The sequence below is a fragment of the Synechococcus sp. C9 genome (assembly GCF_022984075.1).
In the GTDB taxonomy this organism is placed as follows: domain Bacteria; phylum Cyanobacteriota; class Cyanobacteriia; order Gloeomargaritales; family Gloeomargaritaceae; genus Gloeomargarita.
The window spans coordinates 1-57,671 of the sequence record NZ_JALAAD010000001.1; the positions used below are offsets into that span (position 1 = coordinate 1).

52 protein-coding genes and 1 tRNA gene (1 of these 53 running past the window's edge) are annotated in these 57,671 nt (G+C 52.1%); 30 read left to right on the plus strand and 23 right to left on the minus strand.

The annotated features are described in order from the left end of the window. Positions 1-101: 101 nt before the first annotated feature. From shc to MLD66_RS00065, 13 genes are all read left to right on the plus strand, one after another. Positions 102-2,057 carry a squalene--hopene cyclase gene (gene shc / locus MLD66_RS00005; RefSeq protein ID WP_247214903.1) on the plus strand — a complete coding sequence of 652 codons (1,956 nt, stop codon included), beginning with the start codon at positions 102-104 and terminating at the stop codon, positions 2,055-2,057. Between the two features lie 73 nt (positions 2,058-2,130). Then, positions 2,131-2,952, plus strand: coding sequence for a phytoene/squalene synthase family protein (locus MLD66_RS00010; RefSeq protein ID WP_247214904.1), 822 nt, complete (start codon positions 2,131-2,133; stop codon positions 2,950-2,952). A 331-nt stretch (positions 2,953-3,283) separates the two neighbouring features. Continuing rightward, complete coding sequence (locus MLD66_RS00015) at positions 3,284-4,219, plus strand: bifunctional riboflavin kinase/FAD synthetase (RefSeq protein WP_247214905.1); 936 nt, start codon at positions 3,284-3,286, stop codon at positions 4,217-4,219. Between the two features lie 53 nt (positions 4,220-4,272). Further along, a complete protein-coding gene (rlmN, locus tag MLD66_RS00020) occupies positions 4,273-5,298 on the plus strand; it encodes a 23S rRNA (adenine(2503)-C(2))-methyltransferase RlmN (RefSeq protein ID WP_247218856.1) in 1,026 nt (341 codons plus the stop codon). Between the two features lie 425 nt (positions 5,299-5,723). Continuing rightward, positions 5,724-5,924, plus strand: coding sequence for a hypothetical protein (locus MLD66_RS00025; protein WP_247214906.1), 201 nt, complete (start codon positions 5,724-5,726; stop codon positions 5,922-5,924). Continuing rightward, positions 5,924-6,178 (plus strand): DUF4160 domain-containing protein, encoded by a 255-nt coding sequence (locus MLD66_RS00030; protein ID WP_247214907.1) that lies wholly within the window; start codon positions 5,924-5,926, stop codon positions 6,176-6,178. Before MLD66_RS00025 ends, MLD66_RS00030 begins: the two co-directional genes overlap by 1 nt. Beyond that, complete coding sequence (locus MLD66_RS00035) at positions 6,175-6,435, plus strand: DUF2442 domain-containing protein (RefSeq protein ID WP_247214908.1); 261 nt, start codon at positions 6,175-6,177, stop codon at positions 6,433-6,435. Before MLD66_RS00030 ends, MLD66_RS00035 begins: the two co-directional genes overlap by 4 nt. Further along, the gene (locus MLD66_RS00040; protein ID WP_247214909.1) at positions 6,429-6,683 is read left to right on the plus strand and encodes a DUF2442 domain-containing protein; all 255 of its coding nucleotides are present in this window, start codon (positions 6,429-6,431) and stop codon (positions 6,681-6,683) included. Before MLD66_RS00035 ends, MLD66_RS00040 begins: the two co-directional genes overlap by 7 nt. A 423-nt stretch (positions 6,684-7,106) precedes the next feature. Further along, complete coding sequence (locus MLD66_RS00045; protein WP_247214910.1) at positions 7,107-7,700, plus strand: pentapeptide repeat-containing protein; 594 nt, start codon at positions 7,107-7,109, stop codon at positions 7,698-7,700. Next, entirely contained in the window at positions 7,697-8,422 is a 726-nt protein-coding gene (locus MLD66_RS00050) for a 16S rRNA (uracil(1498)-N(3))-methyltransferase (RefSeq protein WP_247214911.1), read from the plus strand. The genes MLD66_RS00045 and MLD66_RS00050 overlap by 4 nt, the downstream gene beginning before the upstream one ends. 12 nt (positions 8,423-8,434) lie before the next feature. Beyond that, positions 8,435-10,222 (plus strand): M3 family metallopeptidase, encoded by a 1,788-nt coding sequence (locus MLD66_RS00055; RefSeq protein ID WP_247214912.1) that lies wholly within the window; start codon positions 8,435-8,437, stop codon positions 10,220-10,222. A 40-nt stretch (positions 10,223-10,262) separates the two neighbouring features. Continuing rightward, a complete protein-coding gene (locus MLD66_RS00060) occupies positions 10,263-12,938 on the plus strand; it encodes a GAF domain-containing protein (protein WP_247214913.1) in 2,676 nt (891 codons plus the stop codon). Further along, a complete protein-coding gene (locus tag MLD66_RS00065) occupies positions 12,917-14,515 on the plus strand; it encodes a glycosyltransferase family 39 protein (RefSeq protein WP_247214914.1) in 1,599 nt (532 codons plus the stop codon). The genes MLD66_RS00060 and MLD66_RS00065 overlap by 22 nt, the downstream gene beginning before the upstream one ends. 292 nt (positions 14,516-14,807) lie before the next feature. Here the strand turns inward: MLD66_RS00065 and MLD66_RS00070 are convergent, their stop codons facing one another. Further along, a complete protein-coding gene (locus MLD66_RS00070) occupies positions 14,808-15,149 on the minus strand; it encodes a hypothetical protein (RefSeq protein WP_247214915.1) in 342 nt (113 codons plus the stop codon). A gap of 86 nt (positions 15,150-15,235) precedes the next feature. On the opposite strand from MLD66_RS00070, the gene budA reads away from it, so the two are divergent. Next, positions 15,236-16,051: an acetolactate decarboxylase gene (budA, locus tag MLD66_RS00075; RefSeq protein ID WP_247214916.1), complete on the plus strand. Its 816-nt coding sequence runs from the start codon at positions 15,236-15,238 to the stop codon at positions 16,049-16,051. Between the two features lie 202 nt (positions 16,052-16,253). Here the strand turns inward: budA and MLD66_RS00080 are convergent, their stop codons facing one another. After that, on the minus strand, positions 16,254-16,937 hold the full coding sequence (locus MLD66_RS00080; protein ID WP_247214918.1) for a hypothetical protein: 684 nt from the start codon (positions 16,935-16,937) through the stop codon (positions 16,254-16,256). Here MLD66_RS00080 and surE point away from each other — a divergent pair. The 8 genes from surE (at position 16,936) to MLD66_RS00120 (ending at position 24,318) form a co-directional block, all read left to right on the plus strand. Beyond that, entirely contained in the window at positions 16,936-17,754 is an 819-nt protein-coding gene (gene surE / locus MLD66_RS00085) for a 5'/3'-nucleotidase SurE (protein ID WP_247214919.1), read from the plus strand. The two genes, MLD66_RS00080 and surE, sit on opposite strands and share 2 nt — an antisense overlap. Positions 17,755-17,819: 65 nt before the next feature. Then, entirely contained in the window at positions 17,820-18,290 is a 471-nt protein-coding gene (locus MLD66_RS00090) for a GNAT family N-acetyltransferase (RefSeq protein ID WP_247218858.1), read from the plus strand. Between the two features lie 59 nt (positions 18,291-18,349). Then, positions 18,350-18,577: a hypothetical protein gene (locus MLD66_RS00095; protein ID WP_247214920.1), complete on the plus strand. Its 228-nt coding sequence runs from the start codon at positions 18,350-18,352 to the stop codon at positions 18,575-18,577. Positions 18,578-18,662: 85 nt separating this feature from the next. Further along, complete coding sequence (locus tag MLD66_RS00100; protein WP_247214921.1) at positions 18,663-19,142, plus strand: DUF427 domain-containing protein; 480 nt, start codon at positions 18,663-18,665, stop codon at positions 19,140-19,142. A 215-nt stretch (positions 19,143-19,357) separates the two neighbouring features. After that, positions 19,358-21,352, plus strand: coding sequence for an Rne/Rng family ribonuclease (locus tag MLD66_RS00105; protein WP_247214922.1), 1,995 nt, complete (start codon positions 19,358-19,360; stop codon positions 21,350-21,352). A 5-nt stretch (positions 21,353-21,357) separates the two neighbouring features. Then, the gene (gene recO, locus MLD66_RS00110; RefSeq protein WP_247214923.1) at positions 21,358-22,125 is read left to right on the plus strand and encodes a DNA repair protein RecO; all 768 of its coding nucleotides are present in this window, start codon (positions 21,358-21,360) and stop codon (positions 22,123-22,125) included. Then, positions 22,122-23,366, plus strand: coding sequence for an MFS transporter (locus tag MLD66_RS00115; protein WP_247214924.1), 1,245 nt, complete (start codon positions 22,122-22,124; stop codon positions 23,364-23,366). The genes recO and MLD66_RS00115 overlap by 4 nt, the downstream gene beginning before the upstream one ends. A 1-nt stretch (position 23,367) precedes the next feature. Further along, positions 23,368-24,318 carry an endonuclease domain-containing protein gene (locus MLD66_RS00120; RefSeq protein WP_247214925.1) on the plus strand — a complete coding sequence of 317 codons (951 nt, stop codon included), beginning with the start codon at positions 23,368-23,370 and terminating at the stop codon, positions 24,316-24,318. A 2-nt stretch (positions 24,319-24,320) separates the two neighbouring features. On the opposite strand, the gene MLD66_RS00125 is transcribed toward MLD66_RS00120, so the two are convergent. After that, positions 24,321-25,040, minus strand: coding sequence for a superoxide dismutase (locus MLD66_RS00125; RefSeq protein ID WP_281438488.1), 720 nt, complete (start codon positions 25,038-25,040; stop codon positions 24,321-24,323). A 143-nt stretch (positions 25,041-25,183) separates the two neighbouring features. Here MLD66_RS00125 and psaC point away from each other — a divergent pair, with 143 nt between their 5' ends. Together psaC and MLD66_RS00135 are read left to right on the plus strand one after the other, a co-directional pair. Next, complete coding sequence (gene psaC, locus MLD66_RS00130; RefSeq protein ID WP_071454602.1) at positions 25,184-25,429, plus strand: photosystem I iron-sulfur center protein PsaC; 246 nt, start codon at positions 25,184-25,186, stop codon at positions 25,427-25,429. Positions 25,430-25,726: 297 nt separating this feature from the next. Continuing rightward, complete coding sequence (locus MLD66_RS00135) at positions 25,727-28,201, plus strand: ATP-dependent Clp protease ATP-binding subunit (RefSeq protein ID WP_247214927.1); 2,475 nt, start codon at positions 25,727-25,729, stop codon at positions 28,199-28,201. Between the two features lie 197 nt (positions 28,202-28,398). Here the strand turns inward: MLD66_RS00135 and MLD66_RS00140 are convergent, their stop codons facing one another. Beyond that, positions 28,399-28,986, minus strand: a complete 588-nt coding sequence (locus MLD66_RS00140) for a chromophore lyase CpcT/CpeT (protein ID WP_247214928.1) — start codon at positions 28,984-28,986, stop codon at positions 28,399-28,401. Between the two features lie 71 nt (positions 28,987-29,057). Here MLD66_RS00140 and MLD66_RS00145 point away from each other — a divergent pair, with 71 nt between their 5' ends. Together MLD66_RS00145 and MLD66_RS00150 are read left to right on the plus strand one after the other, a co-directional pair. Continuing rightward, positions 29,058-29,405, plus strand: a complete 348-nt coding sequence (locus MLD66_RS00145; RefSeq protein WP_247214929.1) for a hypothetical protein — start codon at positions 29,058-29,060, stop codon at positions 29,403-29,405. Between the two features lie 38 nt (positions 29,406-29,443). Continuing rightward, on the plus strand, positions 29,444-30,535 hold the full coding sequence (locus MLD66_RS00150) for a folate-binding protein (protein WP_247214930.1): 1,092 nt from the start codon (positions 29,444-29,446) through the stop codon (positions 30,533-30,535). Here the strand turns inward: MLD66_RS00150 and MLD66_RS00155 are convergent. From MLD66_RS00155 to MLD66_RS00170, 4 genes are all read right to left on the minus strand, one after another. Further along, positions 30,518-31,804, minus strand: a complete 1,287-nt coding sequence (locus tag MLD66_RS00155) for an exonuclease SbcCD subunit D (RefSeq protein WP_247214931.1) — start codon at positions 31,802-31,804, stop codon at positions 30,518-30,520. The genes MLD66_RS00150 and MLD66_RS00155 overlap by 18 nt on opposite strands. A gap of 610 nt (positions 31,805-32,414) precedes the next feature. Beyond that, entirely contained in the window at positions 32,415-32,882 is a 468-nt protein-coding gene (locus MLD66_RS00160; protein WP_247214932.1) for a hypothetical protein, read from the minus strand. Positions 32,883-33,096: 214 nt separating this feature from the next. Then, positions 33,097-34,620 carry an ammonium transporter gene (gene amt / locus MLD66_RS00165; RefSeq protein ID WP_247214933.1) on the minus strand — a complete coding sequence of 508 codons (1,524 nt, stop codon included), beginning with the start codon at positions 34,618-34,620 and terminating at the stop codon, positions 33,097-33,099. Positions 34,621-34,932: 312 nt separating this feature from the next. Continuing rightward, a complete protein-coding gene (locus tag MLD66_RS00170) occupies positions 34,933-35,406 on the minus strand; it encodes a CRR6 family NdhI maturation factor (RefSeq protein WP_247214934.1) in 474 nt (157 codons plus the stop codon). 214 nt (positions 35,407-35,620) lie between these two features. Between MLD66_RS00170 and MLD66_RS00175 the strand changes: the two genes are divergently transcribed. Continuing rightward, entirely contained in the window at positions 35,621-36,571 is a 951-nt protein-coding gene (locus tag MLD66_RS00175; RefSeq protein WP_247214935.1) for a transposase, read from the plus strand. A 401-nt stretch (positions 36,572-36,972) separates the two neighbouring features. Here the strand turns inward: MLD66_RS00175 and map are convergent, their stop codons facing one another. Beyond that, positions 36,973-37,803: a type I methionyl aminopeptidase gene (gene map / locus MLD66_RS00180; protein WP_247214936.1), complete on the minus strand. Its 831-nt coding sequence runs from the start codon at positions 37,801-37,803 to the stop codon at positions 36,973-36,975. A 123-nt stretch (positions 37,804-37,926) separates the two neighbouring features. Between map and groL the strand changes: the two genes are divergently transcribed. Both groL and MLD66_RS00190 read left to right on the plus strand, forming a co-directional pair. Further along, complete coding sequence (gene groL / locus MLD66_RS00185; protein ID WP_247214937.1) at positions 37,927-39,561, plus strand: chaperonin GroEL; 1,635 nt, start codon at positions 37,927-37,929, stop codon at positions 39,559-39,561. Between the two features lie 40 nt (positions 39,562-39,601). Then, positions 39,602-39,673: transfer RNA gene (locus MLD66_RS00190), tRNA-Lys, on the plus strand. A gap of 215 nt (positions 39,674-39,888) precedes the next feature. On the opposite strand, the gene MLD66_RS00195 is transcribed toward MLD66_RS00190, so the two are convergent. The 14 genes from MLD66_RS00195 to MLD66_RS00260 form a co-directional block, all read right to left on the minus strand. Then, on the minus strand, positions 39,889-43,212 hold the full coding sequence (locus MLD66_RS00195) for a Swt1 family HEPN domain-containing protein (RefSeq protein ID WP_247214939.1): 3,324 nt from the start codon (positions 43,210-43,212) through the stop codon (positions 39,889-39,891). Positions 43,213-43,530: 318 nt separating this feature from the next. Next, positions 43,531-44,184, minus strand: a complete 654-nt coding sequence (locus MLD66_RS00200; protein WP_247214940.1) for a Uma2 family endonuclease — start codon at positions 44,182-44,184, stop codon at positions 43,531-43,533. A gap of 11 nt (positions 44,185-44,195) precedes the next feature. Continuing rightward, positions 44,196-44,774 (minus strand): Uma2 family endonuclease, encoded by a 579-nt coding sequence (locus MLD66_RS00205; protein ID WP_247214941.1) that lies wholly within the window; start codon positions 44,772-44,774, stop codon positions 44,196-44,198. Positions 44,775-44,795: 21 nt separating this feature from the next. Then, the gene (locus tag MLD66_RS00210; protein WP_247214942.1) at positions 44,796-45,368 is read right to left on the minus strand and encodes a Uma2 family endonuclease; all 573 of its coding nucleotides are present in this window, start codon (positions 45,366-45,368) and stop codon (positions 44,796-44,798) included. Between the two features lie 13 nt (positions 45,369-45,381). Then, positions 45,382-48,927: a DUF1156 domain-containing protein gene (locus tag MLD66_RS00215; protein ID WP_247214943.1), complete on the minus strand. Its 3,546-nt coding sequence runs from the start codon at positions 48,925-48,927 to the stop codon at positions 45,382-45,384. 13 nt (positions 48,928-48,940) lie between these two features. Then, entirely contained in the window at positions 48,941-49,330 is a 390-nt protein-coding gene (locus MLD66_RS00220; protein WP_247214944.1) for a type II toxin-antitoxin system VapC family toxin, read from the minus strand. Further along, entirely contained in the window at positions 49,327-49,563 is a 237-nt protein-coding gene (locus MLD66_RS00225; protein ID WP_247214945.1) for a hypothetical protein, read from the minus strand. The genes MLD66_RS00220 and MLD66_RS00225 overlap by 4 nt, the downstream gene beginning before the upstream one ends. A 36-nt stretch (positions 49,564-49,599) precedes the next feature. After that, a complete protein-coding gene (locus tag MLD66_RS00230) occupies positions 49,600-49,785 on the minus strand; it encodes a DUF1156 domain-containing protein (protein WP_247214946.1) in 186 nt (61 codons plus the stop codon). 10 nt (positions 49,786-49,795) lie between these two features. Continuing rightward, complete coding sequence (locus tag MLD66_RS00235; protein WP_339396851.1) at positions 49,796-50,005, minus strand: type II toxin-antitoxin system HicA family toxin; 210 nt, start codon at positions 50,003-50,005, stop codon at positions 49,796-49,798. Next, on the minus strand, positions 50,002-50,205 hold the full coding sequence (locus MLD66_RS00240) for a type II toxin-antitoxin system HicB family antitoxin (protein WP_247214948.1): 204 nt from the start codon (positions 50,203-50,205) through the stop codon (positions 50,002-50,004). The genes MLD66_RS00235 and MLD66_RS00240 overlap by 4 nt, the downstream gene beginning before the upstream one ends. 224 nt (positions 50,206-50,429) lie before the next feature. Continuing rightward, on the minus strand, positions 50,430-50,852 hold the full coding sequence (locus MLD66_RS00245; protein ID WP_247214949.1) for a HEPN domain-containing protein: 423 nt from the start codon (positions 50,850-50,852) through the stop codon (positions 50,430-50,432). Further along, positions 50,833-51,129 carry a nucleotidyltransferase domain-containing protein gene (locus MLD66_RS00250; protein WP_247214950.1) on the minus strand — a complete coding sequence of 99 codons (297 nt, stop codon included), beginning with the start codon at positions 51,127-51,129 and terminating at the stop codon, positions 50,833-50,835. The genes MLD66_RS00245 and MLD66_RS00250 overlap by 20 nt, the downstream gene beginning before the upstream one ends. 184 nt (positions 51,130-51,313) lie before the next feature. Then, positions 51,314-55,009 (minus strand): helicase-related protein, encoded by a 3,696-nt coding sequence (locus tag MLD66_RS00255; protein WP_247214951.1) that lies wholly within the window; start codon positions 55,007-55,009, stop codon positions 51,314-51,316. Between the two features lie 283 nt (positions 55,010-55,292). Next, positions 55,293-56,900: a hypothetical protein gene (locus MLD66_RS00260; RefSeq protein ID WP_247214952.1), complete on the minus strand. Its 1,608-nt coding sequence runs from the start codon at positions 56,898-56,900 to the stop codon at positions 55,293-55,295. A gap of 549 nt (positions 56,901-57,449) precedes the next feature. Here MLD66_RS00260 and MLD66_RS00265 point away from each other — a divergent pair. Continuing rightward, positions 57,450-57,671: the 5' portion of a hypothetical protein gene (locus tag MLD66_RS00265; RefSeq protein ID WP_247214953.1), read on the plus strand. 150 nt of this gene lie beyond the right edge of the window; only the first 222 of its 372 coding nucleotides appear in the window; the start codon lies at positions 57,450-57,452; its stop codon lies beyond the right edge, outside the window.

Consider the following 57,671-nt stretch of genomic DNA (forward strand, 5'->3'; position numbering starts at 1 on the left):
CCCAATCATAACTTAGATTGCTAGGGCACATCCCCAAAAATAAGTTGCAGAGGTGCCTGCTCCTGATATAAATAGAAATGGCTTGTCGCACTAGGAACCCTATGACCACCGTTGATTTGGCAAAACTCAAACAAAGCATCAGCCGCAGTCACGATTATTTACTGTCCCTACAACATCCTGATGGGTATTGGTGGGCAACCCTGGAATCGAATGTGACCATGACGGCGGAATTGGTGCTTTTGTACTTTATTTGGGGCATTCCTGAGCGTTTACCCCTAGAGAAAATTAAAACCTATATTCTCAACCAGCAACGGGAACATGGGGGCTGGGAATTATATTACGATGATGGGGGGGATTTGAATTGCACCATTGAAGCCTACATGGCGTTGCGTTTACTAGGTTGTAGTGCGAATGAACCCGCTTTAGCAAAAGCCAAAACCCTGATTCTTTCCCGGGGTGGTGTGACCCGTGCCCGCATTTTTACCAAACTCAATTTGGCGTTGCTTGGTTGTTATGATTGGCAAGGTTTGCCCTCGTTGCCCCCTTGGTTGATGCTGTTACCTGCTGGGGGTTTCTTTAGCATCTATGAAATGTCCAGTTGGGCGAGAAGTAGCACCGTGCCGTTGATTATTGTCTTTGATAAAAAACCCATTTATCCCCAGGGATTTAATTTAGATGAATTGTATGTTGAATCCCCCAGCGAACGCCGTTATGAATTACCCCAAAAAGGAGATTGGACAGATATTTTTGTCTGGCTAGATCAGGGGTTCAAATTCGCAGAAACTTGGAACCTTACCCCATTCAGACCGGAGGGTTTAATCGAGGCGGAACAATGGATTTTGCAACGGCAGGAAGAAACCGGGGATTGGGGGGGCATTCAACCGGCGATGGTCAATTCGCTCTTGGCGTTACGTTGTCTGGACTATGACTTGGCGGAACCGGCGGTGGTGCGGGGGTTTCAAGCGGTTGAGAAGTTCTGTGTTGAGCGTGAACGTGAATACTGGATGCAACCCTGTGTCTCGCCGGTGTGGGATACGGCTTTGACGGTGCGGGCGTTGGTGGACAGTGGGTTGGCTCCCGACCATCCAGCCCTGGTGCGAGCGGGGCAATGGTTATTACAAAAGCAGATTTTGAATACCTACGGGGATTGGGCGGTGAAAAATCCCCATGCCCGTCCGGGGGGTTGGGCGTTTGAGTTTGATAACCGCTATTACCCGGATGTGGACGATACGGCGGTGGTGGTGATGGCTTTGGCACAAATCCGTTTGCCCAATGAACGGGAGAAACAGCAGGCGATCCGGCGGGCAGTGGATTGGATTGTGTCTATGCAATGTACTAATGGTTCCTGGGGGGCTTTTGACAAGGACAACAACCAGGAATGGCTGAATGCTCTGCCCTATGGGGATTTGCGGGCGATGATTGACCCTGGCACGGCGGATGTGACCGCACGGGTGTTGGAAATGGCGCATTACCCAGGGGCGAGTTTGCCGCTCCCGGTGTACCAACGGGCGGTGCATTATTTACTCCAAGTCCAGGAGCCGACGGGGAGTTGGTTTGGGCGGTGGGGGGTGAATTACATTTACGGGACAAGTGGGGTGTTGGCGGCGTTGCGGGGGGAACCGATTGCCGAACGGGCGTGCCAGCGGGGGCGGACGTGGTTGTTGGCGCACCAAAATCCCGATGGGGGGTGGGGGGAAACCTGCCGCAGTTACCAAGACCCGTCTTTGCAGGGGCAGGGCGTGAGTACGGTGTCCCAAACCGCCTGGGGGGTATTGGGGTTGCTTGCCGCTGGGGGTACGGCGGAACCGGCGGTTGAACGGGGGATTGATTACCTGTTGGCGCAACAGCAGACCGATGGTTCCTGGTCGGAAACCCTGTTTACCGGCACGGGCTTTCCCCAGCATTTTTACCTACGCTATAACTTGTATTATCAACACTTCCCGTTAATGGCTCTGGGACGCTATTACCAGCGGGTTGCCCAGCCCTTGGCGATACCTTTGGGGGTGCATCCTAGGTCTGAATCGGTGGTTTTACCGGTAAATTTGGCGGATGGGTAGGAGAACTGGTTTTTTTCCGCTATACTTTGCGCTAATGGTATGGTGTGTGTAGTGGTGGAAAGGAGTTGAGCGGATGGATCTGCGCCGGGGTGCTTTAGAGTTGCTCAAGGAAACGAGCCGCACGTTTTTCATTCCCATCAGTGGCCTGCCTTCAGGTCTCCAGGAAGCGGTGACTTCCGCCTACCTCTGTATGCGGGCGATTGATGAAATTGAAGACCACCCGGATTTGGATAATGCCACCAAGGTAAAATTGCTCCGCTCGGTGAGCTTGACCCTGGAGGCGGCGACGGATACGTTTGCGGTGAATGATTTGTCCCTGGCGTTGGCGGTGCATCAAACCCCTCTGCCGGAGGTGACGGTGCGGATTGGGGAATGGGCACTTTTGGCTCCCCCGACGATTGCCCCCCGGGTGTGGGATGCGACGGCGGCAATGGCGGACCGGATGGCCTACTGGGCTTCCTGCAACTGGCGGATTCAGACCGAGGCGGACCTGGATCGCTATACCTTTGGGGTGGCGGGGGCCGTGGGGTTATTGCTCTCGGATTTATGGGCCTGGTACGACGGGACGCAGACCAACCGTTCCCTAGCCATCGGTTTTGGGCGGGGGTTGCAGGCGGTGAATATCCTGCGGAATCACGGGGAAGACCAGCGGCGGGGGGTGAGTTTTTTCCCGGATGGTTGGGGCAAGGAGGAAATGCACGCCTATGCCCGCCGGAATCTCGCCTTAGCGGATGCCTATAATGCTTCCCTGGGGGATGGCCCGGCTCTGAGTTTTTGCCAAATTCCTTTGGCTTTAGCCCATGCGACCTTGGGGGCTTTGGCCCAGGGACAAACGAAACTCACCCGCAGTGCGGTGATGGCTCTGGTGGCGCAGGTGACTGGGGGCAGACGTTAGGAACTATTTGCCCTATAACTTAGTACTAGAGAATTCTTTTGTACTAAAAATAGGTCAATTGCAAATTCCTATGGAAAGAGCATTCATCGGGAATCAACTCTAGGGCACCTCTGTAAATTCAAAGTTAGCGGTCGCAGGGGGCACCCCCGCTCTTGGTTCTGGAGAATTTCGGTATGCCTACGGCACGCCAGCGAACGCCAATCAAATAGGATGGCTATATGATCATGGCGGGTCATCATTTCGGAAGCCAGCGAGATATTTTGGGGTGGGATGCAATTCCGGTTCCCGCATCGGGCAGGAACCCTGTCTAAAATGTGTCAAAATGTAAAGCGTGTGGACAACCGAAACCCTGACCCATATTTTGACCCCAACGGCCATTGCCCTGGGGAATTTTGATGGCCTGCACCGAGGACACCGGGCGGTCATGGACCCGATTTTGGCTGACCCCAATCTGTGGGCAACGGTGGTTACCTTTCGTCCCCATCCGGTGGAGTATTTCAGCGGTCAACCCCGTGCCCTGTTAACCCCCTTAGCAGAAAAACAGGAAATTCTGGCGAGTTGGGGCGTACAGCAATTGGTATTACTTACCTTTGACCGGGAGTTGGCACAGTTGACCCCGGCGGCATTTTTTGATGAAATTATTGTCCAACACCTACACGCCCAGCGGATCAGTGTGGGTTTTGATTTTTGTTTTGGGCGAGAACGGCAGGGTAATGCGGAATTACTGCAAAAATTAGGGCAAGAAGCGGGCATCACCGTCACCATTATCCCAGAATGTACTGTAGATGGAGAGCGCATTAGCAGTTCCCGGGTGCGGGAATTACTGCTGGCGGGACAACCGGAACAGGTACAGCGTTTGTTGGGACGACCCTATGAGCTGATCGGTGAGGTGGTACGGGGGCAATCCCTGGGACATGGGTTGGGCTTTCCGACCGCCAATTTACAGTTACCGGCACGGAAATTTTTACCCCGCCAGGGGGTGTACTGCGTGGAAGTGACGGCAGAGCGGGAGCTACAGGCGCAACCGGGGGTGATGAATTTGGGATACCGCCCGACGGTGGATGGGCAAACCCTGACGGCGGAAGTGCATGTGTTGGGATGGCGGGGGGATTTGTATGGGCAACGTCTGCGGGTGGCTCTGCGGCATTTTTTGCGTCCCGAACAAAAATTCAGCGGGGTGAGTGCCCTGAAAGCCCAAATTCACCGGGATTGTCAGGCGGCACGGGAGTATTTCCAATTACCCTTAGAGCAGTTGGAGCCGACCTGAAGCCCTCCCATCCGTTACCCTAGAAATTGCAAACCCCGATTCTCGTCACCGCCATGCACAGCCGTCCCCTGTTGGGGCAAACCCTGACTGAACTCACCGCCTGGGTCACGGCGCAGGGGCAACCCGCCTACCGGGCAAAACAACTGCACCAATGGCTCTACCAGCGGGGGGTGCGGCACTTTCAGGACATTACCGTGTTTCCCAAATCCTGGCGGGAGCAGGCGCAACTGGAACTGGGGCGTTCCCACATAGCTCAGCGGTGGATTGCTCGGGATGGGACGGTCAAGTATTTATTACAATTGCATGACGGCAATCTGATTGAAACCGTCGGTATTCCCAGTGCGGATCGGTTGACCGTGTGTGTTTCGTCCCAGGTGGGTTGTCCGATGGCTTGTGATTTTTGCGCCACTGGCAAACAGGGTTTTACCCGCAATTTAGCGGTGCATGAAATTTTGGATCAGGTGTTGACGGTGCAAACGGACATGGCACGCCGGGTGTCCCACCTGGTGTTTATGGGGATGGGGGAGCCGTTGCTGAACCTGGATGCCCTGGTAACTGCCATTCACCGCTTGCATCAGGACTGTGGCATTTCCCAGCGGGCGATGACCATTTCTACGGTGGGGGTGCCCCAGCAAATTGCACGCCTTGCCCAAGCCCAACTCCAGACCACGTTGGCGGTGAGTTTGCACGCCCCCACCCAGGAGTTGCGCCAGCGGTTGATTCCCAGTGGTCGCCATTATCCCTTGGAGCAGTTATTGGCGGACTGTCGGGATTATGTGGCACGGACAAAGCGGCGGGTGAGTTTTGAATACACCCTGTTGCGTGGGGTCAATGACACCCCGGAGTTAGCCCATCAGCTGGCGAAGTTACTGCGGGGTTTTCAAAGCCATGTGAATTTGATTCCCTACAATCCCATCGCCGATGCGGACTATCAACGCCCCACGATGGAGCAGGTGCAGGCGTTCCAAAGGATTTTGGCAGGGGAGCATATTGCGGTGACGGTGCGGCAAACCCGGGGTTTGTCTGCCCAGGCGGCTTGTGGTCAATTGCGTTCGCTGGTGGGAACAATCGCTAAATGAGTTGTCGCAATCACCCGTCAATTGTGCATGAAATTTTATATTTACAAAATCAATTCAACCTCAAGGGTCGCAGGACATCACCCGTCCTGGTTCTGGGGAATTTTTGTTCATAAATTATTGCCTATAGTAATACCAACTGAAAATGGAATAGGGGTCGCAGGGCACCGCCCCGTTCTGGGGGATTTCTGCTCACTAATCAAGTAGGATTACTATATCGTGAAAGTCTTGTGTAGCCAAAAGAATAGTCTCTATTTTCCACGATGTAGCCCCTTCTGATGTAGCTTTCCTCTAGAGCATGGACTGATAACCCTCAGAATGGCTCTTATCTAGTTGCCAATGCTAATAAACGCCCTGTGATAGAAAATATATGTAGAGAGGCAGGATACAACCCTCGATTATCGGTACACCTGAAGACCTTTTAGGAGATGACCATGTGGAATGATCCAATTATCGAGGAACTACATAAAATCCGAGCCGATCGAGATGCTCAATTTAACGGTGATCTAACTGCAATGCTGGAATCTCTTAAAACGATCGAGCAGGAATGGCTATTAAAATTTCCCAAGCTAATGTCAGGGGAGATTCGGGTAAAATCTGCAGAGCAACCGGTGGAGGATGTGCTGTAGTGCCAACCGTCCTATATTTGCGTGGCTGGAGATTTCATTTCTATTCCAACGAAGGAGCAGAACCAATCCACATCCACGCCCAAAAGGGAGAAGCTGAATGCAAATACTGGCTCGATTTGGAACTATATGACATTCGAGAAGCCTATGCTTATAATATGACTAAGCGAGATACTAGAGAGGTGCGTAAAATTATTCTACAAAATTTTGATGAAATTGTGGAAGCTTGGAACACTTATTTTGGAGATCAGCTATGAGTAAACATCACATAGTGCAAAGCCTCACTTTTGACCAAGAGAATATGATTTTAACGGTGGATGGCTCGACCTATCACATTCCCATTGATCGAGCATCCAAACGGCTAGCTCAAGCTACCGAAGCAGAACGAAACTTCTATAAAATTTCCCCATCTGGCTATGGTATCCACTGGTTCACCATTGATGAAGACCTATCCATTGACGGTTTGATTCGCTTAGCTAATAACCTACAACCGCAAAACATATCCCAATGGTGAAAGATATTACTGCTGTAAAACCAATCAAAGACTATCAACCGCATCTTAACTTTGAAGATGGTATAGAGGGCATTGTTGATCTAGCAGAAATTATTAAATTTAGCGGCATCTTTGAACTGCTCCAAGACCTAGCATATTTTACTACTGTTAGAGTCAATCCAGATTTAGGAACCATTTGCTGGGAGAATGGTGCAGACTTCGATCCTGTTGTGCTTTATGCAAAAATCGCTAACCACAACTACCAATAGAGGAAATAAGCGATCGCCGGTTACCCAAGCTGATGTCAGGGGAGATACGGATAAAATCTGCAGAGAAAATGGCGGAGGATGTGATGGGTTACAGTCACACTCATTATACGTCATAGAATTTAAGACTCCTATATTTTAACATCTAAAACTTTGTTGTTGGTGTTCTTTTTTTCTTGTCGTGTAGTAAGATATTGGGGTCTTCAGAACTATAGTGCTATAAATGCGTGTATGGGGCAATCTTATTCAAGTAATGGTAAATTAGTATGAGGGATAAAATTAAGGGTACTCTTAATATGATTAGCACCAAAAGAAAGTTATCTGGCTACAATACTGGTATAACTGAAAACAAAGACTGGGAGCTAAGTTCCGGCGATCCATGCTTAGAGGTTTAACAATGCGCTGTACCCTATGCGGCGGTGGGTTATGAAAAAGGTTGTCATCCAATCCTTCATCCTGGGAATGTCCCTGGGCAGTGCGATTCCTATGGGGGCGTATGACCCGGTGCAATTGGCGCAATTAAAAACCACCAAACAATGCCCGAATTGTGACCTGAGTCGGGCGGATTTGCAGGATCAGGATTTAACTGGAGCGAATTTACAGGGGGCGAATTTGACCAATACCATTTTGGTGTTTACTCGCTTATCCCAAGCTAAGTTGCAGGGTGCCTATTTGGCGGGGGTCAATGCCTACGGGGTGAATTTGCAAAATGCTGATTTAACCGGGGTGAATTTATACGTGGCGAACCTGGTGCGGGGGGAATTGCAGGGCGCTAATTTGACCCAAGCGTTTTTGGGTGGGAGCAATTTATTTGAAGCCCAACTGCAAGGTGCCAATCTCACCCAAGCCCGTTTGCCCTTTAGTAATCTGGGTTTTGCCCAACTGCAAGGGGCGAATCTGAGCGGGGCAGACCTGCGGGCGACCAATTTATTTCACGCCAATCTGACCGGCGCCAACCAACAGGATATGAACCTCACGGGTGCCCATCGGTTCCAAACCCTGGGGTTGCTCAGCCCATGAACGCCCTGGCGGGGTATCAGCGGTTGACGATTCACCCCCAACAAATTCAGGGGCAACAGGTGCATTTGACCCCGGCGCAAAGCCATTACCTGGGGCGGGTGTTGCGGTTGGCGGTGGGGGATGAATTTATTGCGATGGACGGTCAGGGGCATTGGTGGCGGGCGCAATTGCTCACCCCGACTCTGGCGCAGTTGGGGGAATTACTATCTATTTGGCGGGAACTGCCTGCCCCAATCGCACTGCTGATGGGAATTCCCAAGGGGGATGGGATGGATCAGGTGGTACGGCAGGCGACGGAACTGGGGGTGCGGCAGATTTGGCCACTGCTTACAGAACGAACACAGGTACAACCGGGCCCTGGGCGCATTGAACGGTGGCGGCGGATTGCGGTAGAAGCGGCGGAACAGTCCTGGCGGCAATGGATACCGGCGGTGTTTCCGGCTCAACCTCTGGTCACAGCCCTAGCGCAGGTGGGGGATATGCCCAAATTGGTGTGCGACCCAGCACCGGAATTGCCACATCTGGTAACTGTACTGCGCCCGGAACCGACGGCTTTGGCGGTACTCATCGGGCCGGAGGGGGGCTGGAGTCCGGCGGAAATGGCTTGGTTGCAGACCCAGGGGGGGCAGGTGGTGTCCCTGGGGGGGCGGGTTTTGCGTACCGTCACCGCACCGGTCGTCGCTCTGGCGCTGATTGGGGCATCATGGGAACAGTACCCTTAGCAGGAAGCGTTCATGACCGTCACCTACGCCCAAGAGTGGGATTTATCGGATTTGTACCACAGCCTGGCAGACCCCCGGCTGGATCAGGATGTGCAGGCGTTGCAGGCGCAGGCGGGGCGGTTTCGGGAGACCTACCGGGGCAGGGTGGCGACGTTGACCCCCCTGGAGGTGCGTACGGCACTGCAAACCCTGGAATCCCTCTGGGAACGGGTGGGTTATGCCTATGCCTATCCCGCGTTAATGTTTGCGGCAGATACCCAAAATACCCTGGCTCGGCAACGGCTGGATCAGGTAATGCAAGCGGCGACCGAGATTGAAAATCAGGTGTTGTTTTTCTCCCTGGAATTGCAACAGTTACCGGCGGCGCAGTTAACCAGCCTGAGCCAGGCACCGGACTTGGCGGGCTACCGGCATTATCTGGAACGGCTCCAGTTGACCCAACCCTACCAACTGCCGGAGGCGGTGGAGCAAACCCGCAACCAGGCGAGCTTGACGGGACGACAGGCCTTTATCCAACTGCGTTCTTTGCACCAAGGGGCTTTGACCTACCGCCCGGTGACCACCCCGGAGGGCACAACGGCCACCCTGGAGGCGGAATTGGGGGCTCTGCTGTTTCACGGGGATGCGGACACCCGTTACCAAGCCTACACCAGCATCCGGGAGCGACTGGCGGAACACAATTTACTTTATGGGTACATTTTAAGTACATTGGCGCAGGATCATCGCCTGGAAAACCAACTGCGGGGCTATCCCTCGACCCTGGCGAAGCAATTGCTGGCGGATGAGGTGCCGGAGGCGGTATTTAGGGCGGTGATGGACGGTACCCGGGCACGGTATGACCTATTCCAACGGTATTACCGGCGTAAGGGGGAAGCCCTGGGGCAAAAAATCCGCACCTGTGATGTGTTAGCACCCTGGCCGAGCCAACCGCCGGTGGACACTCGGATTGACTACGACCGGGGGATTGCACTGCTCCTGGGGGCGTTGGGGGAATTTAGCGACACCTATCGCCAGCGGGCGGAACAATTTTTCCAAAAGCGGTGGGTGGATGCCCAACTGCGTCCCGGCAAGCAGGGGGGGGCGTTTTGCTCCTATGTGTATGGCAAACACAGTTATCTATTGCTTTCCTATGCAGCGGATTACAATTCCCTGTTTACTTTGGCGCACGAAATGGGGCATGGGTTGCATTTTGCTTGGATTGGGGAGGCGCAGACCTATTTCAACAGCAATCCGCCGATGGTGTTGGCAGAGGTGGCATCGGTGTTTAATGAATTGTTATTGCTGGATTATCTGCTGGAGCGGGCGAGCGACCAACCGCAATTGCAACGGGTGTTGTTGGTGCGTTTGATCGAGGATCAGTTGAATTTAATTTTCCGACAAAGCACGATCAGCCGCCTAGAATTAGCCATCCATGAAGGGGCGACCCAGGGCAGTTTTGACCACGAATTTGTCAATCAAACCTGGATGCAACTTTATCAGGAGTTGGGTGGCGATGCGGTGGAGGTACTGCCGGAACATGGGGTGGACTGGGCACGCATCGGGCACATTTTTTTCAAGCCCTATTACTGCTACCAATACACCGCTTCTAGTGTGGTGAGTTTGGCTTGCTATCAGCAGTACCGTCAGCACGGGCGGGAGTTTATCCCCGGGTATTTGCAACTGCTGGCCAGCGGCGGTTCCCAGGAGCAGATCGGGGCGTTACAGCAGTACGTGGGGGTGGATTTGACCCAACCGGCAACGATTGACCGGGCCCTGGATACGGTGGCTGGCTTGATTGACCGGCTGGAAGCCTCCCGGTGACCCTGGTAAGCTGGTACTATTCCCAAAGGCTCTGGCGGTTTTGAAAGCGGCAGTCATCACGGAAGAGAGCAAGTTAACCGCCCTGGTACAAGCGGTGGAACAACTGCGGGCGGCCACGACAGCGGAACAGGTCTGGAGCCAAGCGGCCGCCTATCTGGGGCAGGAATTGCAGACCCATCTGGCCAGCGAGGGGCGCACCGGGTCGGTCTGGGTGTGGTTAGCCAGCTACGATGCTGTCCGCAATACCCTGGTGGGCAAAGACGGGGTAGTGCCCAACCCGAAGGAAGAGGGAACCCTCCTGCGACAACGGTTTGCGGTCACGGCGGGGGATGTGTGGCAACGGGCATTGCAGTCCCCAATGCCCCTGGATATTCCCGACTGGAGCAAGGAGCCGAAGTTGGGGGAATGGGCGAACAAAATGAAACGCCTGCGCCCGGTGGGGGTCACCCTCTGTCCACTGCCAGGGGGAACGGGGGTGGCCTGGTTGGGGATTCCCGATTGGGGAGCCGCCCTGCGCCCGGATGGCAAACTGCGGGTGCGGTTATTTTTAGCGGAAATGGGGCAACAGTTGCACCGGTTGGCGGAACGGCAACAGCACCAGCAGACCCGCCAAGGGGGGGAATTTCTCACCCAGGTGATGCTCAAGTGCCGTCCCCAGAGCAGTTATGAGGAACGCTTGGCACTCATGGCCGAGCAGGTACACCAGGCCCTGGGGGCGGACCAAACCCTGGTGTATGCCTACGACGAACGGGCGAATCACTTTATCCTCAAAACCAGCGCTCCCCGACTGCGGCGGGAGGAAGTGGTGCCCCTGGCGATGATCCAAGGCCTGTACCAAAATCTCATGTTGGGGGAATTGGTGGCGATTAATGATGCCAGCCAAGCCGAGCGCATCCCCATCAGTCTCCAGTTTTGGCAACAGTACAATGCCAAGGCGTTGTTAGCCGCCGCTGTCCTGGCTCCCGAATCCAAGCAATTGCTGGGGTTTTATTGTTGCCTGAGCCGTCAGCCCCGGACTTGGGAACCGTTTGATAAATCGGCGCTCCAAGGGGTGGCCCAGTTGGCGGCCATGCTCTCCCCCCTGGCGGAATTGAGCCAAACCCTAGCCCGACTGGAAACGGAGCAAAAGGTCTATTTGGGCGTAGCGCAGGCGATTTACGGGGGGAGTGATTGGCAACAGGCGCTCAAAACCGCCGGTCAAATTTTGGATCAGCATTTGCCGGGGGAACGGTGGTTACTCCTGCACCAAAATCCCGACAGCCGCCATTACGAGATTGTGTACCAAAGCTATAAAAAACGGCCTTTGGTGGGGCCGCTGGCACCTTTGCACGAATTGGATCAGGATTTACTCCGGCAGGGGGGAGTGGTGATCACCGTACCCAACTGGCAAACGGAACTGAAACTGATGACCTGGCGGCAAACCCTGCAAAACCAAGGGGTACAGGCGGTGTTGGCGGCCAATGCGGTGCCGGAGCACAACCCCCACATTCTCCTGGTCTTGACCCAAAGTGAACCCCACTATTGGAGTCCCCGGGATTGCCAGTTTGTCCAGGCACTAGCGCGGCAATTGGGGACGGTGGTGCGCCAATGGTATTTACAACAGTCCTACGAATCCCAAACCCGTTGGTATCGGGCGTTGGTGCGGGGCTTGGAACTCCTGGATCAACCCCTGGCGTTGGTACAACATCTCAGCGCCGCCTTGTCCCTACCGCAGGTGGCCTTGGTGACCTGGACGGCTGAAGCGCAGAGCGGACACGTGATAGCCGCCCATCCCCACCACGATTCCCTCGCCGTCAATGTCCATGACCCCATTCCTGTCCATGAGGACCCCCTCCTGCAACGGGTGATTGCCCAGGCGGAACCTTGGTTACAAAGCGGGGTGGAGTTGGAACCGGTGACCCGCCGTTGGTTGACTGGGGAGGGGATTGACCAGATGCTCGCCCTGCCGATGGGGGAACCTGCCCAGGGGGTGCTGGTGCTGTTGGATACGGCGCAACAAACCTGGCCCCCCGCTTTGATCCAGGTGGTACAGGCGTTGGCGGGTGCTTTGGGGCGGGGACTGACCTGGAGCCAACGGGTGCAGCACTTGGAGCGGGACTATTTGCACCTGGCGAGTCAAAACTGGCAACGGCAATGGCATTGGCAGGAGTGGGCCGAGGCGGTGGGCCGTCTGACCCCAGAGCAATTCCCAGAGCAATGGCCGGAGAAACAGGCTCAGGCCACCCATTGGCTCAGCCTCGATGTCACCCTGCAGACCCAACCCGTGTCCCTGTCTGGTCTATTGCGCCGAGCCTCCGCCCGCATGAACGACCTGATCAGCCAAAATAAGGTCTGGTTTCGGGTGCATCAATCCGGGTTAGAAAAGGCAAACATTTTAGGGGATGGGGAACGCTTGGAGTTGATTGTGGCGGAACTCCTGCGGTTTGCCTGCCAACGCTCCCCCCAGGAGGGACGGGTGGATATTTGGTGTCAACTGGTGCAAGGCGGGGTGGTGGAGGTGGCGATTACCGACTACGGCCCAATTTTGATGAGTCTTTTAGAACTCCTGCGCCCGGATCAACCCGACCCCCTGGGCAATGGCGTATTAAACCATTCCCCCGCCCGGGAGTTATTCCTGTGTCGCTTCCAGGTACAACAAATGGGGGGGGATGTATTTTACGAAAAATTGCCCGACAATCGTTTTTCCAGCCGGTTATGGTTACCCCTCGCCCTTTAAGCTGGCAGTGGTTGTTGGGGTTGACCGGGCTGGCGTTGCTGGTCTGGCTGATTGGTCTGGACAATGTACCGCTCCGGGATGTGGATGAAGGGCAAGTGGTGTTGGTGGCACGGGATATTTTTTGCACCGGCAATTGGCTCTTTCCCACCCGCATGGGGGAACCCTATCTGAACAAACCGCCGTTGGTGCATTGGCTCACCGCCCTCAGCTATCACCTGGGGGGGATTACGGACTGGACAAGCCGGTTTCCCGCCGCTGTGGTGAGTAGCTTGGCTGTACCGGGGATGTATCTGCTGGGGCGGCAGGTGTTTGCCAAGGAAGCCACCGCCCGCTGGGCCGCTTTGGTGTTTTTGACCCTCCTGCCGGTGGTGCGGCATGGCCGTCTGGTGATGTTGGACGGCACGGTAGTGACGGGCTTGGTATTTTTGCTCATCACCACTGCTTATACCCGTCATCAACCCCGCTGGAGTTGGGGGATGGGATGCCTGCTGGGAATGTTAGCCCTGACCAAGGGATTAATTGCCGTACCCTTGGGGGTGATTGCCCTGGCATTTTTGGCTTGGGAACAGCCCCGCATCTTCCAAAACCTATCTTTTTGGGTGGGTTTACTGCTGGGAATGCTCCCCGGTTTGAGTTGGTTTCTCGCCCAAATGGTTCACTATGGCACCACCTTTTTGCAAGGGCATTTACTCGACCAAAGTCTGGCCCGCACCTGGGAAGTGGTGGGTGGAGAACCGGGGCCGCCTTGGTATTATGTGCAACATTTATTTTTTCATAGTTGGCCCTGGTTGCTTTTTTGGCCGGGGGGATTACTTTTGGCTTGGCGCAAACGTGAGGAATCCTGGGCAAAACTCAGTTTATTGGGCACGGGGATATTTTTAGGCATTATTTCCTTGATGACGACAAAAATCCCCTGGTATGTCATGCCCGTTTATCCTTTTTTTGCGCTGACCGTCGGAGCAAATGTTACCCAAATTTGGCAGAATAAAACCATACCGCCCCGCTGGTGGCTTTATCTATTTGGATTTTTAACCGTTGGGGCAACGGGGGCAGGTATTTATTATGGGTTCATGGCAAAACAGGTGGACTTAGGAGGAGTGTTATTTATCCTAACAATGACGTTTGGGGGAACCACCTTTTACTTCTGGCAAAAAAAACGGCAATTTTTAGTAGTTTTAACCGGCGGATTTTATCTGGCTTTGGTCGCATTTATGGCGACCCCCCACTGGAATTGGGAATTAAATAACTCGGAATTTTCTGTGAAACCGGTAGCGGCACTCATTCGCCAATTTGTCCCCCCTGGCTATGACATTTATCTCTCCCGCCATCACAGCCGCAGAACCTTAGATTTTTACAGTGGCAGACGGGTGGAAGCCCATAGCCAAGAAACCCTAGAACGTCTGTGGCGAGAGCGACCGATACACCCATTTATCCTATTAAAAAATCAGGAATTAGACCAAGTGAATTTACCCAACCATCGGGTCTATGGTCAGACGGAACGTTATACCTTAGTCGGCCCGGTTTTAACCGTGTCAACCCAGGAACATTCCTCCCCCTGTCCCTTGCCAAAATTATAAGGGCACTTCTAAAAATAGGTCGCAGGGGCGTAGCCCCCGTCCGTGGTTCTCCTGAATATAAGGGTTCCAGCGAGATAATTTTGTATCGTTGTGAATAAATAGAGGTGCCCATAAATAAATCTATGGCAATCCTACTTGATTTACATTAGCTTGCGTGCCGTAGGCATACAAAAATTCCCCAGAACTAAGTAGACCCCTATTCCATTTTCATTTAGGATTGCTATATCAGCATAATTGACCTATGGCAAGGGGGGTTCAACCGTATCCCATAACTACTTAAAAGACTGTAAATCTAAAGGGGAATGCGCCCGGTGGTGAGCAACGTATAGCCCGTTGTTAATGCCAACAATGATAGGAATAATTGCCACAAACTGGTGGGTTGCAAAACCGCTCGACCACTGGCAATGATCAACACAATCGCAAAGATAATCGGCAAAAGTCCCCAGCTTTTGGCATCCCTAGGCAGTAAAACCAACATCAACACCCCAGCAGTGAGGGCAAGCACTGACCCATCGGCGGCGATACCCCGCCAAAAATAGGGGAAGGCTTGGGTGGTGAAAAAGATATTTTCTCCTAGGACATAGATGCCCCAGAGGGTCAAACCCAGACCAATTAATCGCAGAAAAAGATTCATGCCTGACAACCGCTGACACACCCTAGGTTTCCCTAGAGAACAATTCTTTAGTAATATTAAATCTAATACCACGCCCTGGCAACCCCATGTACATCAATATCTCCCCGCCATTACAAGCCGCCCTTGGTAAACGTAGCCAGGAAACCGGTCAGACCCCCGCAGAAATTGTCGCCATTGCCCTGCGGCAGTATTTGGAAATTGACGAAGAAACCCTCTTTCAAACCTCCACGATTGGAGCCTTAGTCGAGGGGGTGTATCGGGGGGATTTAACCATCGCTGAATTGCGAAATTATGGGGATTTTGGTCTGGGTACCTTTAATGATTTGGATGGGGAAATGGTGGTTTTGGATGGACAGGTCTGGCAGTTGCGTTCCGATGGGCGGGCCTACCCGGTGGCGGATGAGGTGAAAACGCCTTTTGCCACGGTGACGTTTTGGCAAGCGGATTGGACAGCGGTGCTGGATCAACCCTTAACCTATGAGGAATTACAGCGTTATCTGGACACCCTTTTACCTTCGGGCAATATCTTTTATGCGATTAAAATTTCCGGGCAATTTCGCTCGGTGCGTACCCGTACCATTGAACGGCAAAATCAACCCACCCGTTTGGTGGAAGCCGCCGCCCGCCAGCCGGTGCATGAATTTTTTGATGTGCAGGGTGATCTGGTAGGTTTTTGGACACCCAGTTATATGAAAACGGTGAATGTACCGGGGTATCATTTTCATTTTTTGAGTGCGGATCGACAACAGGGGGGTCATGTGTTGGATGTGTGTATTGAGCGGGTGGATATTGGCATTGATGATACGCCCCGGTTACGCATGGCATTGCCGGACACCCAGGAATTTTTGGGGGCAAATCTCACCCGGGATACGGAGCAGGAATTGCATCAGGCAGAAAAATAAAAAATCAAGGGATTTGATGGTGTAGATTTTTGGCTATCGTCACCATCCATGCAAGTAACAATTAACCAAAAAATGAACGCAGAAACCAAACAAGAAATATGGTTGATTCTCAAGTTAATTGCCCTCACGGGGGTAATCAGTGCAGGTATTAAAATTTTGGGGCAATTCCTCACCTTGGATACCCCTCCCGCTTGGGTGCCCATTATGGTGGTTGGGGGGACGATGGGCGGGGCGGGTTTGCTCTTGGGGTGGCAGACTTGGCGTGATAGCCGCCAGCAAATGTCACCACGCAGACCATCTGGGGCTGAGGCACACAAGCGACCCCCACCACCCGAAACAGGGGATTGAGCAAATTCACACGGTTGGGGCGATGCTTTTGCCCGTCATCAATCAACCAGGAAACCACGATGCTACGGGCGTGGGTGAAGCCCTGACTGCGGCAAAAACTGGCGTGACCTTCCCAGTGACCTTGGGTGTTCAGTTCGACTGCCAACTGGGTGGCGGTGATCTTCTGGGGAATGAGGCGTAGGGCGACCTGATCAATGCCCCCGACCCTCCGCAGAATCCCCAAGGGTTGCACTTGGTTCAGCCAGGCTTGTGCCTCCCGTAACCCCTTGACCCCCTCCCGGGTGCGTTGGCTGGGTTGCCCCGGCGGTTGCCAGCGTTTGCCCTGGTAATAGGATGTCCAGGCGTTTAATTGTGCCCCGTACCGGCGGGGATTTTGCCGCAGGAGGTTCAGTTCGGTGAGAATCCCTCGGGCGAGGTTCACCTCCGGTGTGACTCCTTGGGCAAGGACAGGGGCGCTAACGAAAACGGTGAGGATGCCAATTTTGATACAGTAGAGCCGCAGTAACCCAGCAACCACAATTGGGGAATCCTTCACCATGCGCCTCTTGGTTAGTAATGATGATGGCATTTTTGCGCCGGGATTGCGTGCCCTGGCCAATACCCTAGCGCAGGCGGGACATGGGGTGACGGTGGTGGCTCCGGATCGGGAACGCTCGGCTACGGGGCATGGTTTGACGCTCCATAAACCCATTCGGGTGGAGCCGGTGACGGGTTTTTTTAACCCTACGGTGACCGCTTGGGCGTGTACGGGCACCCCGGCGGACTGCGTGAAACTGGCTCTGGGACGTTTGTTGACCCATCCCCCGGATTTGGTCGTCTCCGGCATCAACCAGGGGCAAAATCTGGGTACGGATATTCTCTACTCCGGCACCGTGTCGGCGGCGATGGAAGGGTTGATCGAAAATATCCCTGGGGTGGCCTTGAGCCTGGCCAGCTATACGGAACCGGAATTTGGGGTCGCCAGCCGGTTTGCCGCCGGGTTGATCCAGCAATTGTCCCAAGAACCCTTGCCCGGGGCGATTTTATTAAATGTGAATATTCCAGCGGTGGCCGCTCAGCAGATTGCCGGGGTTTGCCTGACCCGCCAGGGGGTACGCCGCTACACCGACCAATTTGACGAACGGACTGACCCCCGGGGACGCACCTACTATTGGTTGGCGGGGACGGCCATTGAGGATGAACCGGAACCGGATGAGGGCGGGCAGAGCGACCATTGGCCGACGGATGTGGCGACTGTACGAAATCATAAAATTAGCATTACACCATTGCAGTACAATCTCACCCATGCCCCTGGGTTGGCGACCCTGGCGAACTGGTCGGGGTTAAACCAAGGTTTATACTGGCTAAAGGATTGAGGTGTCTGCGGGTGTTCTGGAAAAGTTTGTTCCCTGGCGCACTTGGCTCGGACAGCCCCACCGGCATTGGGGAGCGGGAGTTATTGGTCAACGAGTTTATCGCCGCCAACGGGGAACGGGTGCAGATTTACTTCAGTACCACCCGGGAGATTGATGTCTATGCCTTGGAAGCCTTGTGCGATGCGGTGGGCTGGGCAAAACGTCCCATTCGCAAGGTGCGTAAAGCCCTGGAATTTAGCTTTTTGGTGGGTTCCCTCTGGCAGGAACGGGGGCAAAATCGGCGGTTGGTGGGCTTTGCTCGGGCAACGTCGGATCATGCCTTCAATGCCACCCTCTGGGATGTGGTCATCCACCCGGAATTTCAGGGGAAGGGCTTGGGGAAAACCCTGATGCGCCAGATGATCCGGGAATTGCGCCGGGAAGAGATTAGCAACATTACCCTGTTTGCCGACCCCCATGTGGTCACCTTTTATGAGGAATTGGGTTTCCACCCCGACCCGGAGGGCATCAAGGGAATGTTTTGGTATCCGAATTAGATGGTCAAAGCAGAGAAAATGGTACGATTATCTAATACTTCACATGGACATAAGATGAGATGACAAGTCTGTTGCAAAAAGCATTTACAGAAATTCAGAAACTGCCGGACTTTCTTCAGGATCAAATTGCCCAACAGTTACTAGAAGATATTGAGAGTGAATTAAAATGGCAGAATAGTTTTGCAAACGATGCTATTGAATTAGGAAATTTGATAACCATGGCGCAGGCAGCCCTCCAAGAGGAGCAAGCGGGGGAAACAGAAGATAAAGGCTTTGGAGAAGCATGAGGTCAGCCAGAACTGCATCTGCCCCTATGGTAAGCTACCCATAACATCCCAAGTGATGCACAACGGGTGACTTGCCCGCACCTCCATGTCCCACCCCATGCCCCCAGAATCCGTGTGGGATTACCCCCGCCCCCCCCGAGTGGAACCGACGGCACACCTGATCGAGGTGTATATCCAAGGGGTGTGTCTCGCCCGCACCCAGAACGCCTATCGGGTTTTGGAAACCAGCCATCCGCCGGTGTACTATCTGCCCCCGGAAGATATTCAGATGCAGTACTTGCGGTTAAATCCCCGCAGGAGTTTTTGTGAATGGAAGGGGTACGCCCATTATTACGATGTGCAGATGGGCAACCAGGTGATCCGGGAGGTGGCCTGGGGCTATGCCCAACCGACAGCGGACTTTCGGGTGATCCAAAACCATTTGGCGTTTTATGCCCAGAAGTGCGACCGGTGCCTGGTGGCGGGGGAGGTGGTCACGCCCCAACCGGGGGAATTTTATGGGGGCTGGATCACGAAGAATCTGGTCGGCCCGTTTAAGGGACAGCCCGGTTCCTGGGGTTGGTAACAATGGGTGACCGAAAACGCTATAATATGCCCTAATCCTGGAATGATTCCTGGTGCGAGTGGGTCGGTTGTTGACCAGTTTTGGGCGATAAGTTTTTACGGTTCCAATCAGCAGTTAGTCAGTACCCATAGTTTTTTGGTGGGTGACTTGAGGGCAAAGGTTGAACCGGATCGTACCAGTGGAAGCCGGGGGACGGGTTCATCCAAGGAGTATGAATGTCTAAACAAATCATTTTGGCAGAGCAACATCGCATCGCCGCTGTTTTTGCCGATGACCAGATTCAAGAACTGGTGGTGGCAACGGGCAATTTGCAGGTGGGGGATGTGTTTTTGGGGGTGGTGGAAAATGTACTGCCGGGGATTGATGCCGCCTTTGTCAATATCGGCGACCCGGAACGCAACGGGTTTATCCATGTGTCGGATTTGGGACCCCTGCGCTTAAAACGCACGGCCGGGGCGATCACCGAATTGCTCATGCCCCAACAAAAAGTGCTGGTGCAGGTGATGAAGGAGCCGACGGGGAACAAAGGCCCCCGGTTGACGGGCAACATTACCTTGCCGGGGCGGTATTTAGTTTTAATGCCCTACGGACGGGGGGTATTTCTCTCCCAGCGCATCAAAAATGAAAATGAACGGCACCGTCTGCGGGCTTTGGCGGTGTTGATCAAACCGTCCCAGATGGGTCTGCTGGTGCGTACCGAGGCGGAAGGGGTGAGCGAAGAGGCGGTGATGGAGGATTTGGAAAATCTGAAACGCCAATGGGAAAAGATACAGCGGGATGGGGCGATGGCACGTTCGCCGGGACTGCTCAACCGGGACGATGATTTTATCCAACGGGTCCTGCGGGATTTCTACAGTGCCCAGGTGAATCGCATTGTCACCGATACCGCCGAGGGGGTGAAGCGGGTCAAGCAACAGCTCAGCAATTGGGGGGGGGGCAAACCGCCAGCGGGGGTCTTGGTCGATCACCACCGGGAACCGACCCCGATCCTGGAGTATTTTCGGGTGAATGCGGCGATTCGGGATGCCCTCAAACCCCGGGTGGATTTGCCCAAGGGGGGCTACATCGTCATCGAACCCACGGAAGCCCTGACGGTGATTGATGTGAATTCCGGTTCCTTTACCCGCTCGGCGACCGCCCGGGAAACCGTGTTGTGGACCAATTACGAAGCGGCGACGGAAATTGCCCGCCAACTGCGCCTGCGGAATATCGGCGGGGTGATCATCGTGGACTTTATTGACATGGAGGACCGGCGGGACCAACTGCAACTGCTGGAGCATTTCAGCAAAGCCCTGAAAACCGACAAGGCACGCCCCCAGATTATCCACCTGTCGGATTTGGGCTTGGTGGAACTGACCCGCAAACGCCAGGGGCAAAACATCTACGAACTCTTCGGTCAGACCTGTCCCACCTGTAATGGTTTGGGACATTTAGCCCGTTTGCCCGGACAGGCAGGCAGTGACGACACCCCCCCTAGCCCCCCCCGGGTGGTGATTGGGGAACGCTCGGAAAATTTGGAGGATTTGGGCTTTGCCCCTAGCCCCAACCCGGACTTGGGCTTTGCCACCCCCCTCTACCCCGTCACGCCCCTGGGAGGAAATGACCGGAATGCGCCCAACCGCCGCCGCCCCCGCCGTTATGAGAAACCGACCCCCCGCAGCGAACAGGAAGTGCCGCCTTTTGCCACCCCGTCCTCAGCCAGTCCGGTTCCCTCTGGAGGCAATGGCACCGGGAGCAGTAATGGTCTGCGGGAGGAACCCCTAGAGCGCCAGACCTTCCGCCGTCGCCCGCTCAAACCGACCCCCGCCCCCGCCCAGGTGGTGACCGTGGGCATGACCCCCGCCGAACAAACGGTGTATGCGGAAATGGGGCTTTCGCCGCTTCTGCTGACGGGGCAAACCCATCTCCAGGACGTGGCGGTCGAAGTCTGCTTACCGGAGGAGGTGCCCGTCTCAACCCAGCCGGAATTGCCGATGGCGCTTGCCCCGGAACCCCAACCTGTGGATGAGGGGATGACCCCGCCCACCCCCTTGGTGACCGCTGAAACCGAGGCAACGGATGCAATTGCCATGACTCCGCCCCCGGTCGTAGCCCCTGCCCCGGTAGCATCCCCGACCCCAGATACCCGTCGTCGCCGCCGCCGTTCCGCCAGCCTGGGGGAATCCGCCCTGGCGTTGGGCGATGATAATTCTGCGAGTACCGCCATCTAAAAACTATGGGGCGCACCTATCAGGTCACCGCCATCAACCTGCACCTCCAGGGTTTAGGGGAAGCCGACCGGCTGATCACCATCCTCAGCCCAGAGCGGGGAGTGCAACGGGTGGTGGCTGTCGGTGCCCGCAAACCCCAATCCCCCCTAGCCGGACGGACGGGCTTGCTGGTGGTGAACCAGTTGGAACTGCGGGTGGGGCGTTCCCTGGATCGGATTGTCCAGGCGACTCTCCTGCACACCCACCAGGAACTGGCGCAGGAGTACACCCGCTGGGTGACGGCGCAGTACTTTACCGAATTGGTCTTGGGGCAAGCCCTGGCGAATTTGGCGCAGGGGGAACTGTACCATACCTTCATCGAACTGTTGGCGAGCTTGGGGCATCTGCCCAGTCAGGAACCCTGGGAAATGGTGGTGCGGGGGGTAATGCGCCTGTTAACCTTAGCGGGATTGCAACCCCAGGTGCGCCTCTGTTGCCTGACCGGACAGCCGGTTTCACCCCAGGAACGCTTGGGATTTAGCATTCCTTTGGGGGGGTTGGTGCGTTTACCCTTACCCCCGGATACCCCGCCCTGCCGGGTCCTGCCCGCCGCCCAAGTGCAATTGCTCCAGGCACTGCATAGCCCCCCCCTGCAACCCATCCCGGCTTTTGCCCCCTGGCGCAGTTTGGAACCTCTCCTGCGGGGTTATGCGGAATACCACCTGGAGCGGTGCATCCGTTCCGCCCCCCTGCTGTATAGTACGATCACCCCAGCACCCCAGCAATGTCCATGAATGTGACCCAACCCAAACCGGCAGTAGGCTTGGCGAATCTGTGGCGGAATGGCAATTTCCTGGCACTCTGGTTGGCACAGGTGTTTTCCCAGATTGGGGACAAGGTGTACCTGGTGCTGATGATTGCCCTGCTGGATCAGCAATTTGCCGGTCAGGAAAGCATTACCCCCCTGGTCAGCGGCATCATGGTGGCGTTCACCATCCCGGCGGTGTTGTTCGGCTCCCTGGCGGGGGTGTTTGTGGACCGTTGGCGCAAACAGCGGGTTTTGGTGATCACCAACCTCCTGCGGGGGGGCTTGGTACTGCTGATCATTCCCGGTCTGTGGTTGCAGTGGCAACCCTTGGTGACGTGGGGCTTTCTGCTGGGGATTACCTTTGCCGTGTCCACCTTGACCCAGTTTTTTGCCCCGGCGGAGCAGGCGGTGATTCCCCTGATCGTCCCGGCGGAGCAGTTACTTCCCGCTAATTCCCTCTACACCACCACCATGATGGGGTCGTTGATTTTGGGTTTTGCCCTGGGCGACCCCCTGTTGAGCGTGGCGGCGCAGGTTTTGCCCGAGGGGCGGGAATTGCTGGTGGCGACAGCCTATGCTTTGGCGGCGCTGGTGCTGGTGCGGTTGTCCCCGCAGGAACGGCAAACCGAGCAGGGGGTGCAGACTTTGCCCCAGGTGTGGCAGGATTTGCGGGAGGGCTGGTCGGTCCTGCGGGAAAAACCCCAGTTGGGCAGGGCGGTGGCGCATTTGGTCGTTCTATACACGGTGTTTGCCGCCTTGGCGGTACTGACCATCCGTTTGGCGGAACAACTCCTGCGCCCGTCCCAGTTTGGTTTTCTATTGGCTGCCGCTGGGGTGGGGGTGGCGGTGGGGGCGCTCCTGCTCAATCTCCTGCGGAGCCGGGGCTGGTCCTACCGGCGGTATAGTGCGGTGGGGTCCCTGGTGATGGCTGGGGCATTGGTGGGGTTGGCGGCGGCGACCCATAGTCTCCCCTGGGCACTGCTGGGGAACCTGACCCTGGGGCTAGGGGCGGCACTGGTGGCTATTCCCCTACAAACCCTCCTGCAAACCGAAACCCCGGAGGAGGTGCGGGGCAAGGTGTTTGGATTACAAAATAATGCGGTCAATATCGCCCTGAGTTTGCCCCTGGCGGTTACAGGGGTGATTGCCACGCAGGTGGGACTGCCCCAGACGTTTCTGGGTTTGGCGGGGCTGGTGCTGGTGATGGCCGTTTGGCGGGGGAACTAGGGTGGCCGATACCTATCCCATCCATCTTTGGCCGCGCCGTCTCCAACAGGCTTTGGATGCCCTACCCCCCGGTGCGCCTCCCCGGCCGGTGCCGGTGCTTGCCCCACGCCGCCGCCCCCGTTGGCCTTGGGGGGTGAGTTTAGCGGTGGTGGTAGCCGTTGGCATCATCGTTGGTGGGGTGGCGGGGCTGATACTGGCCGGATTGGGGTTGGGGTTGATCGGGGTGGGTTATGCCTGGGAAGCCCAGCAGTATCGTCAACAATACCAGCATTATCAACACCAGCAGGAAATTTATCAACGGCAAAAGCAGGTTTATGAACAATGGTTAAAGGAACATGAATCCGAAGTTCAGCAACTCCGCCAGCCGAAAATCCAACAGGCGTTACAAAAAATGGTGGCCTATCCCGAACCGGCCAAATACCCCAAACCTGGCGTGAGTGAAGCGTATTTTCATTCATTCTTAAATCAATTTTTTCCCGGTATGATTCATAGTAATCTTGCCCTGGGTGACCCGATAAAGACTCAAAAATACCCCTATGAACCGGATTTTGTTTACATAGATGAGAAGCTAAATTTATACCTAGATATTGAGATTGATGAGCCTTATTTTTATGATCAAAAAACCAAGCAGGTCAAACCCCACCATATTAATGACCAAAAACGGGATGAATTTTTTCTCGCCGCCGGTTGGGTGGTGGTGCGATTTAGCGAATATCAAGTGGTGACCCAACCCCAATCCTGTTGCAAATACATCGCTGAAGTGATTGCCCAGGTGCAACAAACCCCCTTAGATACCCGCTGGGCATTGATTCCTGATTTGGAACCTGAACCTGGTTGGGATGAGAACAAAGCCCGGCAATTGATTCGCCAGCGCGCCCGTTATCATTACTTGAAACAATACTTACCCAAGGATATTTTTCAGGCTCAGAAGGATTACATCCTGCAATTATAAATTCAAGCCCCCACGAACCCCGCATAGCGTTGCGCTACCACCGGCCAATTCACCACCTGCCACCAGGCGTTCAGGTAATCCGCCCGCCGGTTTTGATAATTCAAATAATAAGCGTGTTCCCACACGTCATTGCCCAAAAGGGGCGTGAATCCCACGCTCACCGGGCTGTCCTGATTCGGGGTGGTCATGATGTGCAACTGACCGGTTTTGTCCGCCACCAACCACACCCAACCACTGCCAAAGACCTGGGTGCCCGCCTCGGTAAACGCCTGCTGAAAGGTTGCTAAATCGCCAAAATTTTTCGCTAAAGCGGTTGCCAATGCCCCGGTGGGCGCACCCATCTGCGGCGGTCGCATACTCTCCCAAAACAGACTGTGATTGTAATGCCCGCCCCCGTGATTCCGCACCGCTGTCCGAATGTCCGCTGGTATTGCGTCTAAATTTTGTAATAACTGTTCCACAGGTTTTCCCCTCAGTTCGGGATGCTTGGCAATCGCCGCATTCAGGGCTTTGACATAGGCTGTGTGGTGTTTGTCGTGGTGGAACCTCATGGTGCGCTGGTCAATCACCGGTTCCAGGGCATCGTAGGCGTAGGGCAACGGCGGTACGGTGAACACTGCAAGTTCCACCTGAGTCGTGTCCGCCCCGGCGGGTTTTGCGCCCAAACTCCCCAAACAGGTCAACGCCAATCCCCCCCAAAGCACCTGCCGTCGGTTTAACATCACGACCCCTCCAGCCCATCAGCACCCATTGTAACCAGAGCCATTCGTTAAATTCCTTGAAGATTCCTGACGGAATGTCCGGCACCCGCCTGGGAGTGCTATAGACTGGGATGCTAGAAACCTGACTGCGGAGCAACTCGGTTATGTCCCACGCTGTAAAAATCTACGATACCTGCATCGGCTGTACTCAGTGTGTACGTGCGTGCCCCCTGGATGTGTTGGAAATGGTGCCCTGGGATGGTTGTAAAGCGGGGCAAATTGCCTCGGCTCCCCGCACGGAGGACTGTGTGGGTTGCAAACGCTGTGAAACCGCCTGCCCGACGGACTTTTTGAGCATTCGGGTCTATCTGGGAGCCGAAACCACCCGCAGTATGGGACTCGCCTATTAGCCCGTTTCGGGGGTATGGTTGGCAATTCCCTGTCCATACCCTCATGCCCACCTAAGGGATGGGGACATCCATCAGGCGGGGATTAATAAAAAATTAAAAAATTGGGAACGGGTGGTCGCCGGAGTACTTCTGCCTGCATATTCCTGCATATCCATTCGGCGGAACGGTCAAACCGACAACAACAAAAATTTACGTCCCATGTCGTCCCTGTTCCGGGGCGGTTATCCGCCACCAATCCTCCCAGGGACAGGTTACGATATTACTATCTGCACAACCGGCTCAGGGCGGGGAAAGACTATGTTTGAACGTTTCACAGAAAAAGCCATCAAAGTGATCATGCTTGCCCAGGAGGAGGCTCGTCGCCTGGGGCACAACTTTGTGGGCACCGAACAAATCCTATTGGGGCTGATCGGCGAGGGCACCGGGGTCGCCGCCAAGGTATTGAAATCGATGGGGGTCAACCTCAAGGATGCCCGGATTGAGGTGGAAAAGATCATTGGGCGGGGTTCGGGCTTCGTAGCGGTGGAAATCCCCTTCACGCCTCGGGCGAAACGGGTCTTGGAGCTTTCTTTGGAAGAGGCTCGCCAGTTGGGGCACAATTACATCGGCACGGAACACCTCCTGCTGGGGCTGATCCGGGAAGGGGAAGGGGTCGCCGCCCGGGTGTTGGAAAATCTGGGGGTTGACCTGTCCAAAGTCCGTACCCAGGTGATTCGGATGCTGGGGGAAACGGCGGAAGTGACCGCTGGCGGTGGGGGTGGGCGCACCAAAACCCCAACCCTGGACGAATTTGGCACCAATTTGACCCAGATGGCTGCCGAAGGCAAGCTCGACCCGGTGGTGGGGCGGCAAACGGAAATTGAACGGGTGATTCAGATTCTGGGGCGGCGCACCAAGAATAACCCGGTTCTGATCGGGGAACCGGGGGTGGGCAAGACCGCCATTGCCGAGGGTTTGGCGCAGCGGATTGCCAACCGGGATGTGCCGGATATTTTGGAAGACAAGCGGGTGGTGACCCTGGACATTGGCTTGCTGGTGGCGGGCACCAAGTACCGGGGGGAATTTGAGGAACGGTTGAAAAAAATCATGGACGAGATTCGCCAGGCGGGGAATGTGATCCTGGTGATTGATGAAGTCCATACCCTGATCGGGGCGGGAGCCGCTGAGGGGGCGATTGATGCCGCCAACATTCTCAAACCGGCGTTGGCTCGGGGGGAATTGCAGTGCATCGGGGCGACCACCTTGGATGAATACCGCAAGCACATCGAACGGGATGCGGCGTTGGAGCGGCGGTTCCAGCCGGTGATGGTGGGTGAGCCGTCCGTGGAGGAAACGATTGAAATTCTGTTTGGTCTGCGGGAGCGGTACGAACAGCACCACAAGCTAAAGATTACGGATGAGGCACTGCGGGCGGCGGCGAAATTGGCGGATCGCTACATTTCCGACCGGTATTTGCCGGACAAAGCCATTGACCTGATGGACGAGGCGGGTTCCCGGGTGCGGTTGATCAATTCCCAATTGCCCCCGGCGGCGAAGGAATTGGACAAGGAACTGCGCCAAATTCTGCGCCAAAAGGACGATGCGGTGCGGAGCCAGGACTTTGAGCGGGCCGGGGAACTGCGGGACCGGGAGATTGAAATCAAAGCCCAGATTCGTGCCATTGCCCAAAGCAAGAAGCATGAGGCGCAAAACGGCAGTGGGGACAGTCCGATGGTGACGGAGGAGGACATTGCCCAGATTGTGGCTTCCTGGACGGGCATCCCGGTGAGCAAGCTGACCGAAACCGAGTCCGAGCGGTTGCTCCAGATGGAGGACACCCTCCACCAGCGGATTGTGGGGCAAGAGGAGGCGGTGCGGGCGATTTCCCGGGCAGTACGTCGGGCACGGGTGGGGCTGAAAAATCCCAATCGTCCCATTGCCAGTTTTGTCTTCTCTGGACCCACGGGGGTCGGGAAAACCGAGTTGACCAAGGCGCTGGCGGCTTACTTCTTTGGTTCCGAGGATGCCATGATCCGCTTGGATATGTCCGAGTACATGGAGCGGCACACGGTTTCCAAGTTGATCGGTTCGCCGCCGGGGTATGTGGGGTACAACGAGGGCGGGCAGTTGACCGAAGCGGTGCGCCGTCGTCCCTACACGGTGGTGTTGTTTGACGAAATCGAAAAAGCCCACCCGGATGTGTTTAACCTGCTGTTGCAAATCCTGGAGGATGGGCGGTTGACCGATGCCAAGGGGCGGACGGTGGACTTCAAAAACACCCTCTTGGTGATGACTTCCAACATCGGCTCCAAGGTGATCGAAAAAGGTGGGGGTGGTCTGGGGTTTGAATTCAGCGAAAACCAGGCGGATTCCCAGTACAACCGGATTCGTTCCCTAGTGAATGAGGAGTTAAAGCAGTACTTCCGCCCCGAATTTTTGAACCGGATTGATGAGATCATCGTCTTCCGGCAACTGACCAAGGAGGAGGTGAAGCAGATTGCCGACATTCTGCTCAAGGAGGTGTTTGGGCGCATGGCTGAGCAAGGGATTACCCTGCAGGTGACGGAGGCGTTCAAGGACCGTCTGGTGGAAGAAGGCTACAACCCCTCCTACGGGGCACGTCCTTTGCGGCGAGCGATCATGCGCCTGCTGGAAGATTCCCTGGCGGAGGAAGTCCTGTCGGGACGGATTCGGGAGGGGGATACGGCGACGGTGGATGTGGACAGCGAAACCGGTCAGGTGCGGGTGATTGCGGAAAGTCAACGGGAATTACTCCCCCAAGCCGCCAATTAGTTGCGTTAATTCACTGAGAAATTTCCTCCCCTTTGCCCTGCCCAAGCTCTTTGGGTGGGGTTATTTTTTGGCGTGTGAATTACGTGTGAATTAATCTAATTGCACCCGTCCTGAATTGCTCCCAAGGGTACAACCCCCGTTTTTTTAGGAATCAATGGGGTTTTAGAGAGATGATTCGGGTTAACGATGCGGGAATTTTAAAGAATTTCATGGGCGAAACTTTGCACCCGCACAAACTGAAATGGTCCGGCAATCGCACCCCAAACTTGTGCATCGGTTTCCGGGTCTCGCCCCCGGTCTAAACTAATAAATTCCTGGGCATTAATCGTAAATTCGCTATCCAAATAGGTTTTTTTGCCCCGCCGTTCCACAAAACATTGTTTGCCAGGGGCGACCCGTCCGTGAAAACTTTGACCATCCCAAGTGACGATCATATTACATCCCGGCAGGGGCGTCAGTTGCTCAGCCGTCAGGGAAGCCAGCCTTTTTTGGTCACGGGAAGCACCGTAGAATTGGGCTTCATTTTGGACGTAATAATTCTCAATTTCCAGGTGATCATTTACCGTGATCAGCTTCAGCACTCTGACCCGATAAGGGCTATGGAGTTCATAATCATAGGCTTGTTCCACATATAAACTAAATCCATTCAAAAGTGACCAAGGTAAGGGACGCATACAGACCCGAATATGGGCAAAAAAAGGCGGATTTTCTAGGGCTTGTGCCTGATTGCTAAAGTCGGCGGCTAACCAACGGGCTAGGGTTTTTTGATCGGTGGCGTGGGTCATAGCCTCACATGAATTAACATGGTAAATAAAATGCCATTTTACTAATTGTACGGTCTGGGGGCACGAAACGAGTGATTCAAAGCGATGGTTGGCGGTTTTGGTTGGGCTGGTTGGCAATTCTATTGGTGTTGAGCAGTCTGGGCTTGGGCTGGTTGGTGCGGGGGTTATCCCTGCTCCTGCTTTTGGTGATTCTCACCCCGACCCTGTTGACCCTGGGCATCCGCTGGTGGTTGGGGCGTAACATCGTCACGGGAGCTTGCCCGGTGTGTGGCTTCAGTTTGCAAGGGTTAGCCAACAGCCAGACCCAATGCCCCAACTGTGGGGAACGCCTCCAGGTCACGGGGGGGAAATTTACCCGCCTCACGCCGCCCGGAATCGTAGATGTGGAAGCCGTAGAAGTGCCCGAATCCAAAAATTAAATAAAATTTATTACAACTTCTTACAACCAGCCGCAATCATGTCCCTCACTGCCCTCCGTACCGCCCAACTGCAAGCCGGTGCCCAGTTCCATCCCGATGGCTATCCCCTCCGCTTCGGTCAGGAACAACCAACGCCAACCCTTCTGGATAGGGGAATGATACTTTTTGACCGCACCCACTGGGGTCGCCTGCGTTTACAAGGGGCGGATCGGATACGTTATCTGCACAACCAAAGTACAAACGATATACAATCCCTGCGGGTGGGGCAAGGGTGTGATACGGTGTTGGTCAATTCCACCGGGCGTACTTTAGATTTAACCACTGTGTATGTGGAACCGGAATGGCTGACGTTGATTACCTCGCCCGCATCCCATAGTTCGATGCACCAATGGTTAGAAAAATACATTTTCTTTGCGGATCAAGTCACGATTCACGACCAACGGGAAACCACTGCCATGTTTACCCTGATGGGGGCGGCAAGTCATGGATTAATTGCTCAATTAGGGGCAGGACATTTGGCAACGCAACCAATCGGAACCCATGCTTATATTCATTGGCAAGAAACAGCTCAAGAAACGTCTATTTTGATTGCCAATGGCACGGGTTTATTGAACCCTGGTTATACATTCATTGTACCGATAGAATCTGCGGTGAGTCTGTGGCAATGGCTGTTAGCGCAAGGGGCAATGCCTTGGGGGGATCAGGCTTGGGAATGGTTGCGCATTCAGCAGGGACGACCGGCGGTGGGGGCAGAATTGACCACGGATTATAACCCTTTGGAAGCGGGATTATGGCACGATATTTCCTTTAGTAAAGGGTGTTATATCGGTCAAGAAACCATCGCCCGCTTGAATACTTATCAAGGGGTCAAACAACAGTTATGGGGCTTAAAATTAACCGCTCCTGCTACTCCGGGAACCCCCATTCACATTGGCGAGGAAAAAGTGGGGGTGCTGACCAGTTATACCTATTATTTTGAACAGGCACATCTGGGTTTGGGCTACATCCGCACCAGGGCTGGGGGAGCGGGGCTAAGGGTGCAAATTGCCGGAGAAACTGCTGAGGTGGTGGATATTCCCTTGGCGCACCGGGGGTATTTGTCACAGACTGAGTCAAAAGCTGAGGGGTAATTGCGCCGTTTCCGGGGTGGGTATGGCTGGGGGTGCCTCTGTCCATTCCGGTTCTACGCCCGCTAACAACGCCTGTGCCGCCGCCAGTAAATCCGTTTTGAGGGGATGCAAATGTTCATTTTCCCGCACGTATTGTTCCAGCACCGTCATCGGGTCAAGCACCTGACTCAAATCCACCTGGGTTACCCGTTGTCTGGGCTGTTCGTTAACCAATTCCGGTTGCAGGGTGTAGTTATGGGCAGTTGCTAGGGCGGAGCGAATTTGGGCTTCATTAATTTTGGGCAATTGTTCCGCTTTGAGGCGATAAATGAGCCGGACGATACCCTCGGTAATTTCTGTGTTTTGAATCCGGGTTAAAAGTTCCGTTTGCGGGTCAGCGGATTGGGTCACATCTACCCGAATGGTGCGCATCAACCGGGTGGGCAAAGGACAAAATTCAAAGCGAGTTTCTGTGGGGGTAATATCAATCAAAACATACCCTTTTTGTTCCTCTTCTTCACTGAAATCCACCCGTTCAATACTCCCGGCATAAACCACCGGCGGCTTTTCACACAACACCTGATGGCGATGCACATGACCCAACGCCACATAGCGAAAACAGGGTTGGGCTAGGAGGGACAACGGTACGGTTAAATTCTTCCCCGCCGAGAGGAGTCGTTCCGCTCCAAATAGGGCTTTATCCGCCATCACATGCGCCGCTAAAATAGCAGGAATATGCTCGTCTAAATTCAAGATTTCTCCCGCTAAAACCTCCCGCAATCGGGTGAGCAATAGCTCGTTAATTTCATTCATGGATAGCCCTTGGGTTTCCGGTTTAGTTAACAGCATCGAGCGGGTAATCCAGGGCAAAGTCACAATTTGTATCGGTCCATTACGGGTTTCCAGAGTATAAGTGGTCAGGGATTCCCCCACCAGCACCCCCGGCACTTGCAGGGCACGATAAATGGACAGGGAAGCCCCCCCCTCCCCTTGCGTGTGTTGGTCATGATTGCCGACTAACAAAAGTACCGGAATCTGCGCCGCCACCAACCGGAGAAACTGTTGGGCAAATAGCTCCTGAATCCAAGGGGCAGGGGTAGCATCGGGAAAGGCATCGCCGGTAAATAAAACCACATCCACCGGTAGGTTCAACGCCTGATCCACCGCCGTTTGCAACGCCCGACTAAAATCCTCCACCCGGGTATTTAAGCCCGTCAGGGGGTTGGTACGCCCATGATTTTGACCGCTACCTAAATGAATATCGGAAATATGCAGAATCCTAATCCCCATAACCCTGCCTGGAATGGTGTCTGGTTTCATTATCACTGATTATGATTAACCTTTTATAGCCCATTAAGTGCCTATGGGATATGGTCGCAAACCCGTTGGCTCCAGGTCTGTTGATGCTTAGCCTTGGAAGATTTTTTGTATCCTTTAATTTATGGGCACCTCTACTTATTTGCACCCATGGAAGGTTACAGTCTTTTAAGTGCTTATGGGATATAGTTGAACCACACTTGCCGTGAGTCAATTATTCTGAGCCTTGAGAATGATGGAGGCTTTTTGTATCCTTTAATTGATAAATAGACTGTAATGCCGCCAGAGTAATTTTGCAAAAGGGACTGAAATTAGCTTCTGAGAAGTACCCACGGGCAGTGGGAAACTTAACGCTTGGGGAGAGCTTGACCGCTACTTTGAGCAATGAGAATTGTTTGAAGTAAGTCATCTCGTTGAACCAAGAATCCCCGCACCTTTAGGTCGGGGAGTGTCAATGGAAAAGCCGTAAGTGATCGAGTTTGCCCAACGCCCAATAATGGGTTGGTGTGGACGGTAAAGAGGTTGTTGGTTTGTGTTCGAGGTTATCTGCCGCCGCACAACTTCACAAATTTTCAGACCGATGTTAGGGCATCCTCTTCAGCGGCGATGCGGCAACGGAAACCTGTAACTCACCCTTCACTATACCCACCTTAAAATCAATAATCATTAACTTATGTTCTGGGAATAATTCCATCTTAGCCTGCATCAAGTCTTCCAGAATTTCTTTGATTTCCGCTTGGGATGCAGGGGGGAATATATTAACGTTGCTCTGCAAAAGCTCCGGTTGCTCTTCTAGCGGCTGAACAGTGATGTTCCAAGCCATCATCCCTAACAGGAATAACATTTCAATCTCATCTAAATCTTCTAAATCTTCCGTCTCTTCAAGGTAAGGGGATAACAGTTCTAAGAGCATTGCCGAAACTTTAGGTTGCTGTTTGGGGGTCGAGACAAAGCGGGTATGATCACCCAGACGTTCTTGCAACTCCGCTTCTAACATCTCCGCAAGAGAAGCTTTTTTGCGCCGCCCTTGGCGTTTTTTGGGTGAACTCATGGTAAAAACCCCGCAATGGTTGACTTTTTCAAAAGATACCCGAACGCCAGAGCAACCCGGCTCATTTCGTCATATCATTTTATCTTTTAGCTTAACTATAGCAGTCCTACTTGATTAACGTTAGCTTGCCTGCCCTGGGCATACAGAAATTCAAGGACGGGGGCGGTGCCCCTGCGACCCCTGTTTCATTCTCATTGAGGATTGCTATGTATCATCACTCCTTGGCAAAACCCGTGTACGCCTCCATGCCATGTTCCCCCAAATCCAACCCCCGCAACTCCTCCTCCGGGGGCACCCGCAGACCCACCGCCGTCGCCCGGATCAGCCCCCAGGCAAGCACGCTAAAGATCACCGTGTAAATGCCCACCGCCACCACCCCAGTCACTTGGTGAAACAGTTGGGTCGCATCGCCGGTCAGCAAAAACCCACTGCCAATCTCCACTTCCTCGAGCCAGGGATAGCCCCCCTTCCCAACGCTAAACAAGCCCAACGCCAGGGTGCCCCAAATCCCACATACCAGATGTACCGACACCGCCCCCACCGGGTCATCAATTTTCAGATTGTCAATGAAACTGACAGAAAACACCACCAAAACCCCTGCCACCAAACCGATCACCACCGCACTGGTGAAATTCACATAGTCGCACGGAGCCGTAATCGCCACCAACCCCGCCAAAATCCCGTTAATCACCATGGATAAATCCGGCTTGCCGAAATAAATCCACGAGGTCAGAGCCGCCGCAATCCCCCCCAGCGACCCCGCCAAATTGGTCGTGAGCGTCACATGGGCGATTTGTGCCGCATCCGCCGCCAAGGTGGAACCGGGGTTAAACCCAAACCAGCCCAGCCAGAGGATCAGCCCCCCCAAGGTGGAAATCGCCAGATTGTGCCCCGGCATCGCCACACTTTTGCCCTGCTGATAGCGACCAATCCGAGGACCCAGCATGATTGCCCCCACCAAAGCCGCCCAGCCCCCGACCGAATGGACAACAGTAGAACCTGCAAAATCAAAAAATCCCGCTTGGCTCAGCCAGCCCCCGCCCCAAATCCAATGCCCCGTCACCGGATAGGCTAACCCCACCAACAGCAAACTAAACAGAAAAAACGCCGCAAACTTAATCCGCTCCGCCACCGCCCCAGACACAATCGTCGCCGCCGTCCCCGCAAACACCAACTGGAAAAAGAATTTCGCTACCAGGGGCACCCCTGCCCAACTCAAAGATGTAAAAATTCCCTGATACGCATCCCCCGTCGCCGGGCTATTGTCCGCCCCCTGCAAAAACCAACCATTGCCCCCAAAAAAGGGCGACCCATCCCCAAACATAATCCCAAACCCAATCGCCCAAAAGGACACCGTTGAAAGGGCAAACACAATTAAATTTTTTGACAGGATATTCACCGCATTTTTCTGACGGCAAAACCCCGTTTCCAACATACAAAAACCCGCATTCATAAAAAATACCAATACCCCGGTGTACAACACCCAAACCGTGTCTAAATTCACCTTCTGAGTTTGCTCTTTTTCCTGCAGGGCGGCAATTTTTTCCTGCAATGCCTCCAAAGTCAATGCCTCTGAGTTAGCCGGTTGCGGAGCTATTGTTTCCACTGGTTTAGGTGTGGTTGTAAGGCTAGGCGTTTGGGCGACCGTCGGGGCAAAATTCAACGTGGACAAACCCACCAACAGGACAACCAAAAACACCGTTGCCCACCACCGCCGCATCCACCCTTTTCCTGCCATACCTTTACCTCACCACTCAATCGGGCACTGCTTTACAGATTTTTTTATCATTTCGCAAACTTGGGTCGCCCGTAGGTATTTTAGGATACCAAACCGCCCCCACCCCAAGAACCAATGCCCGCAATGCCAACGGTTACCTCATGATTTTTAGTGAAAGCAATGGGAATGAGCGGGTTACACCAAAATACCCACCAAAAAAAAACCATCAGCCAAACCATGACTGACGGGTTTACCTGTCCTCAAGGATCATCGGAACAACCTTATATTAGCACAACTTGCCCAGGTGCAAGTGAAGTAAATCACTTTTTGGGTCTAGGGTGCCTGTGCCAAGAGTTGAAACAACTGCGGGTCAAGCTGATACCCCAATACCTCCGCCATTTGCTGGAGTTTTCCCTGCCGTTCCTGACCCTGGCTGTGGAACCAATGGTGCAGATAAAAAATTTTCCCCATGATAAAAATATCCAGCGCCTCCGGGTTGAACTGAATCCCGTCCTGGGGGCTGAACTGGTGGGGCACCAACATCGCCACATAGCGAGCCAATTCCGCCTGCCAATCCAAAAACAGGGGCAACCAGGGGTAATGGGCATCCAACCGGATAAACCACAGGCGCACCTCCGGCACCTCGGACAACTCCCGCGGGTCACTGGGGTCACGGGGATAGTCAATGGCAAACTGCACCACGAGATCGGCAGGGGGCACCGCATCGGGCAGGACAACCGCCTGTACCGGGCTTAAATCCAATCGCTCAATCACCTCTCGGGATAGGGAAATTTGCACCGCCGCCATCCATTACCTCCTAGGGTTTACCCACCCCTCACTATAGGGTCTGACGTTCGCCAAAAGCTAAAAATTTGGGAACACCTACGCCCCCGTAACCGCTAATTTAACTTATGGGAATAATAAGGTTACATCAGTAGTGTTGAATGTTAACGAAAGGGTGGAAAAGGGAGACTAAAAATGGTATTTTAGATTGGTAGAAACCACGAGTAACAGTATTTTTATGAGACGACAAATTCAGGGACTTATCAAGCCCTTGCTGAACCTTCTTCCCAAAAACGACTATCCAGTCTTGGATACTCGCTTGTTTGTACTCATATGGATGCACTTCATTTTAGATGCAAGAGTCGCCACCATGCGGGGCTTATTCTTCCTCTTGAATCATCTCAATTTTAAAGTTGACATATCAACGTTTTCTAAGGCGTGTAAACATCGTAGCACCGAGCCGTTTCAAGTGATCCTAAGAGAACTGCAAAAACGGCTTAAACATCATCAAGGTGAATTTAAGCACTTATTCCCATTAGATTCTACCATTATCACCCTGACCAGCAAATTATTCTGGCACTACAAGCAGGTAAAATTGACGCTTGGCCTGGATATAAATGAGGGCAATATCGGTGACGAATCAATTATATTTGGAAAGACTAATGACCATAAAATTGGGCATCTTGTGATTGGGACGATACCTGAGAATGCCGTTGGTATCATGGATAGGGGTTTTGCTTCCTGGAAATTAATGGACGAAATGTGTAAACGAAATACATTGTTTATTGTGCGGATTAGAAATAATATGAAGTTGCAACCTGACAATCCGGATATTCGGGTAATTCAATTTTTTAATGAAGAGGAAAACACAGAATATAGGCTAGCGACTAACGTGACTTCGATGACGGATGAAGAGATTTGTTCAGCCTATCGTTTGCGCTGGCGAATTGAGTTGCTTTGGAAGGCACTAAAGATGCACTTGAAATTGGATAGAATCATTACCAAGAATGAGAATGGTGTGCGGCTACAGATTTATGCCGTATTGATTGGTTATCTAATTTTAAGATTGCTGGAGATAGGTCACAATAAGACCTATGAATTGATTGACAAGTTGCGATATTTACAAATAGAAATAGGCCGACACTGTAGCTTCATGGAACTCGTAGGGGTAGAGCCGCTCGTAGGATAACCCTGACCCCTTATGTTAAGTTTTATTACGGACATTCAACACTACTGAGGTTACATGGCTACACCAGGCAGATTGTGAGAACTAAAACCGGGTTAAACCCTGCCATCCTGTGTGTTCTAATTATAAGTTTTCAACTATAGCAATCCTACTTGATTAGTGAACAGCAATTCTCCAGAACCAAGGACGGGGGCGGTGCCCCTGCGACCCCTATTCCATTCTCATTTGGGACTGCTACATATAGCAATCCTACTTGATTAGTGAACAGAAATTTCCCCGAACCAAGGACGGGGGCGGTGCCCCTGCGACCCCTGTTCCATTCTCATTTAGGACTGCTATATAGATTTTTGATGCACAATTCCGGTGATATTGCCATGTTATTTCCTAAAAGTTCCTAAAAATTTCTAAAAATTGCGATCCGTGAGAATCTCATACCCCGTTGCTGTCACCAACACCGTATGTTCATACTGAGCCGATAGTTTGTTGTCCACCGTCACCGCCGTCCACCGATCCCGGAGAATCTTCGTTTTCGCCGAACCCTGATTCACAATCGGTTCAATCGCTAAGGTCATCCCCGCCCGCAATTTCACATTCGGCAATTGATTGGTGCGATAGTTAAACACCGATGGTTCCTCGTGCAGATACCGCCCCACCCCATGCCCCGTAAAATCCTCCACCACCCGAAACCCGTGCGCCCGCACATAGTCCTCAATCGCCCCGGCAATGTCAAGTAGAGTATTCCCCGCCTTGACCTGCTCAATCCCCTTGTACAAAGCCGCTTCCGCACACTGCATCAACCGTTGGGCTTCCGGGCTGACCTGCTGTACTGCGATTGTTATACAAGAATCCCCATGAAATCCCTGGTAGTATGCCCCGGTATCCACCTTCAAAACATCCCCTGCCTTCAGCACTTTTTTGGCACTGGGAATGCCATGCACCACCTCCTGGTTCACACTGGCGCAAATCGAAGCCGGAAACCCATGATACCCCTTAAAACTGGGCGTGGCTCCCATCTCCCGAATCCGCTGTTCGGCGTAGCGGTCCAAATCCAAAGTAGTCATCCCCGGTTTGACCAACTCGCTAATTTCCCGCAAAACCGTCGCCACAATCCGGGAAGCCACCCGCATAATCTCAATTTCCCGGGCAGACTTGATCGTAATCGGACGCTGTTGGGGACGGGCAGGTTCAACCGCCGGACGGCGCTGTGGGACACTTAACGAGCCAAACACATTCATGGATTACCCAAAAATAAACCCAATCTATCCTAGCGTATCCCGCCCTGGCAAATTTAGCACTCCCCACCTTTGAGTGCTAACCAGTGCTACCATAGGCGATGGAGTGATTTAGGCAAAAGCAGTATGGTCAAGCTGATCAGTTTTGATGAAGCGTCCCGAAAGGCGCTGGAGCGGGGCGTGAACACCCTGGCGGATGTGGTGCGGGTCACCCTGGGACCACGGGGGCGGAACGTGATTTTGGAGAAAAAATTTGGTGCCCCAGAAATTGTCAACGATGGTGCCACCATTGCCAAGGAAATCGAACTGAGTAACCCGATGGAAAACACCGGGGCGCAACTGCTCAAGGAAGTGGCGGAAAAAACCGGGGATGTGGCTGGGGATGGCACCACCACCGCCTGTCTCTTAGCCCAAGCCATGATTTTGGAAGGGTTGAAAAATGTCACCGCCGGAGCGAACCCCATCAGCCTGCACCGGGGGATGGAGCGAGCCGTGCAGTACCTGGTGCAAAAAATTGCCGAAATCAGCCAGCCCGTGTCTGGTACCATGATCACCCAAGTGGCGACCATCTCGGCGGGCAACGACCCGGAAGTGGGGGATATGATCGGTCAAGCTATGGCGAAGGTGGGCAAAGACGGGGTGATTACGGTCGAAGAATCCAAATCCCTGGTCACGGAATTGGAAGTCGTGGAAGGCATGGAGATCGACCGGGGCTACATTTCCCCCTACTTGGTCACGGATCAGGAGCGGATGGTGGCGGAATACGAGTACGCCCGCCTGTTGATCACCGATAAAAAAATTAGCAGTGTTGCCGACCTAGTGCCCATCCTGGAAAAAGTCAGCCGGGCGGGGCAACCCCTATTGATCATCGCCGAGGACGTGGATGGGGAAGCTCTGGCAACCCTGGTGGTCAACAAACTGCGGGGCGTGTTGAACGTTTGCGCCATCAAAGCCCCCTCCTTTGGCGACCGGCGCAAGGCGATGCTGGAGGACATTGCCATTCTCACCAACGGTCAGTTTATTTCCGAAGATATTGGTCTGAAACTCGACCAAGTGCAATTGGAAATGCTAGGCAGTGCCCGCCGTGTCACCGTGAGCAAGGATAAAACCGTGATTGTCGCCGGACAGGACACCCAAACCCAGGTGCAACAACGGATCGCCCAAATTCGGCAACAACTGGCGGAAACCGACTCGGAATACGACCGGGAAAAACTGCAAGAACGGATTGCCAAACTCGCCGGTGGGGTCGCCGTGATCAAGGTGGGGGCGGCTACGGAAACCGAACTCAAGGAGAAAAAACTCCGCATTGAGGATGCCCTGCACGCCACCCGTGCCGCTGTGGATGAAGGCATTATCCCTGGGGGCGGGGCGACCCTGGTGCATTTGGCGAAACAACTGCCTACCCTCGCCCAATCCTTCAGTGACCCGGAGATGCGTACCGGTGTGGATATTATCACCCGTGCCCTCAGCTATCCTCTGCAACAGATTGCCACCAATAGTGGTGTGACCGGTGCCATCGTGGTGGAAAAAGTCCGGCAAATGGAGTTACCCATGGGGTACAACGCCCTTACGGACAGCTACGAGGATTTAATTGCCGCCGGGATCATTGACCCGGCCAAGGTCACCCGCACCGCCCTGGAAAATGCCGCTTCGGTGGCGGGGATGTTCCTGACTACCGAGGCGCTGGTGGTAGAAAAACCCGAACCCAAACCGGCTCCCAACCCCGGTGCTGGTGGCATGGGTGGCATGGGCATGATGTAGTTGGATTGATTTCCCTTCGATAAAATTTATCGGGGGGTCTGGGTGACTGGCGCAACGGTAGCGCATCGGACTCTTAATCCGCTGGCTCAGGGTTCGAATCCCTGGTCACCCATCTCAATCGCAAGACAAGCTAACCGGTGACTTTATTTCAATTGGGTACGCTTCTGGCTAAAACGTTCTTTCACCTAATATAGCAATCCTACTTGATTTACATTAGCTTGCGTGCCGTAGGCATACACAAAGTTTCCAGAACCATTATGGGGGCAGTGCCCCTGCGACCCCTATTCCATTCTCATTTAGGATTGCTATAGTCTTGATTTCCTTGTGTCAATTCTGCTCAAATGATTGATGATTAAACTTAAGCGTCCGGCAATTTTCCATCACAGTGCGCTCTACATCGCTGGGAACTCCATTGGGAATATCAGCTTCAATTTCCAGAGTGATTTTGACCGTTGCGCCATTCAAAGCGGTGAGATGTTGAATGACTTCGTCAGCGATCGTGGCACTATCGCGATTGATACGTATTGCATCTAAATTCACACTACCAAAAAATCTACGATGCTTGGGTGGGGGAGCAATGGGAGGAGTGGGAGGACAGAAGTCAGAAATGAGTTGTTGATTGCTCGTTGTTTCGCTTTCCTCACTTCTCTCTTCTCGTTCCTCTTTTCTCTTTTCCTCATCCAATTGTTGCTGAGCTACTTCTGGTTTTACCAAAAGACTTTGGGAACTAATGCTGGGATTGATACCTGTACCTGCTTTTAACTCGATATACCTGCTCTTAGCTTCATCAAAGCCTTCCGCATAGGCAAAGTGGTCAGACCAAGCCGTTGAGGCGACACCATTGCGCACTGCATCTAAAAGCACCTCTGGATGCTTTAATCGGGGCAAATAGAGGTATTGGGTGAGATATTCCCAAAGCCGTTTGAGATCGATGTGATTGATATCCCGCCAGAGAAATTTGTCTAGGGCTTCGAGTCGTAGGTTGGTGGCTGAATAGACGGGGATGAGGTCACCTTCATGGACAGCTTTGCGGCTCGCTTGTAGGATGGGGGAGTCTTGATTGGCTAGGCGTGTCTCCTTCCATGCAATTCCACCTTGGGCATTGGGTTGATGAGGAATTAGTAACCATTGATAGGTTTCCCGCAGAGTTGCTACCACCGCATCATTGGATTGTTTGAACTTAGTATCAGCCTGCTTATATTGAAAGACATCTAAGTTAAGGACATCTTTATTATCAATAATTCCCTTCCAAGCTAGATATTGAGCAGTATTCTTTTCCAGAATTTCCAGTTTAGCGCCATCTGCACATAGAAATAATAGAGTATTTTTGTAATAGCGAGGACTGCTACCTCGGGAATTCAACGCATCTGCAACCCACTGGCGAGCAGGGCTATTGCTTTCCCCTTTACGATGCCCATAGGTTGGATTGAGGACAACCAATCTTACCCCTGAATTGGGGTCATCGGGTAGATCAGCAGTGGATTCGGGGGCGATATGCACAGCGCTAAATTCCCCTTTGTTCTTGTCTGCTCTCAGGCGTTTGACAATTTCTTCCCAGACAAAATGACGATCCAACAACAGTTGTTCTGCCCGTTCCTGAGCTAAACGATTCACATTGGGCTGGGTGGAAATCCAGTAACGATTGCCATCCACATAGACATAAGTGGCTTGGTCCGTGAGGCGGCGCAGGGCATCGCCAAATGTGGCAACAGTTTCCCCCGGTTGCACGCAACCCAGCTTAATCCGTCGTTCTTCTAATCCCCTCGTGGCGGCTCGCAAAGTGGGAGCAGAACCCATGTAAATTGTCCGGGCAACCCGACGACAGGCAGAATAGCGCCCTAAATTGGGATTATTACCATCGAGAGATAGAGGTAAAGAATTAGCTCCATCCACATCTTTATCAATGATCGGAATCCAATTGTCATCCAGATAACGAGTGAGTTCAGGTTGCACTTGCAGGTCATCCATCGGCACATGGGCGGGCATGATCATCAGGCTTTGGTCATGGCGTTCCCATAGAGAATGAATGACTTTTGCCATTAAACGCAGTACGCCCCGGGTTCTTTGGAATTTGTCAATGCTAGACCAGTCGGAATAAAGGCGATCAAACAATTCAGGATGGATGGGATAGGCGACTTTCATGCGTCGCTCATAGTCGGATTCCTTGCATTCACTAGGAAATTCAACACTCTGGGTGCGATACATATCCATAAACGCTTTAATCACTGCATCCCTCTGCACAAACAAGGCAGGATCGGTAGTCGGTTGAAATAAACGCCGCCGCACAATTTCAAAACTCTCTTCGGCACTGGCAGGTCGCCAAGGGGATTCTACTCGCCCGATTGCATTTTTTAATCTAGTGAGAGCTTCCTTGCCCCGCTCGCCCCCAGTTTCAATATCAGAACATGGAATACTGACCACCAAGAGAGTTTTTTTAGCACTTTTAGCCGATTCACTCAAGGTTTGAGCAAAGGTGAACTGGGTATCAAAACTACCGCCTGCTAGGTCATTCTGTTCATGTAATTGTCGGGCATAGGCAACCCATTCATCAATCAAAATCAAACAGGGAGAGAAGCGGTTAAAAAGAGCTTTTAGGGTATCGCCAGGGTTGGTAGCGGTTTCATCGGCACGCCGTACCATTTCATATCCTTCCATACCCCCTAATTGCCATGCCAATTCGCCCCACAGGGTGTTAATGACAGGACGCTTTGCCCCATCAGCACCATAGGGCATAATTCCACTGGGCTGGAGTTTATTACCCACCAAGACAGCAACATTGACATTTTGAGGAGGGTGGTCAATACCTACTTCCTGAAAGATGGGTTCTGTACCAGGAAGATCAGCTATTTTAAGAGCATGGCATAGGTGATAGAGTGCCAGCATGGCATGGGTTTTACCACCGCCGAAGTTGGTCTGCAATTCAATTACGGGATCGCCACCTAGTCCATGCAAACGGCGTAAAGCATTCTTAAGTAGTTCTTTCAATCCTTCTGTCAGATAGGTGCGGCGATAAAACTCAGTGGGGTCACGGTATTCATCAGCACCTTCATCGAGATAAACCTGCCAGAGATCGGCGGCAAATTCTGCCAATTGAAAGCTTCCTGATGCCACATCGGGATGGGGTGTGGCAATTTCCCGCCAAGGCTTTAATCCTGATAATGGTTGTCCTTCTGTTGATGAAGTAGCGATGCGTCGGGTTTGCTGGCGGGCTTGTTCTTCAAATTTGAGACGGAGAAGTTCTTGTTTTTGTCGTTCTACTTGGTTAGCTTGTGGAGCAGAAATGGCGTTTAGGAGTCTAACAATGCTATCTAGGGCACGATAGGTATCATCGGTCGAAAAGATTTTGGTGTGTGCCCAGTCATTTCGAGTTGTTCTCAGTTCGCTAATTAAAGTTCTTTCTGATTGTCCTAAGGTTTTTTTGAAAACATCATTCCATTTCTGCCACATCAAAATTAACAGAGCTGAGACATCGGTTTTTAGGGCTTGTTCAGCGGTTTTATTATGTAAATAACTTTCTGGTATGGTAGTAGCGGCAACTTCTAGCCATTGATCGCCATATTCTGCTTTCATTTCCCGTTCTATGTAGGGATATAATTCATCACCGAGAAGGTCTAAGGCTCTGCCGATGCGTTCACGATTGGTGATTGACATAGGAGGTGAGGGGGTTAGCGGGTGGGATGGACGAAAATGCTGAGTATTTGCTCTAGGTCTTTGTTGATGTCGCATTCACTTAAATCAATACTAACAGTTTTGTCTGCCAAACTCAAGAATCGCCAAATTGTGCCGCTGGTAACGGCGTTGTCCTGTTGATTAAAAATTTGGTCAACGATTATGGCGACAATACATTGGGCAAAGCTATAGCAATCCTATTTGATTAACCAACAAAAATTTCCCAGAACCAAGGACGGGGGCGGTGCCCCTGCGACCCCTATTCCATTTTCATTTAGGATTGCTATATTTTTGAGATTTTCAAGGTTTTGACCCTTGCAATGTTCTAATCCTTTGCCGTAGGGAACGCAGGGCGGGACTGCGACCGATTGCCTGACTTTGTGCCAGTACTTCTGATACCCATTCTAAAATTGGCAGATGGGGAAAGGTAGGACTAACAGTGGACTCTTGATATTCTCCTGATTGCAAAAGATAGATTTTCAATCCTGTGCCATCATAAACCCAAAGTTCGGGTACTCCTAAGCGGGTGTAGGCTGTGATCTGGGTTGTGGAGGTCACATCAACCTCAATCGCAAGGTCGGGGGGCGGATCAACAAGTAAATCTAGGCGGTCTTTGCCAATCATAGTTGCATGATTTTGGATGTAAAAACACTCATCTGGCTCAATGCCAAAGTTCATCTCTTTTAGTTTAAATGTGGTTGAGCCAAAGCATTCACAATCAATTTCTAATTCCTCTAATAAGATTTTAACAATATCGCCAAGTATGGATTTTTGTCGTTCGTGTTTGGGTAGGGGCATTCTAATCTCCAAAGTTCCATCGCTGTAGGCAATCCGAAACGATCGCTTTTCGCCTAATTCTGTCAAAATAGCTTCAAATTCTGACCAGTCTAGGTCATGGATTAACAGTCGTTGACCGAGGGGAACATCTAGTTGGCGTAGTTGCAGGGTAACCATATTTTTGTGACTTAGTGGGAATTCCAGATCAGGGTAAAATCCATTGTAAAGTTAGGCAGGACAGGATCACCAGCGAGGGTATCAGGGCGGTTACACACTTGTACGGTCTGCCCGGGGAGATAGCAGTAAACTTGGCAGGTTTCGGGATCAACTAACCATCCTAATTGTGCGCCATTTTCCATGTATTCTTGTAGCTTGGCTTGTAGGGTGGACAAGTCATCGCTGGGGGATTTGAGTTCCAAAACAAAATCGGGACAGAGGGGTGCAAAACGGCGGCGTTGTGCGGCTGTGAGGGCATTCCAACGAGATGCGTTAATCCAAGCGGCATCGGGCGAGCGGATAGCTCCATTGGGCAAAGTAAAGCCAGCGGAAGAGTCAAAGGCTACACCTAGTTTAGTTTGTCGGTTCCATTGCCAAAGCTGGGCACTGAGACTCAAATTTTGGTATCCAGTTTCACTGCCAGCGGGTGCCATAGCGATCAATTCTCCTTGGGCGGTGCGCTCTAGGCGTAGGTCAGGGTTCTGCCGACAGAGTTGTTCAAAAACTGCATCGGTGAGTTCTAAGGTGGGTTTTAATTTCAGAGCGACCATAGGTGTTAATTCCTCAGTAAATTAACTCCAAATTAGGGTAAAATCCATTGTAAAGTTAGGCAGGACAGGATCGGCAGAGAGGGTATTAGGACGATCGCACACTTGTACGGTCTGCCCGGGGCGATAGCAGTAAACTTGGCAGGTTTCGGGATCAATTAACCATCCTAATTGTGCGCCATTTTCCATGTATTCTTGTAGCTTGGCTTGTAGGGTGGACAAGTCATCGCTGGGGGATTTGAGTTCCAAAACAAAATCGGGACAGAGGGGCGCAAAACGGCGGCGTTGTGCGGCTGTGAGGGCATTCCAACGAGATGCGTTAATCCAAGCGGCATCGGGTGAGCGGATAGCTCCATTGGGCAGGGTAAAACCAGCGGATGAATCCAGTACTATTCCCAGTCGCTTCTGGCGATTCCATTGCCACAGTTGACCAAGCAAGTCGGCGTTGTAATATCCAGTTTCACTGCCAGCGGGTGCCATAGCGATCAATTCTCCTTGGGCGGTGCGCTCTAGGCGTAGGTCAGGGTTCTGCCGACAGAGTTGTTCAAAAACTGCATCGGTGAGTTCTAGGATGGGTTTTAATTGCAGAGCAACCATACATTATCAAGGGTTAGAACAAAGCAGTCTGGACATTACGCTGGTTCATTTCTAAAGCTAAACGGCTGATTTCCGACCAAGAGATCACCAAGCTATTGTAACCGATCGCTTCTTGTGTCCAACCTTTTTTGTCGCACAAACTATAGAGCCGATAGGCAAGATCACGGGCGATCGCTCCTCTGTCATTCAGATTAGCCAACAATTCAGCGGCACCAACTTCCCCTTTTTGATCGAGGGCGTGGATCAGGGTTTGAGTGATGAGCCAGTCGGGGGGAGCGAGGAGTGAGGATTTATCTTTCCTCTCTTCTATTTCCTCTCTTCTCAACAATCGCACTTTACCCGCTTTTGCTTCCAAAATTCCCGCTTCGACCATGCTTTGCACACTGACATTTTTGGCTTTACTGAGGGTTTCGGCATCGCCATACAGTCCCGCCTCAAATTGATATTGTTCAAACCAAGTGAGTGCCCAACGGGTAATGCTGTCAAATTCCCCTTCCTGTTCGGTGAGGTATTCATCGAGGTATTGGTTAATCAGTTGCAGAGCGGTGCGGACAGTGAGGGGAGAACCATCGTTTTCTAGGACAGCGGCATAGCGAGAATAAACCGCCATCCCTGGACCAATGCTGGCTTGGGCTAAATCTACGGGGGCGATACTGCCCTGTTGCAGAAGTTTGAGGGCTTGGGGTAGTTCTTGTTTGAGTTCTTTGAGGAATTGACTACGACTGGCTTTGGGCGCATCCGCTGGACGGGGACGGCAAACCAAGACAATGGAAGAGGCAAGGGCATTAGATTTTTGTCCTCTCATGCGGTTACTCAACTCAGTACGAAGGGGCCAGGTGCCATCAATGCTAAAGTTAGATTGAATCAAACCTTGGAGAATAGTTTCCCAGCCTGTTGAAGCTCTCTGACTATTATCTTTTGCGTTCTTGTTAGGAAGATCAACTGCATCAAGGTCATCAACTTCATCATCATCAGAACCGCTTTCGGTTTGCTTTAGAGCATAATAAACTGTGACAGGATAATCAGGATGATTTATATGATTGACACGATCGAAAACTTTGATGAGACTGCTTTCAAAAAATTCTTTAGCTTTATCTTTACTGCCATGCCGAAAGTGATCCGCCACCATTTCTTGAGCTTTGGGCACTAAAACTGTATTGAAAATGGTGGGATAAATGGAGCCAAGGGAGCGACGTAGCCAAACATAGAAGAAATCAGACAGGTCTGCATAGGGAACTGCGTCATAATAAGGGGGATCGGTGGAGATGAGCTTGGGGATGGTGTCGTGGGGGTGAGGAGCCGTTGCGTCGTGTTGGGTGACTTGTGCATAGTTTAAATCTGAAGGAATAGATGACAAACCTTTTAGCAGTCTAGTAAACAAATTATGGAAGCTTCCAGATGACTCACAAAAAGCGTTACTTTCTGCAAAATCCCAAACCATTGGGATAGCTTGGCGTGCAAAAACACTATGCATTTGCTGATTTCCCGGTTCCCATCGGCATACACTTGATTGGTGATTAGCCAGCTGATCAACTAGAAACGCCAAATAAACGCTAATCGCCTCTCCATAAGCCCTAGCTCCTGTTCCACCCTCAGCCAAGGGCACATCATCATCAGTGAGTCCTGCGGCGATCGCATCTTTGATGACTTGTTCCCGTGCCTCTGCTACCAAATCGCTGAAGGTTGTAAGGGCTACCAGTTGTCGAGGGGTGAATAGATCGGCGTGTTTGGTCATGCCGTAGCGGGGAGCCGCCATGTATTGCGAATGAGTAGATAACTCTGTATCCGGTTTCCAGGTTGGTTGAGCAGATTTGGCAATAGCTTCATGCTCTGCGGTGGGAGAGAGATAAATTCTGCCGTTTTGTCCCTCAGCCACGATCGCCATCAACTGCGCGCCCATGCGTCCTGCTCTACCTTCTTGGCGCACATGATCCAAAGCTACAGGAGTTCCACAGGCGATACATTTTGCCCCTTTGCGACCCACTGTGCCTTCGGGGGCTTTGCCTTGACCCGACTTCACCACAAACCGGATGGTTGGGCCCTCACCCTGCCCTCTCCCAGAGGGAGAGGGTTCTGAGTTTTTTCCCCCTCGCCCTTGGGGAGAGGGGGCTGGGGGGTGAGGGATACTCTGTCCCATGGAGAGAGGGGCATCCGTCCGCTCGATCGCCAGCTCTACCCAAGCCTCTTTGCCCTTCTTGGTCGAAAGTTGAAACGATCGAACCAACGGCATCTGACAACCGCAAGCAGGGTTAGGACACTTCACCGTTCTTGCCCACAGCCAAGCAATGACCGTTGCTTTTCCCTCACCCCCGGCCCCTCTCCCAGAGGGCGAGGGGAGAAAGGCGGCGCGGATTTGCTCCAATGCTAGGGGAAGATTAGTTTCCACAAGATGGCTACTGAGACGCACAAACCGCAATCCTAGACTTTCCAACAGTTCCTGCCGTTGGCGATCCAAATCTTTTTGATGCTCGTGGATTGGCCCATCAACTTCTACAATCAAAGCCTCTTCCTTGCAGAAAAAATCAACCACAAATGTGCCGATCGGGTGTTGCCGCCGAAACTTACGCCCCTCCAACTTACGGTTACGCAACACTTCCCACAAAATCGCCTCAGAACGTGTAGATTCCCGCCGCAGTTGTCGAGCTACCTCCTGCATTTTCTTCTGAATTGCTGGAGGAACTTCCCACTTCTCCAACTCCCCCTCGCCCTGTGGGAGAGGGGGCTGGGGGGTGAGGGAAACATCGCCCCTGGGGAGAGGGGGTTGGGGGGTGAGGGCAACCTTCGGATACAGATGCCCAATCTGCTTAAAAGCCTCATCCCGCATCCATGCTCCGTAGTAACGTACATCCGCCGCTAATCCCTGCGCCCCATACCACCGCTTCAAATCAACTACTCCCCCTCGCCCTGTGGGAGAGGGGGCTGGGGGGTGAGGGCAATCAATCGGGTTCACTGGTGGCTGATCCCTAAACTTCGGCGGGATTTCAATCAACGCCTTATTGATTAGTACCGCTACAGGATTCAAATCGCTGGCATGAGCTTCTAATCCCAACCGCTGAGCTTCCAAGGGAATTGAACCCCCACCTGCAAACGGGTCATAGACAGGAGGAGCATACTGGGCAATGTAGCGCCTGACCGCCTCTGGTTCCGTCGGTGGTTCTTCCCCCCGTTCCCATGCCAAACATCGGGCAATTTCCCGCTGTGCCGCCTCTAACACCCCCGAATTTGGGTCGTTGATGTCATCCCAAGACACCAACCCCCGCACGACTTGCTTCTTACTACCTTTCTTATCAGTCTCAATGACCACTCGCCCCAAAATATCGAATAACCGTTGTCTTTCTTTCGCTTGTTCTTCTTCCGTCGGGAACTTATCAGCCCAACTAGAAGGATCATCCACCAGGGAAGCCCACAATACCGCCCGACAAGCCGCCAAAGGTCTGCGTGCCCACCACAAGTGCAGGGTAGAGGGATGCCCATGACGGATAGACTTTTCCCGTGCCGACTCCATATTGATTGCTTCTAGGGGCAGGGCAACTTCAATCAGCTTTTTGCGTTGGGGCATAAAGACATCCGTATTACTTCAGAATTTTAACATGGGGATAGTTAACAATCTTGGCATCCATCGTCAAGAGTGGACAGTCATAAACTTGTGCTGTTGCCACAATAATTTGATCCGCTGGATCATTGTGAAATCCTACAAGTTGCGTAGATTGAATCACGATCGGCAAGGTCAAATCCAGCAGTTGTACTCCGGGGTAAGAAATTGCTATATTTAGCCATTCATTGACTGAGCCAGTCAATTCCATACGACCCTTTTCTACTAGCTTGGCAACTTCCCAGCAAGAAAAGATGTTAACTCCTAAACTGCTTGATTGATGTATAGTAATTAACTCCCGCAGTCGCTTCGTTAACTGAGGGCTGTCATTGACCCACCACACCCAAATGTGAGTATCTAAAATAATCACTTCAGCACTTCCCAATCTTCAGTAGGTACGGCTGGCTCAAAGGGATCGTCATAGCGTAGCACAGTCCCTCGCAATGGGTGGTCTATTGGTCGTTCTGCCTTTTTCTGCTCCAGAATGATGATTTCCACTGTATCCCCAGCGTGAAACGGCAATCCTTTCAGCAGTAGGGTTCCATCTTCTATCAAAGTCACGGAGAGCTTATGGACATTCACGGGTTGTCCTCCTTGGGTCATATCCATGTTGCCACAGTTCTTTCCATCGGAAATTGATCAGCCCAACTGGTAAGGATCATCCACTAGGGAAGCCCACAATACCGCCCGACAAGCCGCCAAAGGTCTGCGTGCCCACCACAAATGCAAGGTAGAGGGATGCCCATGACGGATAGACTTTTCCCGTGCCGACTCCATGTTGATGGCTTCTAGGGGTAGGGCAGCTTCAATCAGCTTTTTTTTCATAGGATAAAGGTTATTCGAGATCAGATTCTGATAGCTTAGCTTGTTTCATAAAGTGGCGGAGTAGTCCAATTTTGAGGTCTTTATTGCCGTGGATCGGGACAGAAATGCGGATTGATTCACCAGGTTTAGTATAAATGTGATGGCTACCCTGCACTCGAACCAATTGCCATCCTTTACGTTCCAAAATTTTGGCAAACTGCTTACCTAAAATGGACTTCACACAGCAATTTCCATAATTCTGCTTTTTTCAGAAGTAGCAGGGGCTTCAATGTCCACGGACAAACAACCCTCGATCGCTTCATAAAGATTTGTCAGCAACTCTTCAAAGCTATCCCCCTGGGTTGCACAGCCAGGAATAGCTGGTACTTCCGCCCAAAAACCACCCTCTTCAGCTTCATGCACTATAACTTTTAACTTCATATTGTCCTCCTTGGGTCATATCCATCTTGCCACAGTTCTTTCCATCGGAAATTGATCAGCCCAACTAGAAGGGTCATCCACAAGGGAAGCCCACAGCACCGCCCGACAAGCCGCCAAAGGTCTGCGTGTCCACCACAAGTGCAGGGTAGAGGGATGCCCATGCCGACTCTAGTTTTTGCGATGGGTCACAGGAGTTGAGAGTATAAATTTTCAACCAGTTTAGCCTAGACCTCAAGTGGAATCTGCCGTGTCAGCAAATCTTGGAGAATAGACTGCCAAATTCCTCTCGCCAATTCTATAGCTTCCCTAGCATTAGCTTCAGTTAAGTTTTCCCTCAATATCGGATAGCGGGACACAACGAACCAGTCCGTGAGTATTCCCAACTGCGGGTAGTTATGTTTCACTCCCCAACTATCTGGCAGAAGATTCTTCAGAAGATCAAGATCGTGAGTTTTCGGAAAATCAATTTGCTCTAAGACCAATGCTGTTTTCAGAGCTTTTTCTGCCGACTGCTGGGCAAAAGCGCAGATATGGCGGGGCACTTCAGGATTGTTTTGCATCAATAGCTCTGCCGCCTGCAAATCCTCTGTGGCGTATTGCCACCACCGCTGGACTAGCCCTATTTGTTCAGGACTGGGGACACTCATAAAGCATTTTCCCTTCGCACAGAGCAGGTCGTAGAATCGTGCCGACCAGATGCCCATAGGCTTGAATTTCTTCTGGCGTTGTCACCACAATATCTTTGGGGATAGGTAAATCGCTGAGTAAGGCAAGAATATCCAAAGTCTTCTGCCGTTTATTATCCACAGTGGAAAATACTATCAGGAGATCAATGTCGCTGTGAGGAGTAACTTCGCCTCTAGCATAGGAGCCAAACAAGATGATTTTTAGGGGGGCAAAGTGCTTGATGATGCGATTACACATCACATCTATCCAAGGGTTGGGTGGAACATTGTCAAAAGGGGCAAGAGAGACCATCAAACTTGTCTGAGATAGTTCTTATATCCATCACTGGCTCAAAAGGGTTTTCATATTGCAATTTACGAGAGGGCGATTGCTCTCAGGGTAATTCTCTCTTGTTTTGAGATCACTTTTAGCTTAAGAGTGGTCATACATTTGTCCTCCTTGGGTCATATCCATCTTGCCACAGTTCTTTCCATGAGTAATTTACACTGCATGACCGGAAATCGGGGGGCTGAAATGGCTGATGCACATAGCGCACTGCACAATCTAATTGATAATCTCCATCAGATTCTCGCACTCGATATGCGTCCCCCTCGACAAAATCACGATCAACGGGAACCTGCACCAATGCCAAAATAAAATTATCGGGTTTATTCAGGGCGGTTAAAATTTCATTTTTCGTAACTGTAACCGTTTCCGCCCCTGCTACCCTGCCTTTGACTTCTATAAATCGCAATTTCCCTGTACTGGGCACAAATGATTCAATATCATAGCCGCACTTTTCATGACTCACATCTTTTGGTTCATGTCCCAGCGATCGCTCTATTGCCATGACTGCTAACATTGCCGCTTGTTCCACCCGCTGGGTTTCTCTCGCAAAGGTGTTAGGGGTAGATGTCCGCTTGCCCTGGAGTCTTTGCAATAAGCCGATGGGCAGGATCAACGCCCCACCCACTACTACAGGCGGTAAAGGGGAAAGTTGGCGTTCCTGTTCTAACTCCAGCAATCGCTTTTGCAAGCGTGCCGCCAATTCATCCGCCCGTTGTTGGGCTTTGGCAGAGTTCAGTTTGGCATTGGGTTTGCCTGCCTGTTCCTGTAAACGTAAATCCGCCGCCCGTTGATCCCAATAGTTAATCTCTTTCGTCAGTCGGTCTTTAACTGCCCGCACTGTTTTTTCAATCAATCTTTCTTTCCCTTCCTTTACTTCTTGCAGATGGGGAGCAACCAGATGGGCAATGGCATAACTCATTGCTTTACTTTCAATATCCTCACGCAAACCCAAATCATTGAGAGCCGATGCGACCAAGGGCTTTTCGCTCTCCTCTAACGGGCGATAGTCCAGGTAGGGGGCATAACCAGCATTTCTGATTCTTACCCCCTCACCCTGCCCTCTCCCAGAGGGAGAAGGTTCTGAGTTCTCTCCCCCTCGCCCTTGGGGAGAGGGGGCTGGGGGGTGAGGGTCAAAAACCTCCACATATTGCATTCGCCGTGATACAACCCTTCTACTGCCATCCCGTTCTGTCCGTCCATCCTGAATCGAATGCTCCAAGTACACCAATGCCCGAACTGCCTCACCGGGGTCATTGTCATCAACGAGAACAGCCCCTTGACGAAGCAGATGGCGGTGACGCTCCAAAGTCAGGTCAATGGTGGCATCCAGGAGCGGATGACCAGGACAAATAAACTCAGCCAAGGGCTTTCCCGCCACACTAATCAAGTTTTTCTCAAAACAAACCCGCTCATACCGTTTCAAAATCACCTGCCCCCTACCAATCAAACGATCCCGACTACGAATTATCCCCGGAACATGGGTAATTTCATAGCGTTTCGGTTCCCGCTGGTGAATTGTACCGCCCAAGCACTGGAACGCTTCCAAGAAAAAGGCTGAGATGAAATGGGGCTGGAGTTTGCGGGCTTCTATTCTGTCCATTTCCCGGCGAATTTGTTGTACCTTAGTCACATCCATCGAATCCCCTGCTAAGGCTCGTTCTTCTAGCAATGCTCGCAGACGGTTTTGATCCAAGCGGTTCTTCACCACCTGATCCAACTTTGCTCTGACTTCAGGACGATCGCCATAACGAATTGCCTCAATCAACAGTTCCCGTAGTTCCTTCCCGGCGATTGCTTTCCCCAACACATCAAACACCTTGCCGCCGAGAGCTTTTTGCTCAATTTCTAGCTTCTTAAGCAGTGCGAGATACACATCTCCTTCCCTCGTTTCTTCTGCTACCAAGTTCCAAAGATGGCACACCTCCGTCTGTCCAATCCGGTGAATCCTGCCAAAGCGTTGCTCCAACCGATTGGGGTTCCAGGGCAAGTCATAATTGACCATCAAATGCGCTCGTTGCAGGTTAATCCCTTCCCCCGCCGCATCCGTAGCGATTAACACTTGCACCGTCACATCTTGCTTAAAGGCTTCCTCTGCTTTCTTACGCTCTTCCCGTCCCATACCCCCATGAATCGTCACCACCGCCTCCGGTCGCCCCAACAGGGTGGTAATTTGACTGACCAAATAATTTAGGGTATCGCGATGTTCGGTAAAGATAACTAATTTTCGGCGCTGTCCCCCTGCATCAAACATCTCTGCATTATTCTGTAACAGCTTGGATAGCTCATCCCACTTGCGGTCCTTGCCACTGCGTCGCACCCGTAGGGCTAAATTTTCCAGTTCACCGAGCTGGTGAATTTCCGCTTGCAGTTCAGCGATAGTACGAGCCGCCGTGGCTTGGTCAACTACTTCTTCCTCTTGTTGTTCTCGTTCATCACTAGGGGCATCCTCAAAATCATCATCCCAATCCTCCGGGTCAATTAGAGGAGTGAGTAACGAGAGTTGAGAAGCGAGAAATTGTTGCGCTCCTGTCTCGCCTTTCTTCTCAATCCGCTCTCCTCTCTTAAGTAGTTCTTCTTCCCGTAGGCGTTTCTGCAACCGCTCCCGCCGTCGTTTAAGAGACTGATAAATCGCTTCTGGAGAAGAAGCAAGCCGACGTTGCAAAATCGTTAAAGCAAAACCAACTGTCCCTTTTCGTCCATCATTGGCTAAGGCTTCAGCCCGGTTAAATTCCTCCCTGACATATTCTGTAACTTGTTTGTAAAGCATTGCCTCCAGGTCAGACAAAACATACTTGACGGTATGGGCACAACGTTCAGGAAAGAGCGGTTTGCCATCGAATTTCAGCAGGTCCTCCTTGACCAAACGACGCATCAGGTCCGATGGGTCGCAAGTATGTACCCCGTCTCGAAATCGCCCCTCAAAGCGATCCCCATCCAACAGTGCTAAGAACAGCTGAAAATCTTCCTCCTTGCCGTTATGAGGCGTTGCCGTCATCAATAGGAAATGGCGAGTCAGGGTTGATAACAATTTACCGAGCTTATAACGTTTGGTTTCCTTAATTTCACCCCCAAAAAACGAGGCAGACATCTTGTGCGCCTCATCCACCACAATCAAGTCCCAGTCTGTCTGTTGTAACTTTAACTGCAAGTTCTCGTCACGACTGAGTTTGTCCAACCGCACAATCACTAGGGGCATTTCCGCAAAGGCGTTCCCAGAGCGAGCCGCTTCGAGCCGGTCATTGGTCAAAATCTCAAAAGGCAGATGAAATTTTTGCAACAATTCATCTTGCCACTGCACCGCCAAACTGCCAGGACAAACAATCAAACACTTTTGTAAATCACCCCGAATCAATAGTTCACGAATAAATAGCCCCGCCATGATGGTTTTTCCGGCTCCTGGATCGTCTGCTAGGAGAAACCGCAGGGGTTGCCGGGTCAGCATTTCGCCATAAACCGCCGTGATCTGGTGAGGCAGAGGTTCCACCAACGAGGTATGCACCGCCAGCAGTGGATCAAATAAGTGAGCCAAACGAATGCGATGGGCTTCAGAAACCAACCGCAACAGCGCACCATCCCCGTCAAAACCCCAAGGTCGTCCGTCCGTAACGATTGCCAAGGTCGGCTCCCGGTCACGAAACAGAATCTCCGTGTGAGGTTGCCCGTTCGCATCCTTATAGGTCAGTTCAACCACGTCACTCCCATGCCACTTCGCATCAATGATGGTCACGTTATGATTTGGCAAAATGCCTCTGACAGTAGCACCACGGGTGAGGTCTTCGAGCTTCGCCATGAATTTCAGAGTTGCCGGTTATGGGGTGGCTGTGAAAAACTCGGTGTTCACGATTCTAGCTTTGTCCTTTTTTGACTCAAGACCGCTATAGGTGTGGGAATCCCCCGCTCAACCAACAAGTCTGGTAATGCCAGTAGCACAGGGCAAACCCTCATTTCTCTTCCGTATCCCACTTCGTTGCATGGAATATTAGCATAAATCCCTGAGATTGCTATATTTGAAAACTTTATTCATCACTCAACCTCCACGCATCCTATTCAAAGGGCAAAAATCCTATCAGTCATTACTCGGAGTCACTACCCGGTTCAACGCATTGAACGTTCAAGGCAAAGGAACGCTTATTAAGATCGTCACTCATTACATAAACTTTAATATCCTCGTAATCCCATATCATTGTAGCCATACCAAATCCCTCTGTTCTGGCAACACTTGGGGGTTTACCAATGATTGCTTCAATTTCGCCTACAGTTACCCCTTCCCCATACCGCTTTAAGATGGCGCTACAGCGAGATAAAGTGGGGTTGGTTTCACTATCTTTATTACCAAAATTAAATTCCCCTAGTTGAGGTATTCCCCCGATAACTATACCCAAAATCATACCTAAAAGACTCAATCCCAATACTAGTTTTGCTAGACCACGAAATCGGGCAAAACTCATATCTTCATACTCTTCTGATGTCCCCAAACCACGGACAACTGAACGACCAATACTGCCAATAATCACTCCGGCGATTCCCCCAACCCACGCAACAGCTATCCAGGGCATGAGCAACAGAGTTATGAAATAGATAATTATGGCTGGAATTATGGCAACTATAAATATGATCATGTGAATAAATAAAGCTTTTAGACTGACACGCCCCAGAACTAGAAATTGGACTTCATTACAGATGCTTAGGTACCAACCACCCAAGAGCGTGAATATAAAGAAAATCGTACCTAAAATGTCAATTGAAAATGTTACAGCTCGACCGACATAGGTAACCACAACAGTTAGGATAATTAAACCTAGTAAAGTAAAAATTTTGGTTGCAGGATGAGCTATCGGTTCACTAACCGCTTTGCTAGGAAACGGCATTGTGGCTCCATGTGAACTATGGCTACTGTCAGCAGTTGGCTGACTCCGTCCCCCCGAGGTCGTTCTCGCTTGCCGTTCGGCTAAACGGGCTTCCCGCTCCTGTCTGGCACGTTCTTTTGCCGCTTCCTTCGCCGCCTTGATCACCCCCCGCACCGTCTCTAGCGTGGTCTCCGGGTGGGCACAATAACGACTCAGCCAAATCGCCATATTGCGGGTTTCTTCATCCCCAAAGTTCCGCACTTTGCCCAACCACGCCCGCATTTCCTCCGACCAATTCGCTGTATTGACCCCATCGGGATTGCGTAAAAAAGTGCTGAATTGCTCTAAAATCAGTTGCTTCTCTGAGTCCAGAAAATGATCAAAATCCCGGAGTAATTCTGCCAGGGCAATTTTGGGGCTGGGTAGGTCAGCCGTTAATAACGCCCGGTTGCGGGTAAAACAGTATTTGGCAAGGTTAAACGGTTCGGGTTCGCTGGGGGCAGGGGTATCGGCAACTGCGGTTAAAAAAGGATTTTCGCTACTGCTAACTGGGGTGGGGGCAGTCGGTGCCGGTGCGACGATGTCTAAACTGGTTTCGTATTCTAATTCTTCTTGCCCGTACACCCGTCCGTAAACGGCGACATATTGCATCTCTGGAATGCCGATTTGCCCCAATAATTCAGCGATGCGCTGGCTCAGGGCGGGATAATCCGGCGGGAGTTGGGTGCGGTTAATCACCACCTGCACGTAGGGGACAGCAAAGGCAACTTGTAGGACTAAACTGCTGTCATTCAAACTGGCTTCTAACTTTCGAGTCAGGGTGGCTTCGTCCATAACCAATCCTTAATGTTTGCTCTTGGGTAAGCGATTAAATTAGCGTTTTGTTGGACTAGGTCTTGTTGCCTTGATTTTAGATGGGATGATTGAGAAATGTCAACGAAAATTTGGTTTTATTTTAGGATTAAAACCCGATAATTAATTATTAAATAATCCACTTTTGATCTGATCCCAAAATGACCTTTGCAACTATTGAAACCTAATCTCAAGGGAATGAATTGCCTGGTTTGCTCTTTGCCCAATCTGCTATGGGCTATGCACAAGCGACGGTTTCCCTGCCTAGAGTGCTGAATTTCCCCACGTCACAGGCGGATTCCTGGGAGTTACCCCTTGACTAAAACATGGTTGAGTATAGTTACAATTTAATATTATTAATACAAGCTTTAATTTGCTAACCGCAAGCCTTAATTTAATAAGGCTATACAATAATTATCTTAAATTAAGCAAAAATTTTAGTGGGTTAGATTTTAGCTTTATTAGCGTTTGATTTACGTTGATTGGTTTTGGGAATATACTGGGGGCAGTTGTTTATAGTTGGGTATTGTTATGGCTAAAGATGAGTCACGGCGGTTGCGTCCGGCTCTGTTGCAGGCGGATCAGGAGGTGTTGGCGGCATTGTTGGCATTTCCCGATTACACCCCGAGCAACCCGGAGTGTCGGCGGGAGGTGTTGATGGAGGCGTTGCAGACCATGCAGGCGAAGCAGTCTTTGGAGGTGCAGACGTTGGCGGCGGCGAAGGCGGCACGGGATGAGGCAAATAGCAGTGAG

What these genes read in the sequence shown, in the direction of transcription:
- MLD66_RS00195 (WP_247214939.1), bottom strand. Translation starts at nt 43,212, where the DNA reads ATGTCAATCACCAATCGTGAACGCATCGGCAGAGCCTTAGACCTTCTC.
- MLD66_RS00095 (WP_247214920.1), top strand. Translation starts at nt 18,350, where the DNA reads ATGACAAGTCTGTTGCAAAAAGCATTTACAGAAATTCAGAAACTGCCG.
- MLD66_RS00055 (WP_247214912.1), top strand. Translation starts at nt 8,435, where the DNA reads ATGACCGTCACCTACGCCCAAGAGTGGGATTTATCGGATTTGTACCAC.
- MLD66_RS00105 (WP_247214922.1), top strand. Translation starts at nt 19,358, where the DNA reads ATGTCTAAACAAATCATTTTGGCAGAGCAACATCGCATCGCCGCTGTT.
- groL (WP_247214937.1), top strand. Translation starts at nt 37,927, where the DNA reads ATGGTCAAGCTGATCAGTTTTGATGAAGCGTCCCGAAAGGCGCTGGAG.
- MLD66_RS00205 (WP_247214941.1), bottom strand. Translation starts at nt 44,774, where the DNA reads ATGGTCGCTCTGAAATTAAAACCCACCTTAGAACTCACCGATGCAGTT.
- MLD66_RS00065 (WP_247214914.1), top strand. Translation starts at nt 12,917, where the DNA reads ATGGTTACCCCTCGCCCTTTAAGCTGGCAGTGGTTGTTGGGGTTGACC.
- recO (WP_247214923.1), top strand. Translation starts at nt 21,358, where the DNA reads ATGGGGCGCACCTATCAGGTCACCGCCATCAACCTGCACCTCCAGGGT.
- MLD66_RS00250 (WP_247214950.1), bottom strand. Translation starts at nt 51,129, where the DNA reads ATGTGTAATCGCATCATCAAGCACTTTGCCCCCCTAAAAATCATCTTG.
- MLD66_RS00010 (WP_247214904.1), top strand. Translation starts at nt 2,131, where the DNA reads ATGGATCTGCGCCGGGGTGCTTTAGAGTTGCTCAAGGAAACGAGCCGC.
- MLD66_RS00140 (WP_247214928.1), bottom strand. Translation starts at nt 28,986, where the DNA reads ATGACCCACGCCACCGATCAAAAAACCCTAGCCCGTTGGTTAGCCGCC.
- MLD66_RS00080 (WP_247214918.1), bottom strand. Translation starts at nt 16,937, where the DNA reads ATGGTGAAGGATTCCCCAATTGTGGTTGCTGGGTTACTGCGGCTCTAC.
- MLD66_RS00155 (WP_247214931.1), bottom strand. Translation starts at nt 31,804, where the DNA reads ATGGGGATTAGGATTCTGCATATTTCCGATATTCATTTAGGTAGCGGT.
- MLD66_RS00215 (WP_247214943.1), bottom strand. Translation starts at nt 48,927, where the DNA reads ATGCCCCAACGCAAAAAGCTGATTGAAGTTGCCCTGCCCCTAGAAGCA.
- MLD66_RS00245 (WP_247214949.1), bottom strand. Translation starts at nt 50,852, where the DNA reads ATGAGTGTCCCCAGTCCTGAACAAATAGGGCTAGTCCAGCGGTGGTGG.
- MLD66_RS00230 (WP_247214946.1), bottom strand. Translation starts at nt 49,785, where the DNA reads ATGAAAAAAAAGCTGATTGAAGCTGCCCTACCCCTAGAAGCCATCAAC.
- MLD66_RS00255 (WP_247214951.1), bottom strand. Translation starts at nt 55,009, where the DNA reads ATGGCGAAGCTCGAAGACCTCACCCGTGGTGCTACTGTCAGAGGCATT.
- MLD66_RS00035 (WP_247214908.1), top strand. Translation starts at nt 6,175, where the DNA reads ATGAGTAAACATCACATAGTGCAAAGCCTCACTTTTGACCAAGAGAAT.
- MLD66_RS00260 (WP_247214952.1), bottom strand. Translation starts at nt 56,900, where the DNA reads ATGGACGAAGCCACCCTGACTCGAAAGTTAGAAGCCAGTTTGAATGAC.
- MLD66_RS00070 (WP_247214915.1), bottom strand. Translation starts at nt 15,149, where the DNA reads ATGAATCTTTTTCTGCGATTAATTGGTCTGGGTTTGACCCTCTGGGGC.
- MLD66_RS00225 (WP_247214945.1), bottom strand. Translation starts at nt 49,563, where the DNA reads ATGACCCAAGGAGGACAACCCGTGAATGTCCATAAGCTCTCCGTGACT.
- MLD66_RS00025 (WP_247214906.1), top strand. Translation starts at nt 5,724, where the DNA reads ATGACCATGTGGAATGATCCAATTATCGAGGAACTACATAAAATCCGA.
- MLD66_RS00150 (WP_247214930.1), top strand. Translation starts at nt 29,444, where the DNA reads ATGTCCCTCACTGCCCTCCGTACCGCCCAACTGCAAGCCGGTGCCCAG.
- shc (WP_247214903.1), top strand. Translation starts at nt 102, where the DNA reads ATGACCACCGTTGATTTGGCAAAACTCAAACAAAGCATCAGCCGCAGT.
- MLD66_RS00200 (WP_247214940.1), bottom strand. Translation starts at nt 44,184, where the DNA reads ATGGTTACCCTGCAACTACGCCAACTAGATGTTCCCCTCGGTCAACGA.
- MLD66_RS00125 (WP_281438488.1), bottom strand. Translation starts at nt 25,040, where the DNA reads ATGTTAAACCGACGGCAGGTGCTTTGGGGGGGATTGGCGTTGACCTGT.
- budA (WP_247214916.1), top strand. Translation starts at nt 15,236, where the DNA reads ATGTACATCAATATCTCCCCGCCATTACAAGCCGCCCTTGGTAAACGT.
- map (WP_247214936.1), bottom strand. Translation starts at nt 37,803, where the DNA reads ATGAATGTGTTTGGCTCGTTAAGTGTCCCACAGCGCCGTCCGGCGGTT.
- MLD66_RS00210 (WP_247214942.1), bottom strand. Translation starts at nt 45,368, where the DNA reads ATGGTTGCTCTGCAATTAAAACCCATCCTAGAACTCACCGATGCAGTT.
- MLD66_RS00115 (WP_247214924.1), top strand. Translation starts at nt 22,122, where the DNA reads ATGAATGTGACCCAACCCAAACCGGCAGTAGGCTTGGCGAATCTGTGG.
- surE (WP_247214919.1), top strand. Translation starts at nt 16,936, where the DNA reads ATGCGCCTCTTGGTTAGTAATGATGATGGCATTTTTGCGCCGGGATTG.
- MLD66_RS00050 (WP_247214911.1), top strand. Translation starts at nt 7,697, where the DNA reads ATGAACGCCCTGGCGGGGTATCAGCGGTTGACGATTCACCCCCAACAA.
- amt (WP_247214933.1), bottom strand. Translation starts at nt 34,620, where the DNA reads ATGGCAGGAAAAGGGTGGATGCGGCGGTGGTGGGCAACGGTGTTTTTG.
- MLD66_RS00100 (WP_247214921.1), top strand. Translation starts at nt 18,663, where the DNA reads ATGTCCCACCCCATGCCCCCAGAATCCGTGTGGGATTACCCCCGCCCC.
- MLD66_RS00240 (WP_247214948.1), bottom strand. Translation starts at nt 50,205, where the DNA reads ATGAAGTTAAAAGTTATAGTGCATGAAGCTGAAGAGGGTGGTTTTTGG.
- MLD66_RS00040 (WP_247214909.1), top strand. Translation starts at nt 6,429, where the DNA reads ATGGTGAAAGATATTACTGCTGTAAAACCAATCAAAGACTATCAACCG.
- MLD66_RS00160 (WP_247214932.1), bottom strand. Translation starts at nt 32,882, where the DNA reads ATGAGTTCACCCAAAAAACGCCAAGGGCGGCGCAAAAAAGCTTCTCTT.
- MLD66_RS00170 (WP_247214934.1), bottom strand. Translation starts at nt 35,406, where the DNA reads ATGGCGGCGGTGCAAATTTCCCTATCCCGAGAGGTGATTGAGCGATTG.
- MLD66_RS00175 (WP_247214935.1), top strand. Translation starts at nt 35,621, where the DNA reads ATGAGACGACAAATTCAGGGACTTATCAAGCCCTTGCTGAACCTTCTT.
- MLD66_RS00045 (WP_247214910.1), top strand. Translation starts at nt 7,107, where the DNA reads ATGAAAAAGGTTGTCATCCAATCCTTCATCCTGGGAATGTCCCTGGGC.
- MLD66_RS00135 (WP_247214927.1), top strand. Translation starts at nt 25,727, where the DNA reads ATGTTTGAACGTTTCACAGAAAAAGCCATCAAAGTGATCATGCTTGCC.
- psaC (WP_071454602.1), top strand. Translation starts at nt 25,184, where the DNA reads ATGTCCCACGCTGTAAAAATCTACGATACCTGCATCGGCTGTACTCAG.
- rlmN (WP_247218856.1), top strand. Translation starts at nt 4,273, where the DNA reads ATGCACAGCCGTCCCCTGTTGGGGCAAACCCTGACTGAACTCACCGCC.